This is a genomic window from Bacillus sp. D48C (genome assembly GCF_053345735.1).
Window position 1 is genome coordinate 361,083 of sequence record NZ_JBKFAQ010000004.1, and the last position, 57,671, is coordinate 418,753.

Annotated in this window: 65 protein-coding genes, 2 tRNA genes, 1 pseudogene and 4 riboswitches (1 of these 72 only partly in view); of the genes and pseudogenes, 18 read left to right on the top strand and 50 right to left on the bottom strand. The window is 35.5% G+C overall.

What is annotated here, in order from left to right:
- Window positions 1-478, top strand: a 478-nt coding sequence (locus ACLBXA_RS13735; RefSeq protein WP_447617253.1) for a 3D domain-containing protein, incomplete at its 5' end; no start/stop codon positions are given.
- Window positions 479-529: 51 nt separating this feature from the next.
- Here the strand turns inward: ACLBXA_RS13735 and ACLBXA_RS13740 are convergent.
- The 8 genes from ACLBXA_RS13740 to ACLBXA_RS13775 form a co-directional block, all read right to left on the bottom strand.
- Window positions 530-1,453, bottom strand: coding sequence for a HEAT repeat domain-containing protein (locus tag ACLBXA_RS13740; RefSeq protein ID WP_447617254.1), 924 nt, complete (start codon window positions 1,451-1,453; stop codon window positions 530-532).
- Window positions 1,454-1,561: 108 nt separating this feature from the next.
- Complete coding sequence (locus ACLBXA_RS13745; RefSeq protein ID WP_000440072.1) at window positions 1,562-2,647, bottom strand: DUF871 domain-containing protein; 1,086 nt, start codon at window positions 2,645-2,647, stop codon at window positions 1,562-1,564.
- Entirely contained in the window at window positions 2,637-2,915 is a 279-nt protein-coding gene (locus ACLBXA_RS13750; protein ID WP_000900039.1) for a hypothetical protein, read from the bottom strand. Before ACLBXA_RS13750 ends, ACLBXA_RS13745 begins: the two co-directional genes overlap by 11 nt.
- Window positions 2,891-4,201 (bottom strand): PTS sugar transporter subunit IIC, encoded by a 1,311-nt coding sequence (locus ACLBXA_RS13755; protein WP_001013060.1) that lies wholly within the window; start codon window positions 4,199-4,201, stop codon window positions 2,891-2,893. Before ACLBXA_RS13755 ends, ACLBXA_RS13750 begins: the two co-directional genes overlap by 25 nt.
- Before the next feature lie 83 nt (window positions 4,202-4,284).
- Window positions 4,285-4,590: a PTS sugar transporter subunit IIB gene (locus tag ACLBXA_RS13760; RefSeq protein WP_000275633.1), complete on the bottom strand. Its 306-nt coding sequence runs from the start codon at window positions 4,588-4,590 to the stop codon at window positions 4,285-4,287.
- A 1-nt stretch (window position 4,591) separates the two neighbouring features.
- Window positions 4,592-4,912, bottom strand: coding sequence for a PTS lactose/cellobiose transporter subunit IIA (locus ACLBXA_RS13765; protein ID WP_000774625.1), 321 nt, complete (start codon window positions 4,910-4,912; stop codon window positions 4,592-4,594).
- A gap of 110 nt (window positions 4,913-5,022) precedes the next feature.
- Window positions 5,023-6,963 carry a BglG family transcription antiterminator gene (locus ACLBXA_RS13770; protein ID WP_447617255.1) on the bottom strand — a complete coding sequence of 647 codons (1,941 nt, stop codon included), beginning with the start codon at window positions 6,961-6,963 and terminating at the stop codon, window positions 5,023-5,025.
- A 76-nt stretch (window positions 6,964-7,039) separates the two neighbouring features.
- Complete coding sequence (locus tag ACLBXA_RS13775) at window positions 7,040-8,128, bottom strand: DUF871 domain-containing protein (protein ID WP_001253355.1); 1,089 nt, start codon at window positions 8,126-8,128, stop codon at window positions 7,040-7,042.
- 472 nt (window positions 8,129-8,600) lie between these two features.
- Between ACLBXA_RS13775 and ACLBXA_RS13780 the strand changes: the two genes are divergently transcribed.
- A complete protein-coding gene (locus tag ACLBXA_RS13780; RefSeq protein ID WP_000503241.1) occupies window positions 8,601-9,803 on the top strand; it encodes an MFS transporter in 1,203 nt (400 codons plus the stop codon).
- Window positions 9,804-10,154: 351 nt separating this feature from the next.
- Window positions 10,155-11,810, top strand: a complete 1,656-nt coding sequence (locus ACLBXA_RS13785) for a Na/Pi cotransporter family protein (RefSeq protein WP_000456251.1) — start codon at window positions 10,155-10,157, stop codon at window positions 11,808-11,810.
- A gap of 36 nt (window positions 11,811-11,846) precedes the next feature.
- On the opposite strand, the gene ACLBXA_RS13790 is transcribed toward ACLBXA_RS13785, so the two are convergent.
- Entirely contained in the window at window positions 11,847-12,932 is a 1,086-nt protein-coding gene (locus ACLBXA_RS13790; RefSeq protein ID WP_074790768.1) for a YhdH/YhfP family quinone oxidoreductase, read from the bottom strand.
- A 227-nt stretch (window positions 12,933-13,159) separates the two neighbouring features.
- Between ACLBXA_RS13790 and ACLBXA_RS13795 the strand changes: the two genes are divergently transcribed.
- Both ACLBXA_RS13795 and ACLBXA_RS13800 read left to right on the top strand, forming a co-directional pair.
- Window positions 13,160-14,359, top strand: a complete 1,200-nt coding sequence (locus tag ACLBXA_RS13795; protein WP_000437427.1) for an LCP family protein — start codon at window positions 13,160-13,162, stop codon at window positions 14,357-14,359.
- A gap of 148 nt (window positions 14,360-14,507) precedes the next feature.
- The gene (locus ACLBXA_RS13800; protein WP_000642361.1) at window positions 14,508-14,948 is read left to right on the top strand and encodes a hypothetical protein; all 441 of its coding nucleotides are present in this window, start codon (window positions 14,508-14,510) and stop codon (window positions 14,946-14,948) included.
- Between the two features lie 32 nt (window positions 14,949-14,980).
- Here ACLBXA_RS13800 and ACLBXA_RS13805 read toward each other — a convergent pair whose 3' ends face one another.
- The 13 genes and pseudogenes from ACLBXA_RS13805 to ACLBXA_RS13865 all read right to left on the bottom strand — a co-directional run bounded on the left by ACLBXA_RS13805 (window position 14,981) and on the right by ACLBXA_RS13865 (window position 24,469).
- Window positions 14,981-15,745: a sulfite exporter TauE/SafE family protein gene (locus ACLBXA_RS13805; RefSeq protein ID WP_000060625.1), complete on the bottom strand. Its 765-nt coding sequence runs from the start codon at window positions 15,743-15,745 to the stop codon at window positions 14,981-14,983.
- Window positions 15,746-15,778: 33 nt separating this feature from the next.
- Window positions 15,779-16,258, bottom strand: a complete 480-nt coding sequence (locus tag ACLBXA_RS13810) for a DsrE/DsrF/DrsH-like family protein (RefSeq protein ID WP_079245094.1) — start codon at window positions 16,256-16,258, stop codon at window positions 15,779-15,781.
- A gap of 60 nt (window positions 16,259-16,318) precedes the next feature.
- The gene (locus tag ACLBXA_RS13815; RefSeq protein WP_000661810.1) at window positions 16,319-16,615 is read right to left on the bottom strand and encodes a rhodanese-like domain-containing protein; all 297 of its coding nucleotides are present in this window, start codon (window positions 16,613-16,615) and stop codon (window positions 16,319-16,321) included.
- 14 nt (window positions 16,616-16,629) lie between these two features.
- On the bottom strand, window positions 16,630-16,989 hold the full coding sequence (locus ACLBXA_RS13820) for a rhodanese-like domain-containing protein (RefSeq protein ID WP_079245093.1): 360 nt from the start codon (window positions 16,987-16,989) through the stop codon (window positions 16,630-16,632).
- 38 nt (window positions 16,990-17,027) lie between these two features.
- A complete protein-coding gene (locus ACLBXA_RS13825) occupies window positions 17,028-17,258 on the bottom strand; it encodes a sulfurtransferase TusA family protein (RefSeq protein ID WP_002093886.1) in 231 nt (76 codons plus the stop codon).
- 27 nt (window positions 17,259-17,285) lie between these two features.
- Window positions 17,286-18,416, bottom strand: coding sequence for an MBL fold metallo-hydrolase (locus ACLBXA_RS13830; RefSeq protein ID WP_079245092.1), 1,131 nt, complete (start codon window positions 18,414-18,416; stop codon window positions 17,286-17,288).
- Between the two features lie 38 nt (window positions 18,417-18,454).
- Complete coding sequence (locus ACLBXA_RS13835) at window positions 18,455-19,015, bottom strand: sulfurtransferase TusA family protein (protein WP_447617257.1); 561 nt, start codon at window positions 19,013-19,015, stop codon at window positions 18,455-18,457.
- A gap of 88 nt (window positions 19,016-19,103) precedes the next feature.
- Window positions 19,104-19,367 carry a metal-sensitive transcriptional regulator gene (locus tag ACLBXA_RS13840; RefSeq protein WP_000456202.1) on the bottom strand — a complete coding sequence of 88 codons (264 nt, stop codon included), beginning with the start codon at window positions 19,365-19,367 and terminating at the stop codon, window positions 19,104-19,106.
- Between the two features lie 133 nt (window positions 19,368-19,500).
- A complete protein-coding gene (locus tag ACLBXA_RS13845; protein WP_000335660.1) occupies window positions 19,501-19,890 on the bottom strand; it encodes a DUF2606 family protein in 390 nt (129 codons plus the stop codon).
- Window positions 19,856-20,824: pseudogene (locus tag ACLBXA_RS13850) on the bottom strand (trypsin-like serine peptidase). The gene ACLBXA_RS13845 and the pseudogene ACLBXA_RS13850 overlap by 35 nt, the downstream one beginning before the upstream one ends.
- Before the next feature lie 174 nt (window positions 20,825-20,998).
- Window positions 20,999-22,270 carry a neutral/alkaline non-lysosomal ceramidase N-terminal domain-containing protein gene (locus tag ACLBXA_RS13855; protein WP_098900346.1) on the bottom strand — a complete coding sequence of 424 codons (1,272 nt, stop codon included), beginning with the start codon at window positions 22,268-22,270 and terminating at the stop codon, window positions 20,999-21,001.
- A gap of 108 nt (window positions 22,271-22,378) precedes the next feature.
- A complete protein-coding gene (gene spoVR, locus ACLBXA_RS13860) occupies window positions 22,379-23,794 on the bottom strand; it encodes a stage V sporulation protein SpoVR (protein ID WP_001202690.1) in 1,416 nt (471 codons plus the stop codon).
- A 114-nt stretch (window positions 23,795-23,908) separates the two neighbouring features.
- A complete protein-coding gene (locus ACLBXA_RS13865; RefSeq protein ID WP_000214814.1) occupies window positions 23,909-24,469 on the bottom strand; it encodes a nitroreductase family protein in 561 nt (186 codons plus the stop codon).
- Window positions 24,470-24,707: 238 nt separating this feature from the next.
- On the opposite strand from ACLBXA_RS13865, the gene ACLBXA_RS13870 reads away from it, so the two are divergent.
- The 9 genes from ACLBXA_RS13870 (at window position 24,708) to ACLBXA_RS13910 (ending at window position 31,417) form a co-directional block, all read left to right on the top strand.
- On the top strand, window positions 24,708-25,304 hold the full coding sequence (locus ACLBXA_RS13870) for a hypothetical protein (protein WP_000276984.1): 597 nt from the start codon (window positions 24,708-24,710) through the stop codon (window positions 25,302-25,304).
- A gap of 125 nt (window positions 25,305-25,429) precedes the next feature.
- Window positions 25,430-26,947, top strand: a complete 1,518-nt coding sequence (locus ACLBXA_RS13875) for a spore germination protein (protein ID WP_044783312.1) — start codon at window positions 25,430-25,432, stop codon at window positions 26,945-26,947.
- Window positions 26,944-28,026 carry a Ger(x)C family spore germination protein gene (locus tag ACLBXA_RS13880; RefSeq protein WP_044783313.1) on the top strand — a complete coding sequence of 361 codons (1,083 nt, stop codon included), beginning with the start codon at window positions 26,944-26,946 and terminating at the stop codon, window positions 28,024-28,026. Before ACLBXA_RS13875 ends, ACLBXA_RS13880 begins: the two co-directional genes overlap by 4 nt.
- A 16-nt stretch (window positions 28,027-28,042) precedes the next feature.
- Complete coding sequence (locus ACLBXA_RS13885) at window positions 28,043-29,152, top strand: GerAB/ArcD/ProY family transporter (protein WP_044783314.1); 1,110 nt, start codon at window positions 28,043-28,045, stop codon at window positions 29,150-29,152.
- A gap of 45 nt (window positions 29,153-29,197) precedes the next feature.
- Window positions 29,198-29,710: a PCYCGC domain-containing protein gene (locus ACLBXA_RS13890; protein WP_000761026.1), complete on the top strand. Its 513-nt coding sequence runs from the start codon at window positions 29,198-29,200 to the stop codon at window positions 29,708-29,710.
- Window positions 29,711-29,830: 120 nt separating this feature from the next.
- Window positions 29,831-30,079, top strand: a complete 249-nt coding sequence (locus ACLBXA_RS13895) for a YhdB family protein (protein ID WP_001195459.1) — start codon at window positions 29,831-29,833, stop codon at window positions 30,077-30,079.
- Between the two features lie 165 nt (window positions 30,080-30,244).
- Window positions 30,245-30,664 (top strand): disulfide formation protein C, encoded by a 420-nt coding sequence (locus tag ACLBXA_RS13900; protein ID WP_000532267.1) that lies wholly within the window; start codon window positions 30,245-30,247, stop codon window positions 30,662-30,664.
- A gap of 12 nt (window positions 30,665-30,676) precedes the next feature.
- The gene (locus tag ACLBXA_RS13905; RefSeq protein ID WP_000738451.1) at window positions 30,677-31,129 is read left to right on the top strand and encodes a thioredoxin family protein; all 453 of its coding nucleotides are present in this window, start codon (window positions 30,677-30,679) and stop codon (window positions 31,127-31,129) included.
- Between the two features lie 72 nt (window positions 31,130-31,201).
- Complete coding sequence (locus ACLBXA_RS13910; RefSeq protein WP_001115488.1) at window positions 31,202-31,417, top strand: DUF1540 domain-containing protein; 216 nt, start codon at window positions 31,202-31,204, stop codon at window positions 31,415-31,417.
- A gap of 33 nt (window positions 31,418-31,450) precedes the next feature.
- On the opposite strand, the gene ACLBXA_RS13915 is transcribed toward ACLBXA_RS13910, so the two are convergent.
- The 3 genes from ACLBXA_RS13915 to ACLBXA_RS13925 form a co-directional block, all read right to left on the bottom strand.
- On the bottom strand, window positions 31,451-31,702 hold the full coding sequence (locus tag ACLBXA_RS13915) for a hypothetical protein (RefSeq protein ID WP_000834195.1): 252 nt from the start codon (window positions 31,700-31,702) through the stop codon (window positions 31,451-31,453).
- A gap of 103 nt (window positions 31,703-31,805) precedes the next feature.
- On the bottom strand, window positions 31,806-32,567 hold the full coding sequence (locus ACLBXA_RS13920; protein ID WP_000831959.1) for a L,D-transpeptidase: 762 nt from the start codon (window positions 32,565-32,567) through the stop codon (window positions 31,806-31,808).
- A gap of 66 nt (window positions 32,568-32,633) precedes the next feature.
- Window positions 32,634-33,500: an SDR family oxidoreductase gene (locus tag ACLBXA_RS13925; protein ID WP_001136291.1), complete on the bottom strand. Its 867-nt coding sequence runs from the start codon at window positions 33,498-33,500 to the stop codon at window positions 32,634-32,636.
- Window positions 33,501-33,701: 201 nt separating this feature from the next.
- On the opposite strand from ACLBXA_RS13925, the gene ACLBXA_RS13930 reads away from it, so the two are divergent.
- Complete coding sequence (locus ACLBXA_RS13930) at window positions 33,702-35,003, top strand: NCS2 family permease (protein ID WP_000482710.1); 1,302 nt, start codon at window positions 33,702-33,704, stop codon at window positions 35,001-35,003.
- 97 nt (window positions 35,004-35,100) lie between these two features.
- On the opposite strand, the gene ACLBXA_RS13935 is transcribed toward ACLBXA_RS13930, so the two are convergent.
- The 3 genes from ACLBXA_RS13935 to ACLBXA_RS13945 form a co-directional block, all read right to left on the bottom strand.
- Window positions 35,101-35,304, bottom strand: coding sequence for a hypothetical protein (locus ACLBXA_RS13935; protein ID WP_000432808.1), 204 nt, complete (start codon window positions 35,302-35,304; stop codon window positions 35,101-35,103).
- A 126-nt stretch (window positions 35,305-35,430) separates the two neighbouring features.
- A complete protein-coding gene (locus ACLBXA_RS13940; RefSeq protein WP_000892702.1) occupies window positions 35,431-36,285 on the bottom strand; it encodes a patatin-like phospholipase family protein in 855 nt (284 codons plus the stop codon).
- A gap of 128 nt (window positions 36,286-36,413) precedes the next feature.
- Window positions 36,414-36,875, bottom strand: coding sequence for a MarR family transcriptional regulator (locus ACLBXA_RS13945; RefSeq protein WP_000683325.1), 462 nt, complete (start codon window positions 36,873-36,875; stop codon window positions 36,414-36,416).
- Between the two features lie 140 nt (window positions 36,876-37,015).
- Here ACLBXA_RS13945 and ACLBXA_RS13950 point away from each other — a divergent pair, with 140 nt between their 5' ends.
- Entirely contained in the window at window positions 37,016-38,197 is a 1,182-nt protein-coding gene (locus ACLBXA_RS13950) for an MFS transporter (RefSeq protein ID WP_000748724.1), read from the top strand.
- 22 nt (window positions 38,198-38,219) lie between these two features.
- Here ACLBXA_RS13950 and kdpDN read toward each other — a convergent pair whose 3' ends face one another.
- From kdpDN to tenA, 18 genes are all read right to left on the bottom strand, one after another.
- On the bottom strand, window positions 38,220-39,374 hold the full coding sequence (kdpDN, locus tag ACLBXA_RS13955; protein ID WP_074790778.1) for a KdpD-like non-kinase potassium sensor: 1,155 nt from the start codon (window positions 39,372-39,374) through the stop codon (window positions 38,220-38,222).
- A gap of 56 nt (window positions 39,375-39,430) precedes the next feature.
- A complete protein-coding gene (kdpC, locus tag ACLBXA_RS13960; protein WP_000412611.1) occupies window positions 39,431-40,012 on the bottom strand; it encodes a K(+)-transporting ATPase subunit C in 582 nt (193 codons plus the stop codon).
- 16 nt (window positions 40,013-40,028) lie between these two features.
- Window positions 40,029-42,119, bottom strand: a complete 2,091-nt coding sequence (gene kdpB, locus ACLBXA_RS13965; protein ID WP_447617259.1) for a potassium-transporting ATPase subunit KdpB — start codon at window positions 42,117-42,119, stop codon at window positions 40,029-40,031.
- A gap of 13 nt (window positions 42,120-42,132) precedes the next feature.
- A complete protein-coding gene (gene kdpA, locus ACLBXA_RS13970) occupies window positions 42,133-43,800 on the bottom strand; it encodes a potassium-transporting ATPase subunit KdpA (RefSeq protein WP_000638330.1) in 1,668 nt (555 codons plus the stop codon).
- A 19-nt stretch (window positions 43,801-43,819) separates the two neighbouring features.
- Complete coding sequence (kdpF, locus tag ACLBXA_RS13975; RefSeq protein ID WP_000973728.1) at window positions 43,820-43,900, bottom strand: K(+)-transporting ATPase subunit F; 81 nt, start codon at window positions 43,898-43,900, stop codon at window positions 43,820-43,822.
- On the bottom strand, window positions 43,897-44,001 hold the full coding sequence (locus ACLBXA_RS13980) for a SipW-dependent-type signal peptide-containing protein (protein WP_000887894.1): 105 nt from the start codon (window positions 43,999-44,001) through the stop codon (window positions 43,897-43,899). The genes kdpF and ACLBXA_RS13980 overlap by 4 nt, the downstream gene beginning before the upstream one ends.
- A gap of 99 nt (window positions 44,002-44,100) precedes the next feature.
- A riboswitch (cyclic di-AMP (ydaO/yuaA leader) is annotated at window positions 44,101-44,246 on the bottom strand.
- Window positions 44,247-44,506: 260 nt separating this feature from the next.
- The gene (locus tag ACLBXA_RS13985; protein ID WP_000866301.1) at window positions 44,507-44,737 is read right to left on the bottom strand and encodes a hypothetical protein; all 231 of its coding nucleotides are present in this window, start codon (window positions 44,735-44,737) and stop codon (window positions 44,507-44,509) included.
- Between the two features lie 16 nt (window positions 44,738-44,753).
- Window positions 44,754-45,140 carry a hypothetical protein gene (locus ACLBXA_RS13990; protein WP_000424067.1) on the bottom strand — a complete coding sequence of 129 codons (387 nt, stop codon included), beginning with the start codon at window positions 45,138-45,140 and terminating at the stop codon, window positions 44,754-44,756.
- A 93-nt stretch (window positions 45,141-45,233) separates the two neighbouring features.
- Window positions 45,234-45,381, bottom strand: a riboswitch (cyclic di-AMP (ydaO/yuaA leader).
- An 85-nt stretch (window positions 45,382-45,466) separates the two neighbouring features.
- Window positions 45,467-46,279: a bifunctional hydroxymethylpyrimidine kinase/phosphomethylpyrimidine kinase gene (thiD, locus tag ACLBXA_RS13995; RefSeq protein WP_000867375.1), complete on the bottom strand. Its 813-nt coding sequence runs from the start codon at window positions 46,277-46,279 to the stop codon at window positions 45,467-45,469.
- Window positions 46,280-46,294: 15 nt separating this feature from the next.
- Window positions 46,295-47,314, bottom strand: coding sequence for a thiazole biosynthesis adenylyltransferase ThiF (gene thiF / locus ACLBXA_RS14000; RefSeq protein ID WP_001065427.1), 1,020 nt, complete (start codon window positions 47,312-47,314; stop codon window positions 46,295-46,297).
- On the bottom strand, window positions 47,307-48,077 hold the full coding sequence (thiG, locus tag ACLBXA_RS14005) for a thiazole synthase (protein WP_000931981.1): 771 nt from the start codon (window positions 48,075-48,077) through the stop codon (window positions 47,307-47,309). Before thiG ends, thiF begins: the two co-directional genes overlap by 8 nt.
- 2 nt (window positions 48,078-48,079) lie before the next feature.
- Window positions 48,080-48,283, bottom strand: a complete 204-nt coding sequence (gene thiS / locus ACLBXA_RS14010; RefSeq protein ID WP_001049505.1) for a sulfur carrier protein ThiS — start codon at window positions 48,281-48,283, stop codon at window positions 48,080-48,082.
- Between the two features lie 15 nt (window positions 48,284-48,298).
- A complete protein-coding gene (gene thiO / locus ACLBXA_RS14015; RefSeq protein ID WP_000333297.1) occupies window positions 48,299-49,408 on the bottom strand; it encodes a glycine oxidase ThiO in 1,110 nt (369 codons plus the stop codon).
- Complete coding sequence (gene tenI, locus ACLBXA_RS14020; protein WP_000787187.1) at window positions 49,401-50,021, bottom strand: thiazole tautomerase TenI; 621 nt, start codon at window positions 50,019-50,021, stop codon at window positions 49,401-49,403. Before tenI ends, thiO begins: the two co-directional genes overlap by 8 nt.
- A gap of 10 nt (window positions 50,022-50,031) precedes the next feature.
- Complete coding sequence (locus ACLBXA_RS14025) at window positions 50,032-51,033, bottom strand: ABC transporter substrate-binding protein (protein WP_000771335.1); 1,002 nt, start codon at window positions 51,031-51,033, stop codon at window positions 50,032-50,034.
- Window positions 51,030-51,782, bottom strand: a complete 753-nt coding sequence (locus ACLBXA_RS14030; protein ID WP_002162925.1) for an ABC transporter permease — start codon at window positions 51,780-51,782, stop codon at window positions 51,030-51,032. Before ACLBXA_RS14030 ends, ACLBXA_RS14025 begins: the two co-directional genes overlap by 4 nt.
- Window positions 51,782-52,531 (bottom strand): ABC transporter ATP-binding protein, encoded by a 750-nt coding sequence (locus tag ACLBXA_RS14035; RefSeq protein WP_001256821.1) that lies wholly within the window; start codon window positions 52,529-52,531, stop codon window positions 51,782-51,784. Before ACLBXA_RS14035 ends, ACLBXA_RS14030 begins: the two co-directional genes overlap by 1 nt.
- A complete protein-coding gene (gene tenA / locus ACLBXA_RS14040; protein ID WP_000666835.1) occupies window positions 52,500-53,195 on the bottom strand; it encodes a thiaminase II in 696 nt (231 codons plus the stop codon). Before tenA ends, ACLBXA_RS14035 begins: the two co-directional genes overlap by 32 nt.
- Before the next feature lie 82 nt (window positions 53,196-53,277).
- Window positions 53,278-53,380, bottom strand: a riboswitch (TPP riboswitch).
- A 60-nt stretch (window positions 53,381-53,440) separates the two neighbouring features.
- Window positions 53,441-53,552, bottom strand: a riboswitch (TPP riboswitch).
- Between the two features lie 269 nt (window positions 53,553-53,821).
- Between tenA and ACLBXA_RS14045 the strand changes: the two genes are divergently transcribed.
- The gene (locus ACLBXA_RS14045) at window positions 53,822-54,976 is read left to right on the top strand and encodes an SH3 domain-containing protein (protein WP_001056038.1); all 1,155 of its coding nucleotides are present in this window, start codon (window positions 53,822-53,824) and stop codon (window positions 54,974-54,976) included.
- A gap of 5 nt (window positions 54,977-54,981) precedes the next feature.
- The gene (locus ACLBXA_RS14050; RefSeq protein WP_001137820.1) at window positions 54,982-55,314 is read left to right on the top strand and encodes a hypothetical protein; all 333 of its coding nucleotides are present in this window, start codon (window positions 54,982-54,984) and stop codon (window positions 55,312-55,314) included.
- Window positions 55,315-55,554: 240 nt separating this feature from the next.
- On the opposite strand, the gene ACLBXA_RS14055 is transcribed toward ACLBXA_RS14050, so the two are convergent.
- From ACLBXA_RS14055 to ACLBXA_RS14070, 4 genes are all read right to left on the bottom strand, one after another.
- Complete coding sequence (locus ACLBXA_RS14055) at window positions 55,555-56,706, bottom strand: DUF3965 domain-containing protein (RefSeq protein WP_000648916.1); 1,152 nt, start codon at window positions 56,704-56,706, stop codon at window positions 55,555-55,557.
- Window positions 56,707-57,027: 321 nt separating this feature from the next.
- A complete protein-coding gene (locus ACLBXA_RS14060; RefSeq protein ID WP_000195542.1) occupies window positions 57,028-57,447 on the bottom strand; it encodes a CBS domain-containing protein in 420 nt (139 codons plus the stop codon).
- A 129-nt stretch (window positions 57,448-57,576) separates the two neighbouring features.
- Window positions 57,577-57,648: transfer RNA gene (locus ACLBXA_RS14065), tRNA-Glu, on the bottom strand.
- A 1-nt stretch (window position 57,649) separates the two neighbouring features.
- A tRNA-Asn gene (locus ACLBXA_RS14070) sits at window positions 57,650-57,671 on the bottom strand (it continues 53 nt past the right edge of the window).

Genomic DNA, 57,671 nt, shown 5'->3' on the forward strand with positions numbered 1-57,671 from the left:
TCAAGAAGCAGCTGAAGCTCGTGAAGCAGCTAAGGCTCAAGAAGCAGCTGAAGCTCGTGAAGCGGCTAAGGCTCAAGAAGCAGCTAAAGCTCGTGAAGCGGCTAAAGCTCAAAAACCAGCTACACAACAACCTGCTGCAAAAGAAACTGAAACAAGTACACCATCATCTTCTCGTGAGTTACGTGTTGTAGCAACAGCTTACACAGCAGATCCACTTGAAAATGGCTATAAAGCAGGCGACCAAGTAAAATCAGCTATGGGTCATAACTTAACAGCTAATCCAAACATGAAACTAATTGCAGTTGATCCAAGTGTCATTCCATTAGGTTCAAAAGTATGGGTTGAAGGTTACGGAGTAGCAATCGCTGGTGATACTGGTGGGGCTATTAAAGGTAATAAAATCGACGTTTTAATGCCAGATAAAGGCACATCAAGTAGCTGGGGACGTAAAACAGTTACAGTTAAAGTATTAAACTAGTTATAAAAAAGAGTCAGTCTCATCGTTGAGGCTGGCTCTTTTTTATGATTCTTACATGCTTTCTTTCTCTTGAAAGTAAGTAATATTATGTCGAAGCCACTCCCTCTCCGACATAAACAAGTTTCCACGTTTTTTGTACACTTTATCAAATATCTTTAAAACTTCTTCATGATTAGCAAACTTATGTAAGAAACGAAGAGCAATGATAATCTCTGCTTCATCCGTAGGCTCTACTTCATTTTTACGTCTTCTAGCAACAATTTTATTCACACGTTCGCAAATTGCTCTCATTGCCATTTCGTCGCCATACGTATAAATAGCTCGAACAGCTTCATATTTCACCATCACATTTCTATCATGTAAAGCTTCAATATAAACTATTTGTAAGTCCGATCCCCCTATTTTTGCTAAAACCTCAATAACGGTTGAACGAACATAGACACTATTACCATATAAAAGCTTTGTTAACGGCAGAATCGATTGCTTCGTTCCAATCTCAAGCAATGTATAACAAATATGTGTCATCTCATCTTTATTTTCTTCAGTATCCAGCAACTTTAGCAACGCACTTTCCGCTTCTAACGATTTATATAACTTTAAGGAAGCAACTGCCCAATAACGAACACTATCGTTTTTATGATAAATATACGGAATGATTTTATTTGTACTACTTACTTCTGGCAATGTATAAATATTACTAAGCAGTTCACTTAACAAAGTCGGGATTTGTTCACATTCCAAACGATCTATAAGATAATCAGCAATATAGATTTCCTTCGTATTGATGGCGAGTTTCGTCATTAAATAATAAATATCTTTCTTCATAGATACCTTTTTTGCTTTGATTACCTTCTGCTGTAAATAAGGAAAAGTTAATAAGTCATTTAACGCTTTTGCTTCATCATACGCACGATGCCAAATCTCTGTTTCTTCATCAGCCATCCGCCTTAATAAATCATCTATATACTCTTCCATCTCCTTCTCTCCCGTCCAAATGAAATCTATCTCTTTGCATTCTATATACGATAGACTACTATATCAATAGAAAAAAGAGGATGCCACAGCATCCTCTCCTTCTCTTCTCTATTCCACACAAGTAAACTGCGTCCAAGCTCCTACATAATTTAGTAAGAATAACTCCTCTTCCGCAATTGTACCGACGATATTTTTCCGTTCATCTATCGGCATTTCTTTTAAAATGATTTGCAGTTCACCTTTATACTTTCCGAATGAGTTATTACCAATTACAACTTGCCCTCTTTCCTGTAGCACACTTTCGCGCACTGGAAAGTCATAGTCTTTATATTTTTTACGCACTTCTGTAGAACGTATCATATACTCTGTTATGTCGCCGCGTCTTACATGTAATTCTTGCAGCGTAGCTCTCTTCTCTACTTCAGTCGCTTCGTCTACAAAGTGCACTTTTAGCTGTAACATGTAGCGATTTAAATTTCCTAGTTTTTCTAACTCCTCTTCACTTGCATAAGCATTTCCGATAATGACATCATCAATTAGCCCTGTTGCCCATAAATGCTTCGCTTGTACTTCAATTGGTAAATTACGATGCTCTTCTAACGTACATAATCCGTCGTTAATATCCCATGGACCGATGTTTGCGGCATGTGATGTAATAAAGGCTGCACTGCGAATACCATGCTTTTTAAAGCGTTCACTACAGCGAATGAAATAATCGTACGGAAGACCAGTGAATTTTTGCGGATAAAAATTATGACAACCAATTAAAGCTGATTTATTCGCTTGATGCGAAAGAATATTTTCTAAGTACGCAATATCGTTACTTACATTTAACTCGATTTTTAAACCGTACGGATTATTCGTCATTTTCGCTTCCGTCAATCCGTCAAAGCCTACATCTAATCGAATACCATCTGCACCTAACTCTGCGAAAAATGATAGATCACTATAACTAATACCAAGCTGGTCAAACACAGCTGGAGCTACATCTAAAATAACTTCCATATTGTTATCTTTCGCATGATTAATAATCTCTTTAAATTCAGCTATAATTTCTTCTTTCGGACGATTCACAGATAACAAACAAGTAAATATTCTTGAAAAACCGTGTCGTGCCGCTGACGAAATATAAGCCATATCTTTTTCTTTCGTTGAATGTTCTGGATAAAGTGAAATCCCTAATTTACGCTCCATGCTTTTGCATCTCCTTCACACGTTGTATTAATGCCATGCTCGTAAATCTATATTTTGCAGATAAACATGTTGCACATAAAATTGTCGGTACAATAATTACGTACGGTGAGTGTAGACCTAACATTACATATGCACCCATTGAACAACCGATAAATAAAACTGATACTAGTAGTAACACTAATAAGGATTTACTTTGTACCCATTTCGAATAATGGGCAATACACTGTCCGATCACAAATGTAATTAAGATGATAATTGCTCCGAGCATTCTGTTTTCTCCTCTCCTGCTAATTGTTGTTTCTCATACATTTTGAAGAATGGATAGTAAATAACGAATGAGATTACAAAGTTAACAAGTACAAGTACACCAGCCATAATTGTCCAGTCCGTACTAATCACCGCTGCAATTGGTGCTAACATCGTAAATGGCAATTTCGCCATCATGAGTGGAATCATACCTGAAACAACTGCGAAATATGATACTGTCGTTGTCACTAACGGTGTAATAACGAACGGAATAATTAAGATTGGGTTCATTACAATTGGTGCCCCGAAAATAATTGGCTCGTTAATATTGAATAAACCTGGTACGAATGATAATCTACCTAACTCTTTTAGGAACTTAGATTTAGAGAACATAAACATAATTACTAAAGCTAACGTTGAGCCAGATCCGCCAATCCATACGAACCATTGAATGAACTGCTCTGTAAATAAGTTTGGTAACTGATGTGCATTTCCTGTAGCCGTGAACACTTCCATATTTTCAAGAATTGCGGAATCCCACATCGGACGAATGATTGGTCCTAAAATTGCCGGTCCATGTATACCAAATGACCAGAAGAACACGATTAAGAATACTGTTAATAAACCACCGAATAAGTTATTTCCTACTAGTACTGATTTTAATGGTGCGATTAAGTATGTAATTGTTGTATTTACATCGAATTTCAAACCGTAGCGAATGCCCCAGAATAAAAGAATAACTACTAATGTTGGAATTAATGCTGCAAACGAATTTGAAACTGCTGGTGGTACACTGTCTGGTAATTTTATTGAGATATTATGCTTAATCATAAAATGATAAATTTCCACTGCAATTAATGCTGTCACAATTGCGCCGAATAAAGACGTTGCACTTAGTGTTCCTACTGAAATATATCGACCTGCATCAATAACACCTGGTACAGCTTTCGTAATTTGAATTGGTTCAACTGATGCTAGTAAAAAGGCGAGTACAGATAGTAGCCCTGCACTTAATTGATTGAGCTGATAAAAGTTCGCGAGCGAAGCCCCTACTCCAAACGCTGCGTATAAGGCCATTAGTCCTACTGTAAATCGGAATGGAATATCTAAAATATGGCGAAACGGTGCAATCCATTCCATATATGCATCAATTGGTAAATTTAAAAAGATAACGAAAAATGACCCGACGATCGTTAACGGTAATGTAGAAATAACCCCATTTCGAATTGCCAATAAATGTCGTTGTCCTGCAATCTTTTGCGTTGTTGGCATAATCTTTTGTTCCATAAAACTCATAAACCCATTCATCAATAGCCCTCCTCTTTCTCTCTACTATAAAAGAACGAAATAAACTTTATAACATTATAATGTTTATATTTAAAAAGATATAATTATGCTAAAACTAATTGTTCTGCTTGCCTAAGCACTTTCAAACCATCACACATGCCATAATCTCGTTGGTCTATAATTGCAACTGGTATGTTGTATGAGTTTGCAAGAAACTCTACAGCTGGAAATAAATATTTCACTTGTGGACCGATTAAAACGACATCGGCTTCTTTTATTTCAAGTTTCACAAGTTCTGAATCAACCGCCTTAATTTTATAATTCTTCTCCTGTTTCTTTGCCTCTTCTTGCATTTTTCTTACGACCATACTCGTTGACATGCCTGCTGCACAACATAATAAAATATACATCTTATACTGTCACTTTCTCTTCTACTCGTTTATGAAGAGTAATAAATTCTTCAGCTAGTTCTTTCACTGTAATTGCATTCATTAAATGGTCTTGTGCGTGCACTAACAGTAAACTGATTTCTGTATGATTTCCTCTTGCCTCTTCTTGAATTAAATCCGTTTGAATACGATGTGCTGCTGAAATTTCCTCACTAGCAAGTTTCATCTTTTCACCCGCATTCTCAAAATCTCCTTGTCTTGCAAAAGCGATTGCTTCAAGCGCTGCACTTCTCGCATTGCCACCATGTAAAATTAATGCAAATGGAGTTTGCATATCAGCCATTTTAAATTCCCCCAAGCTATATGTTTTCTATATTTTTATCTTATTATGAAAACGCATACAATTAAACATAAAAAACTTCCGTTATGTAACGGAAGTTTTTATATACTTTTTCAAAATGATAATAAAATCTCTTGAAAATCTTCAATTACCTCGGTCTGAGTAAGTTTCTCTATCGTAGTTTGACTAGACATAATATCATATAAAAAATCATAAAGCCTTTGCAAATCTTCATTATTATTGCGCTTTACACTAAATAAAATAATTACTTGTACTTTTTTATCTCCCCAATCAACAGCCTTTTCAAGTGTGCAAAACATCAAAAAAGTTTCCTCACTTAATAACTGCATCGGATGCGGGATTGCAACTGAATTCCCAACCGCTGTCGGAGACGTATTTTCTCTTTCCATAACAGAAGCATAAAAGTTTTCTTGTACATAATGTTTCTCAGCAGCTTTCTCACATAAAAACTGAATAACATCCTCTTTCGTAGAAGCACTATGATTTAAAAAAATTAAATCTTCCTTAATATAAGGCTGCACACTATTATTCACATGCGTAAACAACCGCTGACCAATCAATTTAATCTCTTTATCATCAAATATTGAATTCACTTTTATAACTGGAACAGGCAAGCCACTCGGTATATGAATCGTACTAATAATACAATCTATTTTTTCTTTATAAAGATCTTCTACTTTCAATTGATAATAGCCTGTAATACCTACAATCTCTAATTTATCTCGGAACTGTGATAAAATTTTATATTTTAATAGTTGTGCACTTCCTTGACCAGTCGCACAAACTAATAAGCATCTTTTCTTTTGATTTTGCTCCTGCAAACGGCTCATCGCTCCGCCGAAGTGAATTGCAATATAGCCAATTTCACTTTCAGGGATCGATTCACCCGTATATTCACCAATGATATCTCCAACAAGAACCGCAATTTCAAAAGCATACGGATAATTCTTTTTCACTTCTGCCAAAAGAGGATTTCTCGTATTTAACTTATACTTCAAACGATTTAATAACGTTTTTAAATGAATACCAAATCCAAATAATAATTCTTCATCATAATAAAAAATAAGATTCCGTTCTTCCGCTACTTTAAAAAGAATATGTTGCATAAATGCATATATATCTTTTCCTAATAGCTCTTCTACATTTTCATAGCGATCTCTCGTTGTAACAGCAGTACTTAATAAATGCATCGTCACATATAATACTTCTTCTTCTGGAAATGAAAATTTCAACTCTTTCTCTAAATCTCCTAAAATCTGCTTCGCAATTGTATATTCTTTCTTTATTATAAGTTCTGATTGCTCCGTATGCAGTTCTTTCATATAATGTTGACTTTGACAACGCTTTAATGCGATTGCAATATGAATGACTAAATTATCAATTTCTATATCAGATAAATATATTGTTCCACCTTCAATATACTTTAATATAATTGAACGGATGTGTGATATATAAGGTAGCGATAAATATGTCTCCGTCTGCTCAAATTGCTCATGAAACGGAGTATGGTCATAACGCGGTAAACCATATTGTGATAAACAAGAACGAATATTAAATTCCTCTCCAACAATACGTATACCATAATACGGTCTCTTCTCAATTTGTAATTTATAGCGACCACATATATCTGTAACTTCTTTCATAATTAAATTAACCGTTGATTTGCTCACATAAATCTCTTCCGCTAATTCTGAAAGCTTCACATATCCCTCTGTCGTTAAAACACGCTGCAGAATGTACGCTATTCTTTCTTCATAAGAAGTTGGGATCTTTTCCGTCTGTTTTTGAAATAGACTCACACAAAAGTCTTCAAATTTCTTCGTTTGTATAATTTCTAATTCGTACCCAGTCCCTCTTTGCGATTCGATTTTCGCTCCGTTTTCTTCCAATATATCATTTAATAATTTTATATCCTTTTGAATCGTCTTCGTTGATACATGTAAACGGCCCGCTAAAAAAGCTCGATTTAACATCGATTTCTCTTCTAAAAACTCCTCTAAAATAGAAATTAATCGCTGCTGCACCTTTGTCATAGCTCTTCCTCTCGCTCTTTATATATAAAGGGGGAAAAGCTGCTGAAATCAGTAGTTTTTCCCCTTTATATTCTCTCTATTTCTTTAATATGAATCCGAATTTATCCCATGCTTGTAAATAATCTAATAAGAAAATTTCTTCTTCTATAATTCGACCAACTACATTTGTTTTTCCTGTATTCACCATATCTTTTAATGCAATTTGTAATTCGCCCTTATACTGGCCATATTGTTCATTATCAATTAATAAATCTCCACGCTTAATTTCGCGCGTATTATGAGGTTTAAACTCTTCTTTTTTATATTTCACACGACTTTGTGTAGAACGAATCATATATTCAGATACATCTCCGCGATAAAAATGTGGTTCGTCTAATACGATAATTCTTTCTAGTTCTGTCGTTGTATCATATAGTTCTATATCAAATGTTTGTTTCTCTTTATTTAATGCACCTAGTGCTTGTAATTCTTCTTCTGACGCATATGCGTTTGCAATAATAACATCATCAATTAATTCTGTCGCAAATAAATGCTTCGCCTGTGTTGTCATCGATAATTCACGATGCTGCTCTAATGTACATAACCCTTCTGTTACTGGCCAAGGTCCGTATGTTGCATCAAATGATGAAATAAAAGCAGCCGTTCTCATACCGTAATCTTTAAATTGTTTCGAGCATTTAATGAAATGATCGTATGATAACCCTGAATAACGATGCGGATAAAAATTATGACAACCAATTAAATTTTCACGATTTGGTCTATGACTCATAATGTTATCTACATACTTCGTACCATTGCTCATATTAATCTCAATTTTCAAACCATACGGATTATAAGTCATAATTGATTCTTCTAATCCTGAGAAACCAACATCTAAACGAATACCGTACGCACCCAATTCATGGAAGAATGATAAATCATTATACGAAATACCTAATTGTTCAAAAACAGATGGACTAATATCAACTAATACTTGGAACCCTAATGCATTCGCATGTGAGATCGTTTCTTTAAATTCTTCAATAATTTTCTCTTTTTCTCCATCCACAGATAATAAACATGTGAACACACGTGTAAATCCATATTTACTTGCTAATGTTAAATACTCCTTATCTTTCTCTACTGTTGAATGTTCTGGATAAATAGAAATACCTAATCGTCTCATATGTACACGCCTCTTTCTTCATCATATTGTAAACCTTTTCAAATATATGTAGTGAAAAAGTATATCTCCCCTTCTTGTTCACTACTCTTTTGAATCCGCTTTCTTTAAAGAAAAAACAATTTCTATCATTCTTAACACCTACAAGTCTATACATCTATACTTTACATCTTTTTTTCATAGTTGTGTAGCTTTTACACAACTTTGTCAGTTTTTCGCCTTAAAAATTGTTATCCGTTTTCAAGACACCTTCCTTGACTGTTGCATTGGCCAATACATATACTCGAAAGAAAAGAGATAAAGTGAAACTTTAATCAGTGAGGGGGGTGTTCATCCCCCACTGATTATTAGTTGAACCAATCGGGCATTTACGGGCAGTTGATCTCCCACCTAACTTCTTTGCTCCAGTCCGATTTTGAGGTGGGAGTTTTACTGCCCGTGAATAGCGGGAAAATTTTATATAGGGGATGAATATATGGGAGAAGCAATACTCGTAAAACGAGAACCGTTATGGACAAAAGAGTTTGTTGCTTTAATTTTTGCAAACTTATGTATGTTTTTAGGGTTTCAAATGTTAATTCCAACCTTACCTGTTTATGTGAAAGAAATTGGTGGCACAAGTTCCAATATCGGATTTGTTGTCGGTATGTTTACCGTTGCGGCACTTTTTGTTAGACCGCTAACTGGGAACGCCTTGCAAAAATTTAATAAAAAAATCATTTTAATGATCGGTACTGCTATCTGTTTACTCGCTATGGGCAGTTACCTTTTCGCCTCAACTATCTTTCTCTTGCTTGCTGTTCGTATTTTACACGGAGCTGGTTTCGGTATTACAACGACTACATATGGAACTGTCGTTTCTGATTTAATTCCCTCAGCTCGCCGCGGAGAAGGCATGGGATATTTTGGCCTTTCTGGAACAATTGCAATGGCCCTCGGTCCACTTATAGGACTATGGCTCATGCAAACATATAACTTCACAATTCTTTTTTTATGTGCACTATCGTGCACAATTGTTTCATTAATATTAACGAAACTACTTCAAATCCAAAAAACGAAACAGCCGCCACAACAATCATCTAGTACTTTTCTCGATGGATTTATTGAGCGTAAAGCTTTACTTCCTTCATTATTAATATTATGTATTACATTAATGTACGGAGGAATCGGAAGTTTTATCACACTATTTGCTACAGAAGTCGGCATAGCTGATATTAGCCTCTTCTTTTTATGTAATGCACTAGCAATTGCTGTAACTCGTCCATTCTCTGGAAGGCTATATGATGCGAAAGGCCATACATTCGTCATCATTCCGGGAGTTATTATAACGTTTACAGGCATTATTTTATTGTCGTATACGACGACAATTCCGAGCTTAATTATTGCTGCAGCATGTTACGGAAGTGGTTTTGGAGCGATCCAACCTGCACTACAAGCATGGATGATTGACCGCGTAGCACCGCATCGACGCGGCGTAGCAACAGCTACATTCTTCTCCGCATTTGACCTTGGAATCGGCGCTGGAGCGATTATATTTGGATTTATTGCTCATTTTACAAACTATGCAACTGTATATCGTTACTCCTCTCTATTACTTATTGCTTTTCTCTTCATTTACATTACAAGCATAAGAAAACAAAAGTATGGCGATAAAAACACGGAAAAAGCTGCTGGATAATTCAGTGGCTTTTTTATCGTGTTAAAAAAATTGTTTTCTCTCGTTTTGCTGTTATAAAACTACATGCATTTTCCTACATATTTTTTTAACTTTCATCAAAAAATATACGATGAACTCGCAGACGCTTTCCTTGATATTCAACTGAACAATACTATTCTAAAAAGTATGATTTCTTTACAAAATTAAGATTTATACAAGATGAAAACCAATAAAATACAGCTGTTTCTTTAAGGTATTGTAAACTTTTCTACCCTTTGTAAATTTAGTGTAAATTTTACTAGCAAACCGTTTACAGTGACTCAAGGTTCAGTTAATAATTACATCGTACATGAAATTTAAGGAGTGGAATGCGTGGAATATAATGTTCAAGATATGATCTTCCAGTTCATTGGTGGATTAGGTATTTTCTTATTCGGGATTAAATACATGGGCGATGGACTGCAACAAGCAGCTGGAGATCGTCTTCGTGATATTCTAGATCGTTTTACAACAAACCCACTCATGGGTGTACTAGCAGGTATGTTAGTTACGGTATTAATCCAATCAAGCTCAGGAACAACCGCTTTAACAGTCGGACTTGTAAGCGCAGGATTTATGACATTAAGACAAGCAATCGGTGTTATTATGGGTGCAAACATCGGTACGACAGTTACTGCATTTATTATCGGAATTAAAATCGGAGAATACGCTCTCCCAATTATGGCAGTTGGAGCTATCTTATTATTCTTCTTTAAAAATAAAAAAGTACATTCTTTAGGTCAAGTTATATTCGGCTTTGGTATGTTATTCTTCGGTTTGGAATTAATGAGCGCAGGTATGAAACCTCTTCGCTCTTTAGAATCATTCCAAGAATTAACGGTTAGTATGAGTGATAACCCAATTTTAGGAGTTGTTGTCGGTACAGTCTTCACTTTAATTGTACAAAGCTCAAGCGCAACAATCGGTATTTTGCAAGAATTATTCGGTCAAGGTGCAATCGATTTACAAGCTGCCCTTCCTGTATTATTCGGTGATAACATCGGTACAACAATTACAGCTGTATTAGCAGCAATCGGTACTTCTATTGCCGCAAGACGTGCAGCATTAGTTCACGTTATCTTTAATATCGTCGGTACAATTATATTTACGATTTTATTAGTACCATTTACAAGCTTAATTCAATATTTCCAAACATCATTAAACTTAAATCCAGAAATGACAATTGCATTTGCACACGGAACATTTAACGTAACAAATGCAGTTATTCAATTCCCATTCATCGCTGTATTAGCATGGATTGTAACAAAACTTATTCGCGGCGAAGACTCTGCTATTGATTTCAAACCGCAACATTTAAACCCAATCTTTATTGAGCAATCTCCAGCTATCGCTTTAACAGAAGCTCAAAAAGAAATTATCCGTATGGCTGAGTTTTCATTACATGGATTAAAAGAAGCAAACCAATTTTTAAATACACAAGACAAAAAACACGCTGACATGGCTACTCAATTAGAAGGAGCTATTAACAATTTAGATAAAAAAATTACCGAGTATTTAGTTCTACTATCTGAAAAGCCGCTTTCACCTACGGATTCTGAAAAACATTCCGTTTTAGCAGGTGTTGTTGGAGATATTGAACGTGTTGGTGATCATGTAGAAAACCTTGTAGAACTTGTAGATTTCCAAATTTCAAATCGTGTTTCACTATCAGACGAAGCATTAGGTGAATTAAACGAAATGCTGGAATTAACGATTTCAACACTGCAAGACTCAGTTGAAGCTTTAACAAACTTCGATACCGAACTAGCTCAAACTGTTATTGCAAAAGAACGCAAAATCGACCAAATGGAACGTGTTCTTCGTAAACGTCACGTATTACGTCTAAACGAGCGTAGCTGTTCAGGTGATGCAAGTATCATCTTCGTCGATATGGTAAGTAACTTAGAACGCATTGGCGATCACGCTGTAAATATCGCTGACGGTGTTTTAGGTGAACAAGGAAAAATCAATTTAAAACAATCATTATAATGAAGAAAAGAGACGCTACATTAAGCGTCTCTTTTTTCACTTTATTTTAACAACTGTTCTTCCTTTTAACTTTCCTTGCAATATAAGTGCAAACTTCTCATCTAATTCTTCTAATGTACATTCTTCTGTATAAGACGCTAACTTTGAATTTTCCCATTCATCCGCTAACAATGTCCACACATCTCTTCTCACATCCACCGGGCATTGCACGGAATCTATCCCTAAAAGGCTTATGCCTCGTAAAATAAACGGATATACCGTTGTATGTAATTCCTGTCCTGCCACATTACCGCATGTCGTTACACAACCACCATACTTTACTGTTTTTAAAGCTGTTTCTAACATATGTCCACCTACAGTATCGATAACTCCGGCGTATATCCCTTTTAACATTGGTCTTCCTGATTCATCATTCAATTCCGCGCGATGAATCACTTTTTTCGCTCCTAGACGTAGTAGCATCTGTTCCTCTTCCATTTTCCCTGTCGCTCCTACTACATTAAACCCTAACTTACTTAAAATACTAACAGCTACACTCCCTACGCCGCCTGTAGCACCAGTTACTAGAACGTCTCCCATACCAGGATTAATTCCTGCTCCAATAAGCTTATATACCGACAAAGCAGCAGTAAAACCTGCTGTCCCATACATCATACTTTCCTTTAATGACATTCCTTCTGGTAAAGGCACGACCCAAGATGATGGGACGCGAATATATTCTCCGAAACCACCAGAGGTATTCATACCTAAGTCATATCCCGTTACAATAACTTGATCTCCTACATTAAAGGAGTTATCTTCACTTCTCACAACTTCTCCTGCGGCATCAATTCCTGGCGTATGAGGATACGTTCTCGTAACACCTTTATTACCAGTAGCTGAAAGGGCATCTTTGTAATTTAATGAAGAATAATGAACTTGTATGAATACGTCTCCCTCAGGTAAACTACTTACTTCTCTCTCAACAACTTTTCTTACAAACTGATGATTTTCCGTTTCGTTCACAACGATTGCTCGGAATGATGTATGATTCATTATGCTCTCTCCTTTATCCGTCAAATTCTTCTTTATTATATAGAAGAAATAAGTAAGCTTACTCATTTCTTCTTGGCTATATTTCAACAAATCTTACTTCCCTATCACTTTCTCATAATATATATTTTCATTTCTACCAAAAGCCCTTATACTTATTCTACATCTAAAAAAGAATATATAGAAAATCTGACTTTTTATAAATAAATTGAATTTTTACGAAATGTAAATGATTTGTAATGTTTTTTTTCGCTAAATTTCATTATAATAAGTGGATATGAGTGTCGTATTTCAATCCAAATGAAGGAGTACAGGAAATGGAGCAAAACCCATCTTTGCAAGAAAATACACGCAGTAAACCGAACAAAAATAAGAAAAAAATAAAAATTATTATAAGCGCTATACTATTCGTTTTATTAATAGGTGGCGGTTATACTTGGTTTTTAGTAAATAAAGCATCTTCTGCTGTTCGAAATGCCGCACACGATTTAGCACGCGGTGATAAATCAGATTTACGAGATAAAGCTGTTAAACCTATTACAAATAACGTCTCTGTTTTAATAATGGGTGTTGATGAAAGCGATGTCCGAGGAAAAGAATATGGTGAAGCTATAAGAACAGACGCGCTTTTACTTGCAACATTTAATAAAGATAGCAAAACTGTTAAACTATTAAGTATCCCACGTGACACATATACTTATATTCCAATAGAAAAGAAAAAAGATAAAATTACACATGCTCATGCATTCGGTTCTGCTAAAAACGGAAAAAATGGTGGACCACAAGCAAGCATTGATGCAGTTGAAAAATTAATGAATGTTCCTGTCGATTATTTTGTGAAATTTAACTTTAAATCATTTATAAAAATCGTCGATGACTTGGGCGGTGTTGAAGTTGATGTACCAGTTGAATTTACTGAGCAAGATAGCAATGATAATGCTGAGGCAATTCACCTAGAAAAAGGTGTTCAAAAGTTAAATGGCGAAGAAGCTCTTGCTCTTGCTAGAACAAGACACATCGATAGTGATGCAATGCGTGGACAACGTCAACAACTCGTTATCGAAGCTATTTTAAAGAAACTAACAAATGCTGGTTCTGTAACAAAAGTTGGCAACATCATTGATGATATTAACGGACAATTCGTTACAAACTTAACATTTGATGATATGCTTTCATTCTATAAGTACGGATCGGATTCGGAAATTGAGAAATTACAAATCCAAGGTGATGATTGCTATATGGCAAAAGGTGACGATACATGTAGCAAATCTGCTGGTGGTGGTCGAACTTACTACTACAATCCAGATAAAAAAGAATTAGCTAATGTTACAAATGAACTTCGTACTCATCTTGGGCTACCTGCATATACAAAGTCTGACTCAGACTCTGATTCGAAAAAGACAAAAGAATCTAAGTCTGAAAATTCAAGTGAACGCGAATCAAGTAACAATGAAGTGAAAAATAAGAACAAAAATAGCAGTGAAGATACAGAAACATCGTCTAACGACAATGAATAGTAAAGAAGCAGTACTCTATGGAGGTAGAGTACTGCTTCTTTTTATTTCGTCAGAATCAAAAATCAGAACTTTCTAACTATCTTTTTTAATATTTTTAAATTATAATAAATAGTAGCAATCTATTCCAATTATCAGGGGGCTCATACATATGAAAGCTGCAGTAAAACATAACATCTCAGATTTTAAAGACTACTTAAAATCCAACGATATATACATGGAAGAAAATATAGATGAAAATGATGGCTCTGTTCATTTTTCAGTAGGATTAGAGACAGAAGCTGGCGCAAAAATTCAACTTATCGCTGCTTTCCAAAACGAACATCCTACGGTGGATATATACTGCTTCAATGTTGCTCACGTGCCTGATGCAACATCAACAAATGATATTTTACATGTCATTAATGAATTAAACACATCTTATCGCTTTGCAAAATTCACATTAAACAAGCAAAATGCAATTGATATTTCAGCATCTCTTGCATTCTCAGAACCAAACTTTAATCCAGCACTTGTCTTTGAACATACGAGAATGCTATATAAATTAGCAAATGACGAATATAAAAACTTAATGAAAGTTATTTGGGCATAAATAAAAGGATGGGCTACAAGCAGCCCATCCTTTTATTTCGATATCATATCAATCCACATTTTAACAGCAGTGCCTACAATCAAAATCGATAACATATATTGCAGTGCTTTTTGATTGGTCCCCTTCCCGACTCGCACTCCAAGCGGCGCAGCAAAGATACTTGCAACCGCAATAATAAGAGCTGGAATTACAACTACTTGACCAGTTATCACTTTTCCAGTCGTAATCCCTACTGAGGAAATAAACGTAATAGCGATAGATGTTGCTATTGTTGTACGTATCGGCAATTTTAAAATAACTAACATAATCGGTACTAATAAGAAAGAACCGCCAGCACCTATAATGCCTGATGCTCCTCCTACAATAAACGCTAACAAGCTTGCTAACCATTTATTATATGTCACTTCACCACTGTTATTTCGTTTCGGTACGAACATCATAATAGCAGCAATTGTTGCTAACGCTGCATAAACAACATTGACCGTATGTTCCTCTAATACGTTAGCACCAAAGCTCCCTATGAAACTTCCTATTAAAATACTAGCTCCCATATACACAACTAACGTTTTATCCATATCATTACTTTTCCGATAAGCCCATGCGCCTGCAAAAGTTGCAAAGAATACTTGTACCGCTGTAATACTACTCACTTCATGTGACGTATAACCAGTAAATCCTAACAATACTGGAATGTATAAGATCATCGGATAATTAATAATCGCACCGCCAATTCCAACCATTCCTGATATAAACGATCCTATAAACCCAATTATAAAAAGTAATAATACTAAACTCACCTTACATCCCCCTCCTTCTAAAAAGAAGGTGATTTAAATGAATAAGTTTACATTCCCATCCGAAGCATCTGCTAAATATGCCCCTACGCCTGCAAACTCTATCCCTTCCATAATCTCTTCCTCTTTTAACCCTAATAAATCTACTGTCATTTGACAAGCTACAAGTTTAATTCCTTGTTCTTTCGCCAAATCAATTAAATCTGGCAAAGGCATTGCGTTATGTTTTTTCATAATGCCTTTAATCATCTTTGGCCCCATGCCAGCAAAATTCATTTTGGATAATCCCATCTTATCGGCACCGCGTGGCATCATTCTTCCAAATACTTTTTCTATAAATGTTTTCTTTACATTCACATATTCATCTTTCCTTAAAGCATTTAATCCCCAGAAAGTATGAAAAATAGTTACCTCTTGATCATACGCCGCTGCACCATTTGCAATAATATAAGCAGCCATTGCTTTATCGTAATCTCCGCTAAATAAAACGATTGTTGTTTTCTTCTGTTGTTCCATATTGTTCTCCCTCCAATTACCTATAGGGGTATTTTTTTATTTATAAAAAATTGTTTCTCCCTATTCTACTTTTCCTTCCCAAGCTAACATACCACCTACCACATTGATTACTTGAAAACCGTAACTTTCTAAAAATTGAACAGCTCTTGCACTTCTCCCGCCTGAACGACAAACGATAATATATTCCTGATTTTTATTTAATTCATGCATACGAAACTCTAATAGTCCTAGTGGAATATTACATGCTTCTGGAATTTTCCCTTCAGCTACTTCTTCTACTTCACGTACATCCACAATATTTACCGCTTCTTTACGCAACAATTTTTCTTCTAATTCTTTTGTAGTCATTTCTTTCATTTTACATTTCCTCCTCACAAACCATTCATACCACCTGAAACGTTTATTACTTGCTGAAACCCTAGTTTTTTCAATACCTTTGCTGCTTGCTTACTTCTCATTCCACTTTGGCAAATAACGATTACTTCCTTATTCTTATCTAATTGATTCGCCTTACTTGCTAGATCATTTAGGGGGATATTTTGAAAGCCTTTCATATGATTCCCTCTATACTCACCTACTGTACGGACATCAATAAAATACTTCCCCTTTTTCCCCACTATACTTTTCAATTCTTTGCCATTTATATTTTGCACACCTTTCACTGGTAAAAATCGTGAAATAACAAACCCTGCAGCAAGTACAATAAAAAGCATACTTAATATTGTGTTCATATAACCAACCTCTCTATATTTACAAAACTATTGCTTCACTACGCCTTCCTAATCCAAAACTTCAGCACATCGCCTTCTTCTTCAAGCTTTACGATGTCATGGCCACATTTATTTGCCCACGCTGGAATATCCTTAACTGACCCTTTATCCGTTACATGTATTTCTAACACTTCTCCAGTTTGTAGAGCATCCATTGCTCTCTTTGTTCTTACAATCGGCATTGGACATGCTAAACCTTTCGCATCTAACACTTGTTTTATATTCATCATCAATTCCTCCATTTTTTATTTATTTCATTATTCGTGCACTGCACAACGATTTGGACCAATCTCCATTTCACGCTCTTTATCCACACTTGGGTGAATTTTACCCATATTGGTTTGACGAATTTCTTCATATGCATTTGGCTGAGGTGGTAAGTTTTCTGTTACAGTTTTACGGAACTCTACCTCATCCTCAATATTTAACCCCGCATTATTCGCAAACAAATCTTTTAATTTTGCGCTAACAATACCACTTTCGTTCATTTCACTTATTTTTGAATAATGAGCCGGTAACACAACTAAATTTTGAGATAGCTCTTTATATCGGCTATACAAAGTATTACGTAAATCACTCACCCAATCTTCAGCCTTACCAGCAAGATCAGGACGCCCAATTGAATCTACAAATAAAATATCGCCTGATAATAAATAAGAATCATCTACAATGAATGACGTACTTCCAATCGTATGTCCTGGTGAGTATAATGCGTCAATTACAATTTTAGTCCCCCCCACCGTAATAACAGATCCTTCAACAAGCGGTTCGTATGAAAAAACAACTTCCTCTGCATCTTTTGGTGGTAACCAATACGTACCACCTACCTTTTCCGCTAACTTACGTCCTCCGGAAATATGGTCTGCATGTAAATGTGTATCCATTACATTCGTAATCGTAACGCCATGCTCTTTCGCAAATTCTTCATATGCCTCGGCTGTTCTTACTGCATCAATAACTGCTGCTTCACCATTTGAAACGACCATATAAGATAAACAGCCTTTTCCAAGGCGGTTAAACTGATACATACTTCCACCATTTTTTAAATCTCCAACTTTTATAGGCTTTACATATTCACTCCAAGCCTTCATGCCACCAGCTAAATAATAAATATTTTCTAATCCAGCCTCTGTTAATTGCTCTGCCACAAATATAGAAGACCCTTCTTTTGCACATACTACTAAAACATCTTTATCCTTAGGTAATTCACTTACAATATGTTCTACACCATCTAACAAATCAAAATAAGGTTTATTAATAGAAGAAACTTGTTTTCCTTCAATTTTCCAATCTTCATAATCCTTCTCATTACGAACATCTAAAATAAACAACTCTCCGAATAAAACTTTCTCTGCAACATCTTTCGCTTTTAACGATTTAACACTCATTTAATTACCCCCATAGGTATATTTTCATTTAAAAAATTTTATTTTTTCACATTCCCTTGCCACTCTAACATACCTGGAATGACATTTTTCACATTTGCATAACCTTGCTCTTTCAACATGTGGCAAGCTACATCACTACGGTTACCAGTTCGGCAAACAACATAAATTTGTTTCGTCTGATCTAACGCTGCACTGTCTAACTCTCCTAACGGCATCGAAATGGCCGATGGAATATGACCAAAAGCGAATTCCGCTGCTTCTCGAACATCTAATACAATACACTCTTCCTCACTTAATAATATCTCTTCCAACTCTGCATTCGTAATTGTATGTGGATATTTCACAGCTTCATTCACTTCATGCTCGTTTGCTTTCCTAACATAATGCACCAATACATCACCCTCGTGTTTCGTCCCGATATATTGATGTCCTACTTTACTCGCCCAACTTTTTATATCTACCGTAGATCCTTTATCTGTTGCCTTAACTTCAATCACCTGCCCTGGTGTTAACCCTTCTATCGCCTTCTTCGTTTTCACAATAGGCATCGGACAAGCCAAACCTTTACAATCTAAACTCATATCCACTTTTATACTCATAATCGATTCCTCCACAATTTACATACATATACCTGTAGGGGTATATTAAAATGTTTTTGAAAATCTGTCAACACTTACGTTTGACAGATTATCGGCTTTTTACAAGTAATTGAACAGCTTCTTTAATTAACTCTTCATTTGAACCATTGCCACTTTCAAACTGTTCACGTAAACAATGCTCTAAATTCGTTCCAACAACAAGTCCAATTGTACGATCAAGTGCAGAACGAGATGCCGTTAACTGTGTAATAACTTCTCGGCAATCTTTTCCTTCTTCCATCATACGAAGCACACCACGAACTTGACCTTCAATACGTTTCAATCTATTTTTCATATCTTGATTGTATTCCACTATAGACCACCTCCGTAATTGTAACTATATTATACATTACTTTATAACTTTGTATAATATCATATACCCTTCAGGGTATATTGTAAAGTTTTTAATCTTTAGACTGAAATTTATACTTACTTCACAATTTTTATTAATTTACGTTAATCATTATTAATTTAGCTACATTTCTATCATTAATCACAATCTCTTTTTTCTCATTATTCGGCAATAAAATTATATACTTTCCTTTTCTAGGAATCTTCCAAATCAATTTTCCTTCTTGATTAGTTTTCCCTATCGAAATCACGATTTCTTTACTAGGCTGAGGTAATTCATCTTTTATAAGCATAATTTCAAAGTCTTTTATCTGTTGTTTCTCTTTATTTTGAACATAGAAAGTTATAGGATTAACAACTTTACTAACATTCTCTTCGTTATTTACTATATAACTAGACATCATGATTATGACCAATATACAATACAAAATCCAAATAGAATTACTATATTTATTCAGGCCATTTTTTAATATTATTAAACACATCGTCTGTTATCCGATTTCCAAAATTCATATTTTTATTTCCTCTTGTATGAATGGCTATTATTTTGATACCGGTATCGAAATACTGATATACAGGTGATCCACTTTGCCCCTCATAAGTATCAATCTTGTATGTTAACATTCTAGGAGAAACTCCCTCAATTGGACCATAGTCTCTCCACATTGTGTAACGTTCATTTCCTATTTTATCAGCGGGATATCCAGGAATCGCCGCAAGTAAACCTTTTTGTGATTCTACATAGGTAGTTCTATATCCCAACCAGCCAATATAATCTCCTGGAGACCCATTTAATTTAATCGTTCCATAATCATAATCTGAATTTTCATTATCAGTCCATCCACTTACTGAATAGAGTTTTGTCCAACTATAAGGTAAATACGGTGCTTGGTTTCCATTTCTACCAGGGGTCACAATAACATTTGTCGCCCATCCACCAATTTCTTTATTGTAAATACAATGTCCAGCTGTAAGCACTGTATCTTTACTAACTAGTGCTCCTGTACACCCATAAACTTCTCCACTATTTTACTGAGTCGCAACATGGACTATAGCGCTATACGGATATGAATTTGTATCATTAACCCGTATTCGATCATCGCTTCCTATAACAGAATAGGTAAGAATATTAGGTGAATAATTTAACGTACTATTTTCCAAATATGCTCCCCAATCTTCCCCACCATGTTTTCGCCCTTCAAATGAGGGCGAAACAAGATCTTCTCCCCTTCGATCATTACTATACAATGATTGTTCTTGAAACAGTTCACGTTCTCCCTCATTTGAGACCGATGTCCACGGTACATCTTCTGCATACACCTTCTGATGCACCAAAAATACTATGCAAAAAAATATAAAAAGAACACCAAAACGATAAAGAGCCAACCTGCATCTTATAGAAATAAAGCTATCCAACATAACTTACCTCCTATACAAGTGATAGCAAACAATTGAGGATCCCTTTATAAATTCTAGTTTTTCTTTTTTTAGAAGTCAATGTAATTAACAATGATAATCATTGTTAATTACATTGACTTAATAAACTCAAACAATTATTTATATTCTTTACTCTGCTTTCAAAAATCTGTCTTATTAAAGCTTCACTTTATTACATAAGCCCGTAACCTTCTTCACAATCAGCTCCGCAGTATTTTTCTCCGGTGGCATCAATAAATTCGTAACAGACCCATATACAACAGGATTTAATTCTACTTCATATCCACCATATGTAAACTCTTCCCTTGTCGGTAAATAACCAATATATCCATTCGTATATCCACCAAGAAAGGCTATTTCATTTTGAAGACTCTCTTTCACTTCTAACGCGGTTTCTGAAAAAGGTTCCATCGGTATACCAAAGAACATTCCATCATTAACTTGAAACAGTTGAACTTCTAAATCAATACGTAACTGCCGAATACCTTGCTTATATTTCTCTAAAACGATAGTAAGCCACTCGTCCGTGTTCACACCCCACTGCTTCTCCGCCAATTGAGCCATGCTTCGTATCTCATTCATTTCAGGAATATCTTTCAACTTCATTTGCATCATACTCGAAACTGTTCTTAAATTTACAATTGGGCTATATGTAACTATTGGCAATATTGTTAATACATGTCCACTAAGTGTGTAAGCCATTTGCTTTACTGCTTCCCTTGAACCGCGATACTTCGCATTTACATTACCAGCAGCTCCTTGCACAATAATAACAGGGCAATTTACGATTTTCTCAAGAATCTCCCTCGTCATTCCAGGATAATCCGCTGATAATACATCGCTATCACCTTTTAAAACATTCGGATGCGCAGTACAAAATACAATAATCCCAGATAGCTCCTTCGTTTCAGCATTTCTTATTGCTAACATGCCAATTCGCTTATCTACAACACCCTCTATATTTGTTCCCATCTTTGCTCTTCCATCAGATGTTCTCTCTCTTCGGTTTATCCCAATATCACCTGTCGTAACACTCCAGCCAACTTCACATAGCCCCAAGTTATTATTTGCAGTAACAGCACCGTGCACTACATTATTTACTAAACTCGTTTTATACGACTTTACTAAAGCTTGCTCACCAACAGTTTCCGGACCAGAATGTGTATGTGTATAAACAACTGTTATTCGCTCAAATGGCACATGAAGCCTGCTAGCTACGCGCTCACGAATAATATTCGTATCTTCTACTAACATCCCAATATTATCAATGCTTATAAACACAGTTTTCATTTCATCTTTTTCAAATACAAAAACTGTCCCATAAATATGCTCTTCAATATTATTTATTCCTGTCTCTCTATGGTATCCAACAAAATCAATACCGACAGGCGGCGTAATATCTACCTTGCATACCCCTATTTTGCTCATTTGAATCGCTCCATTTCTCTATATAACTCCCTTTCTTCAAGAATAGCATATTTAACTTTGCCCCAAATAAAAAAGAACGGACACAGTATCCTATGTCCATTCTTTTCATCACACATACTTCCGATGCACCATCTTCCCATCATAAGAAAACACAACGCCCTTACTTTCCACAATCGACTCCATATGCACCGTTCTTCCCCATAACTGATGAATGTATGGCAGTACTTTTTCTAAGTATTTTAAATCGAGCTCAATTCCTTCGTAACTATGTTTAATGTACAACTCTCCGTTCTTTAAGTAGTCACCATCTTCTACTACTAAGTACGGGAAGCCACCATTTGTACGCATATTTACGAGCTGATCACGTACATGTTCCCACTCTTTATCTATTACCTTATATTCTTTTCCTTGGCGTTGGAATAAGTACATATCTTCTCTCATTACGAGATCTTTGTTTAAGTAGTTCCTTAAGAATGATACATCCCATTCGATTTCGCGTACTTCAAAGATTTTGTCACGGCCAGATCCTGGTTTTACACCGCGTCGTTTCATTTCTTCTGTCGGGTTATTGTAGCGCTCCTCTATATCTTCAAACATTTTAATACCTAGGTAGTATGGGTTAATACTTGTTTTTGATGGTTGAACTACACCTGCATTAAGCTTTGCGAATTCAATCGCTTCAGAAGATGTTAAGTCCATTTCACGGAGTATGCGTTGATGCCAGTATGATGCCCAGCCTTCATTCATAATTTTTGTTTCAAGCTGCGGCCAGAAATATAGCATTTCCTCACGCATCATCGTTAATATATCTCGCTGCCAATCTTCTAGCTCACGGCTATATTCTTCAATGAAGAGGAGTAAATCTTTCTCTGGTTGCGGCGGAATTTTCTTCTTTTTATGCATATTAGGTCGTTCTCTCTTTTTGTTTCGATCATCTAAATTCCATAAGTCATCGTACTGTGATATCTTTTTCTTTTCTACATCCTCTTCTAAATCTTCAATACTCCACGCAAGTTTTGGACGCATAATCGATGGGTCAATATGCTCTTGAATGGCAAGTACGGCATCTAAAAATGTTTCTACCTCTGCTTTTCCGTACTTATGCTCATACGCTTTCACACGGTCCGCTGTTGCCGCCATACTTTCTACCATATCTCGCTTCGTATTTGAAAAACGAATATTATTTTTGAAGAAGTCACAGTGTGCTAAAACGTGCGCTACAATTAATTTGTTTTGAATTAAAGAGTTCGTATCTAATAAAAAGGCGTAACATGGATCAGAGTTAATAACGAGTTCGTATATTTTACTAAGACCTAAATCGTATTGTAATTTCATTCTGAAAAACTGTTTTCCAAAACTCCAATGTGAAAACCGCGTTGGCATCCCATATGCACCAAATGTATAAATAATTTCCGCTGGACATATTTCATAACGCATCGGATAAAAATCAAGCCCAAATCCCGTCGCAATTTCCGTAATTTCCGCAATCGCATATTGCAGTGCTTTATCGTCACTTGCTCTCATTATTTTCCCTCCTTACACTTTCCCTTAAGAAAGTGTATGATGAAAAACAAGCTTTCATGAGGATTGATTGCATAATAAAAAGACACCCCCGCAAAAACGAGAATGTCTCATCTATTAACCTTCAATAATCTCCATCTTCTCCGTAATCGGAGTACGAGCTTTTCCTTCTGGCGCTTTATCGAAATAGCCGATATGAAGAATTCCAACGATACGTTGTCCTCTTGTTAAACCGATTCCTTCTATAAATAATGGATTGTAGTTCAATCCGCCTGATTTCCAAACGCAACCTAATCCGCGTTCCCAAGCAAGAAGCTGGAAGTTTTGCATAAATGCACATGTTGCAGCGTAATCTTCGTCACGCTGAATTTGACGCGGATCTTCATTTATATATACAACGATTTGTGCAGGCGTGCTTAAGAAACGATCTGATAAAATTTTACCGCGCTTTGCTCTTTCTTCTTCTGTGAAAGAGTTTAATACTGCATCTACTAATTTCTTGCGGCCTTCTCCAATGTATAATTTACAATTCCATGGTTCACGATATTTATGATTCGGTGCCCACGTTGCGTCGTTTAATAGTTCAATTAATAACTCTTTATCTACCGCTTTGTCTGTAAATGTACGAACAGAGCGCCTTTCTTTAATCACATTAGCGATGGAAGTATATGTAGTCATATTTATCTCTCCCTTATTTTTATCTATATGTATAAGTTTATTGTTGGCATTGATATTGATTTTCAATTTCGATTATACCTTAGTTTTTTACTATTAATCAATGTTTTATGTTGGAAAACTTCTAAAAACGTCATTTCATACTGTGAATAAAAAAACTTAACTTGTTCACAAGTATTTCACATTTTATGGAAATGATATGTGTACAGTTTTCTACATTATCCATCTAGGAGGAGTTTACATGTACAAAAAAATCGCAGTAAGTATGACTATGGCAGCATTATTATGCGGGATATCCACCTTCCCTACGTCCGCTGCCACGCCAAAAGAAGTAACAATGCATCATCATAAACCAATTTCAGAAGAAGAAATGCAATCGCTAGAAAAACTTGGCTATAACAAACATGAAATTTGGAGAGCTGCTCACATTGCAAGAATCAGTAAACAAGAAATAAAAGATGTTTTATCTTACTATAAGCAAAATAAATCTTGGGAGAAAACAGCCGAGCATTTCGGTGTAGATCCAAGTAAGCTGAAAAAGCATCATATGAATAAAGAAACAAAGCAAGCACTGCTACAACAGTTAGCAACTATGCAAAAATCCACACCGGATCAGCTAAAGCAAAAAATGAAAGAATATAACATCAAATTGCGTCATCTTACTGTGTTAACAATCATCTCTCAAAAAAGCAATACCCCTCTTGATGATGTATTAAAAATGAAAAAAGATGGAATGGACATTAAACAAATTGCCGAAAAATTAAATGTAAAAAGAGAAGATATACGAGCGGAAATGATGAAATTAGTGAAGTCTATTAAAGAACAAAAAACAAATTAAAATGCTAAAAAGGAAGAGCCATTCACCACTCTTCCTTTTCTTTATGAACTTTCAATTTTTAAGTATAAATTCCCGTCTTTCCCAAAAACTAACACAAGTAAATGATGTAAGTTAGGGGTGAGAAAATGTTCGGTTTATCATCTAAGAAATCAAAAAAGACTAATACAAAAACACTTTGTTCTATCCCAGAATTTATACAAACCATGAAAGAATCAAGCGATTTTGTTTCTTATAACGTACTTGAAGATGAAACGTTATGCTTGTTTTATTATAAATCTGTCGTGGAAGCACTTATTATTAAACAATTTATTTTAACTCCTCTAAAAAAAGAATCGGAACAAATTCAAAATATCTCTGATTTATGTAATATCGTCTCTATTGAAGATATTATTACCTCCCCTTCTATTGATGATATTCGTGAGAAATTATTAGGTGGATATATTTTAATACGCTTAAAAAACAATTCGAATCCCGATCAATATGCTTTAATTCGTGCTGAAAGTACTGTTTTAGGAACACGATTATATAACGATACAGAAAATGAGTATAGCGTAATCGGGCCTAAAATCGGTTTTGTTGAAAACCTTGATACAAATATACACTTATTACGCCGAAATATTGTAACGGAGCAACTCATTTTTAAAGAAGTTACCGTCGGATCTATATCAAAAACGAAAGTAGCAGTTGCTTATATAGAAGGAGTTACAAATGAACAATTTATCAACACCGCAATACAACGGCTAGAAGACATTGACTTTGATGTCCCATTTGATTCAACTATGATTGAGCAATTTATTAGTGATAATAGCAATTCACCTTTTCCTGTTCTATTACCTACAGAACGATTAGATCGAGCTGTATTTGCGTTAATTAACGGGGAAGTTTTGATTTTAACAGATGGCTCTCCATATGCTTTATCAGGACCAACAACGTTACTGGATTTTTTCATTTCACCAGAAGATTATTATTTACCGTGGATGATTGGATCGTTCTTTCGTATTATTCGTTTTTTTGGGGCTATATTTTCTCTTTTTTCCTCCGCTATTTATACAGCGGCTTTAACATATCATTATCAAATGATTCCTGCCGATTTACTAGGTCCTATTATTTTCTCGAGAGCTAACGTACCTTTCCCTCCTATTCTAGAAGCACTCTTTTTAGAAATTACAATCGAATTGCTTCGTGAAGCGGGAGCGCGTTTACCGACAAAAGTTGGACAAACGATTGGGATTGTTGGGGGGATTGTAATTGGCCAAGCATCTGTTGAAGCGGCTTTGACAAGTACAATTTTATTAATTGCAGTTGCTTTATCCGCTCTTGCATCTTTCACAACACCGACTGTAAAGATGTCTTCTACTATCCGGTTGTTACGCTTTCCTCTTATTCTTTTAGCCGGTGCATTCGGAGGATTAGGCCTTATTGTCGGATTTGTATTTATTCTAGCTCATTTAATTAAATTAAAATCACTTGGATCACCTTATTTATTACCTTTATATCCATTTCGTGGTTTAGGTACAGCAGAAGGTTTTCTTCGATTACCATTTAGTCAAACGGCACAAAGACCTTCTTTTCTTAGACCAAAATCAAAATGGCGCTACAATCCAAACAAATCGAAGCAAAAACGTGATGGTGAGAATGAATGAAAAAAATTTTATTGCACCTTATCATTATCTTCTTCGTTTTACAAACTGGCTGTACACAAACGTATATAGTGGATGCACAGCGTATTATTCATATTGCTGGATTTGACATCACAAAAAACAAAAAATTCCAAGGAACTATTCTATTCCCAGAGTACACACATGGTGTAAAGTCTAAACCAGAGACGCAAACAACATCTGCCCGTTCACTTGAAACAATTGCTTCACGATTAAATGCGAAATCTCCTCACAATGTTGTTGTAGGTCAAATGCGTGTCGTCCTATTTGGAAAGGCTCTAGGGGAACGCGGAATGGGAGAGATTATTACTAACTTACAACGTGACCCAAATATCGGGCGTGATGTACAACTAGCAATTGTAGATGGATCGGCTGAAGAGCTTTTAAATTACGGAAAAAAAAATGGGTCTTTATATATTGCTGATTTACTCGAGCAAAATATAAGAAATGAGAACATTCCACAAACTGAATTAAACATTTTTTTATATAATTATTACTCTTCTGTATGTGATGCCTATGTTCCTTATATTAAAATGGACGATAATCATTCTGTCGCTGTCAAAGGACTTGCCTTTTTAAAAGGCGATAAAGTCGTCATGTATACGGATAAAAGACATTCTGTTTTAGCAAAATTACTTATTAACCCTACGAAAAATGGACGTTACGAAGCAGCGATAACAAAGGATAAACATAAAGGTATGGTTGTTATACAAAACTTAGCTGGGGAAAATAAGTATGATATAGATCAAACTGGCGACATACCAAAAGTAAAAATCCATTTAAAATTAAATGGATTAATTAAAAACTCTCCTAATTGGATTGATTTAAGAAAAAAAACAAATATCAACTATATAAAAAAACAAATTGAACGAAATGTCGAAAAAGACTGTGAAGATTTAATAAAACAATTTCAAGAAAAGGAAATTGATCCTTTAGGAATACGAGATGAAATTAGAAGCCATACGAGAAAATGGAATATAAAACAAATTCGAAATATGTATAAAAATGTAGCGGTGGATATAAATTTAGATCTTAATATTGTACAATCTGGAATCGGAGAATAGTGAGGTGAGATAAGCAATGAATACAATGAATAAAACAAAGACAGTCTCTCCATATTTTGCATTTATTTTATTGCATTCTCTCCAGATTGGTATAGGAATTCTCGGATATCAACGTGTAATTTTAAAAAACGCTGGTTATGATGCCTGGATTTCTCTTATTATTGCGGGAATTGCAACTCATATTGTGCTGTTTTGTATGTTAAAAATGCTTGAAAAAGACGGAGATTTAATTAGTATCCATACAACAACCTTTGGAAAGTGGTTTGGCTCTATATTTTCTGTAATTTTCACTCTTTATTGCTTATTATTTTGCCTTACTGTTCTTCGTACATATATGGAAGTGATACAAGTTTGGATTTTCCCTACCATTAAGTTATGGAAACTTACGCTTATGTTTTTGTTAGTCACTTACTACATTATAAAAGGTGGCTTCCGTTCTGTGACAGGGATATGTTTTTGGGGTATTGTTCTTCCTATTTTCGTTGTATTCTTTTTAATCTATCCAATGAAATATGCTCATTTCCGTAATATTTTACCTATTTTTACACATTCACCTTTTGACATGCTTATATCTGCAAAACACTCTGCATTGGAATTTCTAGGGTTTGAAACAATTCTTATCTTTTATCCCTTTATTGAAAAAGGAAAATCTTTAAAGCGATGGGCCCATGCTGGAATTGCTTTCAGCACCTTAATTTATGTAGTTTTAGCTATCGTATCTTTTATGTATTATAGTGAGGGTCAATTAAACCGTACTATTTGGCCTACTTTAACGATGTTAAAAATAATTAAAGTTCCTTTTATTCAGCGCTTTGAATATATTATTATTTTCGTTTGGTTTTTAATTATTTTACCAAACCTTTGCTTAACCATTTGGTCATCATGTCAAACGGTGAAGCGTTCCTTTCATATTTCATTTAAATTTACATTACCGTTTTTTATTTTCATCATATTTTCAGCTTCTCTACTTTTCACAAACCGTGAAAGTATCAACACATTAAATACCGTACTATCTCAAGCGGGTTTATATATTGTATACGCTTATATCCCAATTTTATTTCTATTCCATTCGCTAAGATGGCGCTTCAAAAATCAGTCAAAAAAATCTTCAACCGATACACCGTAATCTCTGATACAATTTGATTAATACATTTGTAAAGGGGACAAGCGAATGAAAAAGTATGTATTTTCTTTACTTGCAGTACTAAGCTTAATTCTTGCTGGATGCGGAAGTACTGGTACAAATGACCAAAAATCTTCTGAATCAAAAAAAGAAGAACATGACCACGCATCGCACACTCAGCAAGCTGACATTCAAGAGAAAACAAAAGGAGTCGACACACTTCCTACCTTCCTAGATAAGCTTGATCCACAAATGAAAGATATCTACACTGTCGCTGGACAAAATGCAGAGCTATTAGATTGGATTCCATGCTATTGTGGTTGCGGTGAAAGTGTAGGACATAAAAATAATAAAAACTGCTTTATTCGTGAAATTAAAAAGAATGGTGAAGTTGTTTGGGACTCCCACGCAACGACTTGCGTCAATTGCCTAGAAATCGCAGTTGAATCTGCTTCCATGAAACAAAAAGGAAAATCAACGCTTGAAATTCGTAACTATATCGATAATAAATACAAAGAAGGCTATGGTAAACCAACACCTACGCCAATGCCAAAAGCTTAAAAAACGAGGAAACTCCTCGTTTTTTCTTTTCATTCACTTTTTTTCTTAACAAATTCTTTCAAGTGTATTTCTCCTTACTTATCACACACTATATATAACTCTCGGTAAGGAGGGTACACAGTGCAAACATATAACGACTATGATAAAGCTCTCTATTACACGTATTGCTGTAATTGGGATAAATTACTCGTTCTCATGGTTCAAACGAACGATCAATTATTTTCTAAGCGTATTGAGCATTTTTTACACGCTTATCAATACAGTAAAGAACTACCAGAAGTTGATAAACAATTGCAGCTCCTATTTCAATATATTGACCACGCATCCCAAAAGTCGCATGTAGAAGAAGTAGAACAAATTCAAATGTAAACTATAGCGCTATTCTCTTCCGGAGAATGGCGCTTTTTTAAAATATTTATATCAATAAAAGTTTCTCCTTATAAAACTTTTATTGATAAACATATTTTTTCTTTCTTTTCCATACCACTTCATACTATAATTTAGTATGTAACTATTATAAGAGAGGTATAAAATATGGGACGAGAAAAAAAGCAAGAATATGCTTTACTTACCGCATGGGGAGCTTCTTTTATCGCTACACTAGGAAGTCTGTACTTTTCCGAAATCATGAAATTTGAGCCTTGTGTTCTTTGTTGGTATCAACGTATTTTTATGTATCCATTCGTTTTATGGCTCGGTATCGCTGTGGCAAAGAAAGACTATCGCATCGCAACTTATTCTTTACCAATCGCAACTATTGGTGCTTGTATTTCTTTATATCACTATGCAATTCAAAAAGTCGCAGCATTTTCAGCAGCTGGGGCAGCTTGTGGACGTGTACCATGTACGGGAGAATACATAAACTGGTTCGGCTTTGTGACAATCCCGTTTTTAGCACTTATCGGCTTTATTACAATCGCTGTTTGTAGCTTTATTGTCATCAAAAACAAATAAGGAGATGAAAGAATGAAAAAAATGCTTATATTTGGTGGTATTATTATCGCCTTGTTCGTGGCAATTTTTGCAGTAACACAAATGGAAGAAAAAAATGCTACTAGCCAAAAAATTGATAATCCTACTGAAAGTAAGACAAACGGTTCTGACTACTACACAAATAAAATCTCTCTTTCAGATCTTCAAAAGAACTTAAAAGAGAAAAAAGAAGAAACAGTATACTTTTATCAAACATCTTGCGTTCATTGCCAAAAATTATCTCCTGTCGTAGTGCCGATGGCTAAAGACTTGAACGTTGATATGAAAGTTATGGATATTGAAAAATTAGATGCTCCTTGGGATGAATATAAAATTCAAGGTACACCAACAATCATTCATTTTAAAGATGGCAAAGAAGTAAGCCGTATTAGCGGTGAACAGCCAAAAGACAAATTAAAAGAATGGCTTGAGCAAACGAAAAAGTAACGAGAAAAGGAAACTCCTTCTACACATGAAATGGGCGTAAAATCCCACACTAATGTATAAGGAGGGGGTTTTATGCCAGAAGTAAGATGTTCTGTTTCCAACTGTTCTTTTTGGGGACAAGGTAACTTTTGTCAAGCAAGTGCGATCGTCGTTCAGCCTGATGCAGATGAAACTGGTCAAACTGAAAATGATTCATATACAGCTGCTGTTTTAACAAACGAGACGCTAGAAAGTTCTGTAGCAACGAGTGTAGAGACTTGTTGTCATACATTTAAGCCTAAATATTAAACATAAAAAGCATACGATTCATCGTATGCTTTTTTACATCCCTCTCCAAAAATCATGCATAATAAAAAAATATAAAATAACGAGAACGGCCGTCCCGCATAGGGTAATGCGCCGATATATACTCTTCTCTCCTTCCCTCGCTTTCACAAACGCCCAAATAAATCCGAAGAATAATATTAAATCAACATATGGAACATAAAAAGAAAAGACGAGAAACGCATATAAATACACGATAAATAAACAGGTCGTTACTAAGAAAACTTTAAACGCAAATTCACTTTTCATAATATAACCGCCCCCTATCTGTACTGTATTATATTCAGCAAAATACAATAGTTGCAGTTAAACTCCAAGTATAAATAAGCTACCGTCTGTAATACGGTAGCCATTACGGAACATTGTATTTCCGTTTATATATATTACTTAAGATCGAAGAAGGAATTTGCTCGTAACGAATTTTCTCTCCTGTTTCATCTATAATATACGAATTGTTTCCTATATAATATATTCCATCTTTTCGCTTTGAGTACACTGGATATCTTTCGTTCGGCAATACCGTTTTCACTTTCGTTAACTGTCCATTTGGTTCTTGCCAATATATATCTGCGCGGTCTACTAACGTAAGTACTCCAATTTGTTCTTCTTCTATTTTTCGTCCATTCCAGCTCACAACGCGATAACCAAGCTTATTCGCTTCATATTCGGGGCTCGTATGAAAACGAGAAATGATTACTTTTGTTTGTAATTGTACTCGGTCATATAACCATTGTATATCCCTGTCATGCATGCGAATACAGCCATTTGATTCCCTACTTCCAATCGTCCATTCCCGATTTGTCCCGTGAATCGCATATTCATTCTTATCTAGCCCAAGCCATCTCGTACCAAGAGGGTTATTCGGTGCACCCCCAGCTATTTTTTTTCGATGGTATTCTTTATTTTTAAATTTAGTTATAATACAAAAATTACCTTCAGGCGTAGGTGTACGATCTCTTCCAGTCGTTACTGGAAATGTTTTTGTGTAATTTCCATTCTCAAAAAAAGACAACTGGTTTGTGGTAAGATTCACTAATATTAAATGATCTGTATCAGCAAAAGCACTAACCGGTAGGAAGAAAAATAATAGTAAAACGAAACATACCCTTTTCACCTATATCCCCCCTAGCGCTCACCATAATAATTGTAATTAGCTTTACTTTGCTCTTATAAATGAAAACTATCCATTTACAATAACGCCCCCATTTACATGTATCATTTGTCCCGTAACATAAGAAGAATCACCAGACGCTAAATATACATATGCCGGCGCTAACTCATATGGTTGACCAGGCCTTTGCATCGGGACATTGCTCCCAAACTGAGAGACTTTCTTCTCATCAAAGCTCGATGGAATAAGCGGTGTCCAAATCGGTCCCGGCGCAACACCATTTACACGAATTCCTTTTTGTACTAATGATTGAGAAAGTGATCTTGTAAAAGCAACAATAGCTCCTTTTGTTGCGGAATAATCAATTAACGTTTCATTTCCTTCATATGCAACGATAGATGCCGTATTTATAATGACATCTCCTTGTTTTAAATGAGAAAGTACTGCTTTCGTAACGTGAAAATAAGAAAAAATATTAATACGAAAAGTCTTTTCTAGCTGTTCTGCTGTAATATACTCTAGTCCTTGCTGCGGATATTGCTGCGCGACATTATTTACTAAAACCTGTAAACTACCTAGCTGCTGGACGGTCTCTTGAACAACATCTTTACAATGCTGTTCATCACTTAAATCACCCGGCAACAATACACACTTTACTCCTTCTTTTTCAACACGTTGTTTCGTCTCATTTGCATCTTCTTCCTCATCTAAATAAGCAATCGCAATATTTGCTCCCTCTTTCGCAAAAGCGATGGAAACAGCTCGTCCAATCCCACTATCTCCCCCTGTAATTAATACATTCTTTCCTTTTAACTTTTCGCTACCTTTATAATTTGAATCTTCAAACTGCGGAAGTGGATTCATTAATGATTCAATACCAGGCTGTTTATTTTGATGTTGCGCTGGCATTGTTACAAAGTTTTTTTGCTGTGGCATAGCTTCTTTCAACTCCTTTTCCTTATAATGTGCATAATAAAAACTGAAATTCACACATCAAGTTACGATTAATATTCGAATTTAAGACACAAAATATGAATTGTTGTAAACTTTTTATACAAAACTATTGCAAAATAGTTAAAAAACGAATATTATATATAACTGTTGTGAAAATTATTCGTAAACAGAAAGGATGTTTATATGTTTAACCTTTCAAAACATAAAACTTCTATTAAAACTGAAATTATGGCAGGTATTATTACCTTCTTAACAATGGCATATATCATTGTCGTAAACCCTGTCATCCTTGGGGATGCAGGTGTTCCATTTGAACAAGCATTTACAGCAACAATTATCGCTGCTGTTGTCGGAACATTATTTATGGCGATCTTTACAAACTTACCAATCGCAATTGCACCAGGTATGGGATTAAATGCTTACTTCTCTTACTCTGTTGTAAAAGCGCATGAAGGCATGACTTTCGCAATTGCATTCTCTGCTGTATTCGTAGCAGGTATGATTTTAATTTTGCTATCATTTACATCTTTCCGTACAAAATTAATGGAAGCAATTCCTGAAAACTTAAAACATGCAATTACTGCTGGTATCGGGCTATTTATCGCCTTTATCGGTTTACGTTTAACAGGTATCGTTACAAAAAATGATGCAAACTTAGTTGGACTTGGTGATCTTCACTCTGCTCCAGTTCTACTAGCATTAGCTGGACTTGGAATTACTATTATCCTTATGTCTTTAAATGTAAATGGCGCACTATTTATCGGTATGCTATTAACTGGTATTATCGCTTTCTTCACAGGACAATTAACATTCTCAAACGGTGTTACATCAATGCCTGGATTACCAGAAGGAATTATCGTTTCAAATCCAATTACTGCTGTATCTGACGTAATTAACTACGGATTATACGGCGTTGTATTCTCATTCTTCCTTGTTACATTATTTGATACAACAGGTACATTACTTGGCGTTGCACAACAAGGTGGATTTATGAAAGACGGAAAGCTTCCAAAAGCAGGACGAGCTCTTCTATCTGACTCATTCTCAGCAACAATCGGTTCTATGTTCGGAACAACACCATCAACAGCTTACATTGAATCATCTGCTGGTGTTGCAGCTGGTGGTCGTACTGGTTTAACAACTGTTACAGTAGCTGTTTTATTCGCACTAGCAGCATTCTTCGGACCATTAGTAAGTGCCGTTTCTGGTGTATCAGCTATTACTGCACCATCATTAATTATCGTTGGTAGTCTTATGATGGGATCAGTTCGCCACATCGATTGGGACGCATTTGATGAAGCATTCCCAGCATTCTTAGTAATCTTAAGCATGCCACTTACATCAAGTATCGCAACAGGTATCGCTCTTGGATTTATTTCATACCCACTTATGAAAGTGGCAAAAGGTAAATTCCGTGCTGTTCACCCACTTGTATATGTATTTGGAATTTTGTTTGCTTATCAATTAATATTCTTACCACATTAAAAAAGTAGAGCATCGAAATCCGATGCTCTACTTTTCTTTTATAACAATCATTCAAACTATAACGGTCCCTCCAAAATATGAAGGAGCTTATAACCTTTTAATATTTCTCTTCTACCTGTAATTCTTTACTATACTTTTGAATGAAAACTGATGAAATAACCATTACTATGCCCACACTAAAACTAATAAGTTGATCTAATAACATTTCATCATGAATAAACCAGCGAAGTAAAAATACGCTACCAAAAATAAACATCATAATAAATCCAGTATGTCTAAGTCCTTTATATACATTTTCCATATGTATCACCTCTTCACATACTTTTATCCATATTATACCATAATCTAAAAACGTGTATAACCAACATTCGGTATTGAAACCAATAATAAAAAGACTGCAGAGAAATTCTTCTCCGCAGCCTAATCATTATTTTTGTAAAAACGACTGTAAATCTGCAAACTGTCTCTTTGCATCTTCATAGCCTTGCTCGTATAAATTTTGTAGTTTTGCTGTATCTTTTTCCATACGATCTACTTGAAGCGGCACTTCTGGGCGAATAACAAATAAATTACCCGCTTGCTCTTCTTTTTCAATGTAGTGAAGCGTTTCATTATACACTTCATAACGATTCAGCATCGTGTTAACAAGGTTCGGATATTTTTTATACGCTTTCGCTGCAATCCATCCAAACTTTGATTTTTTCTTCGCGTAACCGTGATTTCTCGTTAAAATAACGACTAATTTTTTAAATCCATCTTCTTGCGCTTTACGAACTGGAATCGGATCAGAAATTCCTCCATCTAATAACTGCTTACCACGGTAATTTACTACAGGTGCAATGAAAGGTAATGAACTAGATGCTTGTAATAAATTTAGTGCATCATCATTTGTCCCCTCTTTTTCAAAATAAACAGACTGTCCTGTTTCACAATCTGTTGTGCCTACAAGGAAACGCTCTGGACTATTAAAGTATGTTTCAAAATCAAACGGTACATGCTTTTCTGGAATCTCATGAAAAATGAACTCCATATCAAATAATTGGCGTTTTCTCCATAAGTTTTTATACGATAAATATTGCGGGTGTGATGCATAATCAATATTTACTGTTTTATTTCTATTTCTTTGTCTGGAAAGATACGACGCTGCATGACAAGCACCAGCTGATACACCGATTACATATGGAAAATATAAATCTTGTTCCATAAAATATTCTAATATCCCGCCCGTATATACACCACGCATACCGCCGCCTTCTAATACTAACCCCGTATTTTCAAGCATGTTACTCTCTCCTCTATATATATTGACTCTTTAATTATTCACCATGTTAAGTATCTTTTTCTATTATATATGAGTTCTTTCAGAAATTATATTCAAAAGACTTGAGAAAAAGGAGTTTTTTCTTCCAATTATATTTCCAAATGATCTGAGACATCCTTTATAAACCTTTGAATAAAGTCTTGCTCTGCTTTCGTATAACCATCTAAAAGTAACAGCCACTTTTCTTCAGCTTGCTTATGCAATTTTTCATGAGCTATATATATTTCATTCCCACTTTCCGTTAAGCGGAAGAAGATTTCTTTTTGATTATCTAACATTTGCATCTTCTCAACGAATTGCTTTTGAAACAACTTTGTACAAATTTTAGAGATCGCTCCCTTCGTCATGCCCATTTCTATCGTGATTGCCGTTACATTCATCAAACCATTTTTTCCGATACATTCGATTACATGTAACTCAGATAAAGACATACTACTTACACCTGTCTCATAAAAAAACTTCTCGTTTTGTCGTTTTAAATGTTCTTCTTTTTTATGCAAAAGTGTACGAATGTCCGACAGTATTTCCATTTGCTTCGTTGTATGCTTCAATCCGTTCGCCTCCCAAGTTTCCAAAGAAACAATTTAACTATATACCATTTTAAAATTATTTTTTCATCTTTACAAGTGAGAAAATCATGTTAAAATAAATTTAGTTTCCAAGGAAACTAAAATACAAGGAGGTTAACAAGATGAAAAAATCTAAACTAACTTTCATTTTATATGTTGTCTGTATTAGTGCCTTACTCGGTTCCTTCGCTCAAAATATTTACACACCTATCTTACCGATGATTCAAAATTCTTTTCACACTTCTCTTTATCTTGTAAATGTAACAGTTTCACTTTTCACATTCGTTCTTGCAATTATGCAGCTCGTATATGGACCTTTAATTGATACAAAAGGGAGAAAATCTGTCCTTATCCCTAGTTTAGTCATTAGTACAATTGGTTCAATCGGATGTGCTTTTTCGGCAAACATTTATTTATTTCTCTTTTTTAGAGCTGTTCAAGCTATAGGAATAGCGGCTATACCTGTAGTTTCAGCAACGATTATCGGCGATTTATTTGAAGGAAAAGAACGCGGAGAAGCGATGAGCCTGTATCAAATGTTACTTGCTCTCGCACCTGCAATGGCTCCACTCATAGGTGGTTATCTTGGCAGTATACATGGTCACTTATCTGTATTTCTCTTTTTATCTACACTTGGCATTATCTTATTAATTATAAACATTTCACTACTTCCAGAAACAAAGCCAAATGTAATTAAGCGGTCTAAAGAACAAAAGAATTACTCTCTTATCTTAAAAAATAAAACTGGATTTTCTATTACTCTTATTGGCTTCATTCAATTTTGTATTTACTTTTGCTTTCTCGTTTTTTTACCGAGCATTTTAGCAAATTCATTTCATTTAGCTGCAAATGCAATTGGTCTTATGTTTGTACCAATGTCTCTTTCTATCATGCTAGGAAGTTATTGCTACAAGCTTTTGCAAAAACGCCTCACAACAAAGCAAGCTTTATTCATCACTAGTTTCTTCAATATTATATGTGTCACTTTATTCTCTTTCACATATAGCATCAATATCTCATTCATCATTATCGTTACATCTTTATACGGTTTTAGTATGGGACTTTCTATGCCAACTCACACTACTTTATTAACGGAGGAATTCGTACAAGAACGCGCAACAGCCATCGGTATGTATAACTTCATACGCTATCTCGGTATGGGCACAGGGCCACTTGTAGGTGGATTTCTTGTATTTAATCAAAATTACTTTTGGATTTTCTTCCTAGGTGCAATTACATTTCTATTTATCATTTTATGCGCAATGAAAATGCTACGTTTTCAGGCTGTACAAAAAGCAAAATAGAGACCTATAGATGGTCTCTATTCTAAACTCTTTGATCTGCAACGATATGAATATCAATATACTTCGTTTCTCTCATAATTTCATTTACAATTGAACCTTTTCGAATTTCTTCCCACCTTGTTCTTGCTGATTGTCCGAGTAAAATTTGCGTTACTTGTAGTCTTTTCGCAACTTCAATAATAACATCCGCTGGCTTTCTTCCTTTTGCCTCTTCTAAAACAAAACTCGCATCAAATTGATTCGTTAACGACTTCCACTCTTCAATCGTCTGCTTTTTCCCAGCTGAAATAGAATCTATATTTTCCCTCTCAACGTTTAATACGTACAATTCAGCATTTAACCGATCAGCCATGCGCCATCCCCGTCGTATTAATTTCTCCGCTGTCGAACTGTATTGTACACAAACAAGAATTTTTTCTTTTACACCAATCGGTTCTATTACTGTTTGGCTAATTTTCTCGTCCATATCATCTGCCACTTCCCGAAGTGATAATTCTCTTAGTGCCCCTAAATTATTAAGCGTAAAGAAATTTTGTAAGCTTTGCTCTATTTTTTCTTCCTTATATATCTTTCCATCTATTAACCTCTTCCTTAATACTTCCGGCGTTGCATCAACGAGCTGAATTTCATTTGCTTTTTGTAAAATAAAATCTGGAATACGTTCTCGCACTTTAACATTCGTAATTTGAGCAACAATGTCATGAACACTTTCTAAATGTTGAATATTAAAAGCTGATAAGACGGATATACCGGCATCTAGCAATTCCTGTACATCCATATAACGTTTCTTATTTTTAGATCCAGGAATATTGCTATGCGCAAGTTCATCCACAACAACGACTTGCGGTGCACGTTTTATAATTCCTTCCACATCGAGTTCATAAAATACTTTCCCTTTATACTCTATTTCTTTTAAAGGAACTTTTTCTAAATCAGCAATTGCTTCTTCCGTCTCTTTTCTACCGTGCGTTTCAATTAAACCAATTACAATATCCGTACCATCCTTTTTCATTTCTCTTGCATCAAAGAGCATTTTATAACTTTTTCCTACTCCTGGAGCCGCTCCTACATATAACTTTAACTTCCCGCGGTTTTGCTGACGAATATATTCTAAATACTCTTCTGGTGTTCGCCTTTGAAAAGTTGGTTTATAGTCATCCGCATACAAAACACTCACAACCTTTCTTTCGAAACAACGCTACCTCAATCCGTTAGATTGAGGTAGCGTTGTTTCTATTTCAGTAGTTTCTGCAATTCTAAATTTAACTTTAAAACGTTTACGCGGTTCTCTCCAAATAAGCCAAGTGCAGCACCTTCTGTTTGATCTTTAATCAACTGATTTAGCGTTTCTTTCGTAATATTCGTTAATTTAGAGATACGATCCACCTGCACAGAAGCTGCCTGCGGACTAATATCAGGATCTAGCCCTGAACCTGAATTCGTCACTAGATCAATCGGCACTTCTGTTACCGGAACAGCCCGATTTTGTTTCTTCCACTCTTCAATACTTTTCTCTACTCGTTTCTCTAAATCTGGATTAGATGGTGCATAGTTATTTGAACCAGATGCTTCAGCCTTATATTCAATACTAGAAACACGCCCTTGAAAATAACGTGGATCCGTGAAGTTTTGACCAATTAATTTAGAACCAATCACTTCATTTTTATCATTATATATTAGACTTCCATCCGCATTATCCTTCATCACTGCTTGTGCAATACCAGTAACAATAAGTGGGTATACAAGTCCACACAACACTAGAAATGTAAAAGTAATACGGATAATTGGTGATAGTATACTTTGTTTCTTCTCCATCTTTTTCCCCTCTTCCTTATATAAACAAGCCGACAATCATATCAATTACTTTAATTCCAATGAATGGTACAATCACTCCGCCAAGTCCATAAATAAGTAGGTTTCGGCCAAGTAGTGCATTCGAACTCATTGGTTTATATGCGATACCTTTCATCGCTAACGGAATGAGTAATGGAATAATAACAGCGTTAAATAGTAATGCTGATAAAATCGCTGACAGTGGTGATGTTAGTTTCATAATGTTTAATGCCTCCATTTGCGGAATCGCAAGTGTAAACATTGCTGGAATAATCGCAAAATATTTTGCTATATCATTCGCAATACTAAACGTCGTTAACGCACCTCGCGTCATTAACAATTGCTTACCGATTCCTACAACCTCAATAATTTTTGTCGGGTTCGAATCTAAATCAATCATATTCGCGGCTTCTTTCGCAGCTGTCGTACCACTATTCATCGCTAATCCAACGTCAGCCTGCGCTAATGCCGGCGCATCATTTGTACCATCACCTGTCATCGCTACAAGTTTCCCTTTATCTTGCTCTGCTTTAATAACCGCAATTTTATCTTCTGGCTTACACTCAGCAACAAACTCATCTACCCCTGCTTCTTTTGCAATCGTTGCTGCTGTTAACGGGTTATCACCTGTACACATAACCGTTTTAATCCCCATTTGGCGCAATTGTTCAAAACGCTCACGCATACCTGGCTTTACTGTATCCTTTAAATAAATTAAACCGTAAATACGATTATCCACTGCAACTACAAGTGGTGTCCCGCCCTCTTTGGAAATGGAATCTGCTTTTTGATTTACATCTTTCGGAATCGTTCCACCTTGTGACCTAACCCATTCAATTACGCTACCTACAGCACCTTTTCTCACTTTCGTTCCATCCTGTAAATCCACACCACTCATTCTCGTTTCTGCTTTGAACGGAACAAAATCACCTTGCTCTGCAATTTCTCGATTATATGATATAGCTTTCGTTTTTACATATTCTATAACTGATCGACCTTCTGGTGTTTCATCTAAAACTGAACTAATCGCGGCCCATTTCCCTACTTGCTCAATCGTCTCATTTCCTACAGGCAATAATGTATGAGCCATCCGGTTTCCAAAAGTAATTGTACCCGTTTTATCTAAAATAATTGTATTAATATCGCCCGCAGCTTCTACTGCTTTCCCTGACATCGCTAACACGTTAAATTTTGTCACCCGGTCCATCCCAGCGATACCAATCGCTGATAGCAAACCACCAATTGTCGTTGGAATTAAACATACTAACAATGCTACGAGTACAGCTGTATCAATTTGAAAACCTAAATAATTTGTAAAAATCGGCAACGTCACAACGACGATCAAGAAGATAAGAGTTAAGCTCGTTAATACTGTATTTAAAGCAATCTCATTCGGCGTTTTTTGACGAGCAGCTCCTTCTACTAAAGAAATCATTTTGTCGATAAATGATTCACCAGGATTACTCGTAATAACAATTGTAATTTCATCACTTACCACCATCGTTCCACCTGTTACGGAACAAAAATCACCACCCGCTTCTTTTATTACAGGAGCTGATTCTCCTGTAATTGCAGATTCATCTACAGACGCTAATCCTTTGATTACTTCACCATCATTCGGAATCATTTCTCCTTGTTTTACGATAACAACATCACCTTTTCTAAGATCAGTTGCTGAAACTTGGACAATGTCTCCATTTTCTTTTACAACATTTGCAAACACATCTTTCTTCGACTGCTTTAAAGAATCGGCTTGCGCTTTACCACGACCCTCTGCTAATGCTTCTGCAAAATTCGCAAATAAAACTGTAAATAATAGAATAAGAGAAACTGTTATATTAAACCATCCTGGTATACTACTAGAACTGCTTGGAAGAAAAGATAAAATGAACGTAATGATAAACCCAATTTCCACAACGAACATAATCGGATTCTTTATCATGACTTTCGGATTCAATTTCGCAACGGATTGTTTCATCGCATGTGTTACGATATCACGATCCATCGTTTTCGCTTGTCTAACTTCATCTTCTACAGCATGTATTTGTGACTTATTTAATTGTTTTTCTTTTACTACTACCGGTCTCATCATTTACCCTCCATTACTTCAATGTAAGAAATTCTGCAATTGGTCCGAGTACTAACATCGGGAAAAATGTTAATGCACCGACAATTACAATTGTTCCGATGAAGATGCCACCAAATAAACTATTATCTGTACGGAACGTTCCAACTGTTTCTGGCACTACCGTTTTTTCTTTCAACGAAGCTGCCACAGCTAGCATCGTAATTAAACTGAAGTAGCGTCCTAAAAACATAACTAAACCAGTCGTAATATTCCAAAACGGTGTATTATCTCCTAATCCTTCAAATCCAGATCCGTTATTCGCAGCTGACGATGTATATTCATATACAACTTGTGTTAAACCGTGGAAACCGGAATGAGAAATAGCATCCGTTCCTAAATTTGTTGAAAGAGCTAATGCCGAAAATCCTAAAATGAGCAATGGATGAAATAAAATCGTGACTGCGATTAATTTCATTTCCTTACCTTCAATCTTTTTACCTAAAAACTCTGGTGTCCGTCCAACCATTAACCCAGATATAAACACCGCGATAATTGCATACATAATAATGTTTACAAAGCCTGCTCCAACTCCGCCATACACTGTATTTAACATCATATTTACGAGGGGAACTAGACCACCAATTGGTGTTAACGTATCATGCATCGTATTAACAGCGCCTGTTTCAGCAGCTGTCGTTACTGTTGCGTATAGTGAAGAAAATACTGTTCCAAATCGTACTTCTTTCCCTTCTGTACTTCCTTGTACATGTTCGATACCCATTCCATTTAATGCCGGGTTCCCGTTTAGTTCAGATGTCGTAATCGTTATAAACCCTAGTAAAAATACCATAAATAGTGACACGAAAAGGATGCGGCCTTGTTTTTTATTTCCGACCATTCGTCCGTACGTAAATGGAAGTGCTGTTGGTAATAACATCATAAGCATCATTTGCAAAATATTACTCATTTGTCCTGGATTTTCGAAAGGATGCGTAGAGTTTGCTCCGAAAAATCCACCGCCGTTATTTCCAAGTTCCTTAATGGAAACGAATGATGCAACAGGTCCGCGTAAAATACTTTGCTTTGCACCTTCAATCGTTTGTGCTGTAACCGCCCCATCTAACGTTTGTGGTACGCCAAGTGCGACAAAAACTAGTGCCGCAATAAATGCGATAGGAAGAAACACTCTCGTTAACGCTCTCGTAAAATCAACGAAAAAGTTACCAAGTTCTTTTCCAGCAAGTCCTCTTATAAATGCCATAACGAGTGCTAATGTCGTTGCCGGTGCTGCAAACATTAAAAATGTAATTCCGATTAATTGTGATAAATAAGATAAACCATTTTCACCGCTATAATGCTGTAAGTTTGTATCAGCCATAAAACTAATTGCTGTATTAAAAGCGAGCGTAGGCTCCATTCCTTCAATATGTGCTGGATTTAGCGGCAACACACCTTGTAATCTGAAAATGAAATATACGACAACAATCATAAATCCATTGAGTAAAACTAATGATAATGCGTACTGTTTCCACGTTTGATTGTATGCTTTTACACCTGTAATTTTAAAAATAAGTTTTTCAAAAGGCCCGAATACTTTATCTAGCGTTTTGCTACCTTGAAAAGCTTTCTCTAAATAAATCCCCGTTGGCTTTGCTACTAAAATAAACAAGAGCATTGTAATAATGACTGCAACCCAAATCATAATGAATGATTCCCCCTAATTAAAACTTCTCTGGATTTAATAATGCATACACTAAATACACTGTAATTGCTGCGACTATAACCGATAAGACAATCATCATGATTGCTTTCCTTCTTTCACAACTTTATCTGACCAACTTGCAAGACTTGCCATCGATGCAACTAATAAAATAAAAATCCCGACCATTACAACATCTAACATAACTATCCCTCTCTTCATTTTGTTAAAATTTACCATTTAAATATTAAAAAAGAACACTGAGCTCTACTCAGTGTTCAAAAAATGAACAACAAAAAGTAAACCTCCTCTCTAAACGCTTACGAGGTTAGCTGTCGGATTCGGGCCTAAAGAGTAGCCCTACTTTCAAAACTGAAAGATTCACCCCAAGTGACGATGCACAAAATTGGTTCCCCCGCTCCATTTCTGGAACTCAGCGATTTTAGGTTTTTTTGGAAATTTTATGAATGATTTATGAGAGTAAATATACTCCTCTATATTTCACTTGTAAAGGGGTAAATTACTGAAAATAAGAAAATATCCATCTATTTAAACGCTTACATTGAGTATTATTAATATTCTTTCATCTATTTACTCGTCTTTTCTTTCATTTTCACAGAAATGATCTTTTCGATACGAAATAAAAAGAGCGAATGACATAAAGTGCATAGCTTGTTGCACTTAGCATTCGCTCTTTTTATTTCACTATTTATTCTCCTCGTAAAAAAGCACGTAAATTTCTCCCGCGAATATAAACTTGTGACAATTCTGCATGTAGCTGCTCATATTCGATAACATCTGTTTTTAAATATAAAGCGTCTTTCGATGGCAATATGATATAGGGCCTTGGAAAAATAGGATCCAGCACCACCAATTCTTGAACTCGCTCTACTGATATCGCCCAACGATTCGCTATATCTCCTAGTAACAACACTTTCATCTTCTTTTCCTCCACCCTATTCAAAAAATAAAAAAGAAATATTATCACAATTCGTAAACACGACAAATTTAGCTCCAATTGTTTCATAGAGCCTCGCTGGATATCGTTTATTCCTTGTAACAACAGTAATAGGTGCTTGAAAAGAAAAGCGAATGTGTTCTGTGAAGAAACTAACGATTGGAAGCTCATCTCCTAGTAAAATCACCTTCTTAATACACTCACAAATACTAGTAAAGTCCTGCTCCTTACTGCAACTATAAGTCCAATCAAACCCACAATTCCTAACTTCAGCCGCTATCTCTTCATTTGCCGTAAAAATAATTAACTCATGTTGAAATGATACTAGATCTCTTAAACTATCTACCTTACTTTCTTCTCCAACACAAATAAGTGTTAGTTCCATGTACCTCATCCTCCTTAGTATAAAAGAAATCAAACATAGATTGATATTCCCCTATACTAATCAGATCGATGAAGTGATGTATCCATCATGGCACCGTCCTCTCTCAAGACGCTTACGAAGTTAGCTGTCGGATTCGGACTTTGAGAGTAGCCCTACTTTCAAATTTGAAAGATTCACCCCTAGTGCAGACGCACAAATTGGTTCCTCCGCTCCATATAATTGGACTCAGCGTTTACAAAAAAATATATTCTGGCTGATATATTACTCCTGTATTTTGAAAAAGTAAACAGAAAAAAAGCCAGTTATAAAACTGGCTTTTCACTTATCTATACACGCGTTCTATTCACTTTATACGCAAAATGATTCGTCGGTCCATGACCACTACCAATATTCAATGGCTCTTCAATTGCTATACTAATAAATCGTTTTGCTTCTTGAACAGCATCTTTAATTGAGTATCCTTTCGCAAGTCCTGCTGTAACCGCTGAAGCAAATGTACACCCACTTCCATGCGTTTGCTTTGAAGGAATTCGCTCGCTTCTAAACTCAATAAATTTTTCTCCATCAAAGAGGAAATCAATTACTTCATTACCTTGATATTCTGCATGTCCGCCCTTCATAAGCACATATTTAGCACCTAATTCGTGCAATACTTTTGCAGCTTCCTTACTATCTTCAATATTATGAATCTCCATCCCAGTTAACACTTCTGCTTCTGGGACATTCGGTGTTATAACAGTTGCTACTGGTAATAAATATTCTTTTAATGCTTGAACTGCTTCTTGCTGTAATAATGATGCACCGCCTTTTGCAATCATAACGGGATCTAGCACAATATTATTCCAGCCAAACTTTTTAATTTGTTCTGCAACAATTTGAATTATTTCACTACTAAATAACATTCCTAGTTTCACTGCATCTGGTGTTAAATCCGTACCAATTGAATTCAGCTGTTCTGTAATACCTTCTAACGGAACAGGATATACCCCTTGAACGCCAAGCGTGTTTTGAGCAGTAATTGCCGTAATAGCCGTCATTCCGTATACACCAAGCTCTTGGAATGTTTTTAAATCTGCCTGAATTCCAGCACCGCCGCCGCTATCAGACCCTGCAATTGTTAAAGCTTTATTCACTTTCATCCCACTCATCCTTTTCTATCCAAAATAGCGATGATAAATCGTTTTTGCTTCGCTTATATCTTTCGTTCCATGTACGAGTACACGACCATCTTTAAAAGCAACTAATCTCTTTTCTTCCACAGAAAATGATAATAAATATGGATTTACATTTAAATCATTTACACGATCATCCAGCAGCTTTTTGTACCTCTCAAAATCCATTTCCTCTTTATGAGGTGGTCTAATTTGAACTGTATTTCGCCCGCATAAAACTGCTGTTTTCGATGTGTTTTCTTTATTTAAATACGGGTATATCGCATTCTCTCCGCACGAAGGACAATTGTGTTTACGAAGCTTTTGCACATTCATACATGAATATTCATTCTTCCATACATCAAATGACACAAGTCCATCTCGCAGTGATTCGTAATCTTCTACTAACAGTTTAAGAGCTTCTGTTACTTGATGAGAAACGACGAGAGATACAGCAGGTGATATAATACCCGCTGTATCACATGTTGCCCCGCCAAGCGGAATCGACTGTAATAAACATGATAAACATGGTGTTTTACTAGGAAGGATTGTGTAAGAAAGACCGTAACTACCTACACATGCACCGTAAATCCATGGAATAGAATATTTTTGTGCTATATCATTTACAATAAAGCGTGTTTCAAAATTATCAGTCGCATCAATCATTACATCAACATTTGTAACAAGTTCTTCTAGCTCTTCAGCTGTTACATCTTGAACGAGAGCTTCTATTGTTACATCACTATTGATCTCTTCTAAACGTTTTTTAGCCGCTATAGCTTTTGGAAGATTATTCTTTACGTCGCTCTCTGCATACAATTGTTGTCTTTGTAAATTACTCCAATCTACATAATCACGGTCAACAATTGTTATCTTGCCAACACCTGCTCTTACAAACATCTCTGCATTTGCACTACCTAATGCACCTGCACCGATAATAAGCACATGCTTTTCTCTTATCTTTTGCTGTCCTTCTTCTCCAATTGGAGAAAATAGTTCTTGGCGAGAATATCGATTATTCAACTACGCTCATTCCTTCTAAAGGACTACTTGCAGTTGCACAACGCTTACGTGCAATACGACCTGCTTCAAATCCTAAACGTCCTGCCTCAATACTTAATTTCATTGCTTGTGCCATTTTAATAGGATCTTTTGCTCCTGACACAGCCGTATTTAATAACACACCATCCGCTCCTAATTCCATTGCAAATGCCGCATCAGCTGGACTACCAATACCGGCATCAACGATAACTGGTACTGTCGCTTGTTCAATAATGAAGCTCAAATTTAATGGATTTACAATACCAAGCCCTGAACCGATTGGTGATGCTCCTGGCATAATCGCATGCACGCCAAGCTCTTGTAATTTACGTGCTAATACAACATCATCAGATGTATACGGAAGTACGATAAATCCTTCTTCTAGTAACATTTCAGATGCCTTTAACGTTTCTACCGGATCAGGTAATAACGTTCTATCATCACCAATAACTTCTACCTTTATCATGTCACAAAGCCCAGAGGCTTTTGCTAATTTTGCAATACGAACAGCCTCTTCAGCGTTTTTTGCCCCTGCTGTATTTGGTAATAACGTATATTTTTTCACATCAAGTTTCTCTAATAAATTAGGTTGCTTTGCATCAAAGATATCCATACGACGTACTGCAAACGTTAAAATTTCAGCTTCAGAAACGTCAATTGCCTTTTGCTGCACGTCAAAATCAGGGAATTTACCTGTTCCTAATAAAAGTCTAGAATGAAATGAAAATGGTCCAATGTTTAACATAATCAACCGCCTCCTACGAAAGTTACAATCTCAATTTGGTCTCCATCAAAAACAGATGTATCTGTATGATCATCTTTTTGTAAAATATCTTTATTACGCTCTACTACAACAATTCTGTTATCTAGCTCTAAATGTGTAAGTAGCTCGGCTACTGTTTTTACACTCTCTGGCACTTCAATTTGATTACCATTAATTTTCAAATTCAAACTTCCATCCCCTTTCTAAACCGTTTTAGAAAGCAATGAATCTAGCAAATGATTCTCTTGCTTTCCTTCTATTAAATCAGCCATATATTGGCCAGAAACAGGACTTAATAAAATACCGTTTCGATAATGGCCCGTGCAAGCATATAAACCTTTTATTTCTTCATGCTCTCCCATATAAGGAGCTTCATGATTCGATTGTGGTCTTAATCCTGCCCACGTGCTTTCCCATTCTGCTTCTTTTAAAGCTGGCAATATTGTATAAGCACGCTCTAATATAGAAGTTATACTTTCTGGCTGCACAGTTTTATTGAACGTATGTGGCTTCATTGTTGCCCCAATTACGTAACGTCCACCGCGCTTTGGAGTAATGTAAAATCTTTCTTGAAAAATAGGTGCTTTTAAAAGTTGTTTTCTACTTCTTACCGCAACCACTTCTCCTTTAACTGGATATGTACCCCAATCGCGGTGAAAATAACTGAGTAACTTCGTGCTCCATGAACCTCCTGCAATAACGACTTTCTCACATGTGACAATACCTTCACTTGTAATAACTCCAGTCACTTTATTATTTTCAATACGGATATCAAATACTTCTGTCTGTTCATATATATCAGCACCGGAAATCGCTGCAGAATGTGCGAATGCTTTCGTAAGCTCTGGTGCAATAACATGACCGTCTTTCGGATAATATACTGCTCCTATAATAGATTCGGATAGATATGGCTCTTTTTCCCGCACATGGTCTCCCGTTAGAAAATAAGAATCTTCACCTATTTTCTGCTGCCAATCCATAATGTGAAGAATTCTTTCCTTCTCATCTTCATTTTGAGCAATACGATAAATTCCTTTTTCTTCATATCCAATATCAATACCCGTCTTTTCACGTAAAACTGCTGCAAGTTGTGGAAATATAGCTCGGCTTTCTCTAGCAAGTTCAAATAGCGGATCATACGCATCCCATTCTGCTTGAACACCAAGTAAACCAGCAGCTGCTTTCGAAGCTTCCGATGCAATTTTTTGCTTCTCTACAATCGCTACTTTATGTCCTCTTTCTGCTAGAAAATGTGCAACTGAACTACCAATTACACCACCACCAATAATCGCTACATCATACTTCTCACACATGTTTTTCCGCCCACTTTCTTATTGATTCCTTATAAGACTTCGCTTTGCTATACGGGTTACTACTACTTAAAATTCCAGACATAACAGCAATTCCACTTACTTCACTTGCCAGAATATCCTTTGTATTCTCAGGAGTAATCCCTCCAATAGCTATAATTGGTATCGATAAGCTCCTTGCAATGTCCGAAATTTCTTCAAGCCCTCTCGCTGGCACACCTTTTTTACACTCTGTTAGGAATACATGACCATAAACGAGCGAATCAGCCCCGTTCTTAAAAGCCTCTATCGCCTCTTCTAAAGAATGTACGGAATAACCGACATGCAAATAAGAAAACTTTTCTTTCACTGACCTTACATCTGTACTTCGATATCCTAGTTGAACACGCGGGATATTTAATAAAATAGCAATATCAATTCGATCATTGATAACAAGCTTTGATGCTGGAAAGCCTTTTTTCAAAAGGCTTTCCACCCCTTCATATAATTCCTTCGTACTTTTCTCACGCTCACGAATATGCAAATAATCAATCTCGCTCTCAATTTGCATCGCTACACTCACTAACTCTTCGAATGACATGTGACCATTTGAGATTACATGAAGCTCATTTTTCATATTCATTCGCCTACTTTAAAATATTTTCGAATAGCTCATCGGCCGGAACGATTTCTTTCGTCATTCCTTTATCTTTCAGCCATTTATTTTGTTTTTCCCATGATTCTTTTGAATCTGATAAAAATGGCTCATCTTTCGTTTCCATCTTCTCTAATAAAATTTTCATACTTTCTTTTTCAACTTCTGGCACAAGCGGGAAGTTTTCTTTTTCTTGATGATTTAATAAAATATTTAATGCTTCATCTGGATTTTTCTTCATGAAATCATAGCCTTTTTTCGTACCACGTAAGAAGGCTTGCAACGCTTCTTTATCTTTTTTCAACGTTTTATCACCTGTTACAAATACAAGCTCATGATAATTCGGTACACCATAATCTGCTGGATTAAAGTACGCTGGTTCATGACCTTCATGACGCATAACAGGTACTTCATGGTTAATGTATGCCCCTGTTACCGCATCCACTTTTTTCGTAATTAATGCTGGTACTAAATCAAAGCCAACATCGACTACTTTCACTGTATCTGGATTACCACCAGCTTCTTTTACCATCGTTTTTAAATACATCTCACTTAAAGGTGTTCCAGAATATCCAACTGTTTTCCCCTCTAAATCTTTTGGCGATTGAATGCCTGCTGACTTCAGTGATACAACATGATTTAATGGGGAACGTACGACAGCTCCAATTGATTTCACTGGAATTTGTTCGTTTGCTTTTGCCATAACAACATCTGGTTGATAATATAAGCCAACCGTTACTTTTCCTGCAGCTGCTAAAGTTAATGGATCAGTCGGATTAGAAGGGAATTTAATATTCACCTTTACTCCTTCTTCTTTAAAATAGCCTTTTTCAATTGCTGCATAAATAAAGCTATGTACCGCATTTGGGTACCAATCAAGCATGACCGTTATTTCTTTTTCTTTTTTACTCTTATCTGATGCTGAATTACTAGAACATCCAGCAATCATTGCAACTAATAATGTAAACACAAAGATGCGTTTTAATAATTTCATGAATGCTTCCTCCAACTAATGAATTTCTTTTCTAATATCGAAATAAGGATGACGAAGAAAATAGCTAGTAATGATAACAATACAATGGGTGCAAATACACCTGCTCCGTCTAACTGCGTCATCATTCTTTTACTGAAATATCCTAACCCAGCTTGCGCACCGAGCCATTCGCCAATTGCTGCTCCGATAACACTAAGCGGAACTGCGATTTTTAAAGCTGAGAAAAAATAAGGAAGAGCAGACGGCAATTTTAATTTAAGAAAAACATCTTTTTTCGTTGCCCCGTATGTAACTAAAAGCTCTTCCCATTCTTTTTTCGTACTGCGTAGTCCATCATACGTATTGACCGCAATCGGGAAAAACGTAATTAAAACCGTAACAACGACTTTACTCCAAATCGTATATCCAAACCATAAAACGAAGAGCGGAGCAAGCGCTGTAATAGGAATCGTTTGTGAAGCGACTAATAATGGATAAAATGCTCTCTCCATCCAATTACTCGCGTTCATTAACATCGCTAGCCCTACCCCAAGTACGATAGAAATTGCCACACCTATTAAAACGACATATAATGTTGCCGGCAAATGAACCGTAAATAATATATCTTTTAGTTTCCATATCTTCATTACAATCGCAGACGGTGACGGTAAAATGTACATTTCATCTACGATCCTTGCGCCTACTTCCCAAAAGGCAAGTAAAATACTAGAAAGTGTAAGGGCAGGTAATAGCTCCTTCAACCGGTTCATCATACGAGTACCTGCCTTTGTAACATACTAAGAAGCTCATCTTTAAGCGCTAACACTTCAGGTTTATATAAATCTTTTCTTGTTCGATTACAATCAAGCGGTACAACCCTCTCGGTTAAAGTAGTTATCGGTTGCTGCTCTACTACTAAAATTCGATTAGAAAGAAACAACGCTTCTTCCACATCATGAGTGATAAATAAAATTGTTTTTTCCCACTCTTTCCATTGTTCAAACAGCCATTCTTGCAAAGATGCCTTCGTTAAAGCGTCCAACGCGCTAAACGGTTCATCTAACAACAATACCTCCCCACCTGTTAATAAAGTCCGAATAAAAGATACGCGTTGTCTCATACCACCAGATAAATCTTTCGGATATTTTGTCTCATACCCTTGTAAGCCAAATTTATGTAGCAGTTCCTTGGCCTTTATTTGTGCTTCTTTCTTCTGTACACCTTGACACTCTAGCGGCAGAGCAGCATTCTCAATAATCGTTCGCCACGGCAGGAGCATATCTTTTTGGGGCATATACCCTACAGGATGGCTCTTCGTTTCTGTCAGCTCTATCTGCCCAGTACTTACTTCTTCTAAACCTGTAATAAGGCGAAATAGAGTACTTTTCCCGCATCCACTCGGTCCGATAATACTTACAAACTCTTTATCTTGTATAGAAGCATTTAATTCATTGATGATTGGTTTCTCATCATAATGAAAAGAAACATTATGAAACTGTAGTATGTTCTTGCTCCTCAAATCCCCACATCTCCTTACGATAGGACATATCCCAGAATAAATATTCAAATCGACTGGAATATAGGAAAATCTCCTCTAATTGATCTAGCTCTTTTTCAGACTTTCCAACTGCCATTTCATTTAATAAATCGATTAACCAAATACAAAGGTTACCGTATTCTTCAGAACTATATCCTTGAATCCACTCACCAAAGAACTCATGATCTCTTGCTCCAGAAATATCATTTAAACGCTTTCCAATTTCCCAGTAGCTCCACATACATGGAAGAAGTGCTGCTATTAATTCCGCAAGTGTGCCATTTTGAGATACAGACATCATGTAATTTGTATAAGCCAAATTTTTAGCAGATGGCTTTGCAGACTCTATCTCCTCTATAGAAATTCCCAGTCTTTTTGCATATTGTTTATGGATTGTCATTTCTCCATTTAATATGCCATCAATTTGTTCAGCAAATTTCCCCATTACTTGTGGATTTGTTGCTTTTACAACACCAATCGCATATAGCTTTGCATAATCTAACAAATATAAATAATCTTGAATAATGTAATACTGAAACTTATCTTTTTCTAACGTGCCATCCCCCATACCTACTACAAACGGATGATTATGACTCATCTCCCAAACTGGTTGTACAGTTTCTAATAATCTATCGCAAAATTTCATTTCGCTATCCCCTTCCGGTATGTGTATTTAAATAAAAAACCACTTCTAAATAAGAAGTGGTTACAGCAAATAAAATTATAATTTATTCGTTGCTCCACTTCCCTTCGCTAGTATTACCTAGATCAGGTCTGTAAGGGTTAAGGATTATTCCTCTCTCAGCACAACAAGCACCCCTAGTGGTTTCAATATGAAATTTTTAAACAAAAAAGCCCCGTTTCTATACGCAAAGAAACGGGGACTTATTATTAGTGTCCGAATTGCTTCCCTACGCTAGCATAATCTAGATCAGGTAATGAAAAGGATCAAAGGCTTACGGCCTACTCTCAGCTGGCAACACCAGCTCTCCTAGCAAACTATGAAATTATCACTGTCAGTATAACATCGTAATAAGACATCATCAACTGTTTTAATTTTCTCAATTGTCAACAAAATAACAAAACTATATAATACTTATATTCTATCTTAGAAATTATTATCCTAATTAATTGGATAATAAGGAATCATTATCCTCAAAAAATTTATTTTTATATTGATTTCATATTACATTTATGTGAATACACCCACTATATTATATCTTTATACTATAATAAAATTACAACTATACAACTAGAGGAGGTCTCTATTATATGAATATGAAAGCTACTGCTTTAACAGCAACTACTGTAGCGATTGCTTCTTTACTTCCTTCTATGGGTGAAACAAATGTACAAAAAGCAAACGCTGAACAATTATCTAATATTAAAACTGGGTATGTCAAAGTCGATCAAGTAGCATTACATACAGAAGATAGCGTAAAAAGCACATCAATTGATACAATTCGCTTTAATACAAAAGTGAACATCCTTGAAATAACTAATGGTTGGTATAAAGTATCTGTTCATAATAAAGTAGGTTATGTACAAAAAGATGCTATTTTACTAAAAAACAAACTTCGATCTAATGATCAATACATCGTCAATGCTAATGCATTGAACGTTCGCTCCGAACCTAATTTAGAATCTTCCATTTTAGATGTATTACCAAATGGCAAGTTCATTACCGTTCAAGAAGATCAAGGCGAATGGTATAAAATATCACATAATGGCCAAACAGGTTACGTACAAAAAGCATTCATCTCTAATGGTTCACAGCCCTTAGTAAAAGGAATCACCGTTCAAAATAATACAAAATATACTGTTGCAACACCTAATCTGAATGTACGTAGCAACACTAGTACAAGTAGCGCTCTACTCGGTTCATTACAAAAAGGTACACAAGTACAAGTAGTAGAAACTGCAGGAACTTGGTATAAAATTCGTTTTGGCACAGGATACGGATATGTAGCAAAACACTATGTAGTACAAAATCAACCACAAGCCAAAACAGATCAGCCTTCATCTATTCCAGCTGCTTTCAAATTCCCTGCTCAAGGAAGAATTAGCTCAACCTTTGATATACGCTGGGAACAAATGCATTATGGTATAGATATTGCAGCTCCAGGGAACGTCTCTATCCAAGCTGCTGCTGCAGGTAAAGTTGTGAAATCTTATTATTCAGCTAGCTATGGCAATGTTGTTTTCATTGCGCATCAAATCAATGGGAAATTATATACAACTGTTTATGCTCATATGAAGGATCGCACTGTACAAGCTGGTGATCAAGTACAAACTGGACAATTAGTAGGTCATATGGGAAACACAGGTCATTCATACGGGCAACATCTTCATTTTGAATTACATAATGGAGAATGGAATTTTGAAAAAACAAATGCAGTAAATCCACTGCCATATTTAGTTAGGTAAGTTGTATGCCACGCAATATACCTCTTATAATTGAATACGTAGCCTTTTTAGGTTTAATCTGTTGTTTAATCATTTACAATACAAACATTGTATTTTTATCTATTATTATTGCTTTTGTTGCATTAGAAATTATGATGGAATCATTTCAAGTGCAACTAAAACAAAAAATTGCCCATATTTATAACGCTATATTTCTTTTGAGTGCTCTCATAACAAATATAATTAGTAATGGCTTTTATTTATCTACTGTATTTCCAATATTCTTTATGGCTGTTTTATTATTTGTAGCTAGATATATTAATGTCCCTTATAACCAAAAACAAGAACAAGAAGCTTAGAAAGAGGAGACACTGTGTACCAATCTTTCAAAGATACTCCAATAAAATACATATTGAATTTGTATAAGAAAGCCAATACTTTTTTTGGTATACAAGGAAGTTATACTGCACAACTTCTCCTATATGGAATGTTGTTTCTTGTCTTAATCACTTTCTCCTTGTTTTACTAACAAAAAAGGATCTCACATAAACTGGAGATCCTTTTTAATTTATATTAATTTTTCATATCGAAAATATTGTTTATCCACAAGCATATTTTTCATAAATAAAGCTCAGATTATATTTTTTCTCTAAGCTCATTCGTTGTTCGTCATCGCACCAATAGAAAAGAATATCATGAATCGTTGCGTAACGCTTATTTTTAAGAAATAGCCTAAAGAATGATGGTAAACAATCATGTAATTGTATAAATATATAATTGCGTAGTGTTTCTTCTTTATATTCAATGCCCTTACAAATATACAGTAATTCTTCACAATAATATGCATGCTGTGGAACTTGTATCATTTCGAAAAATGGCACATAAGATAGTAGCTTTCCAATAAAATGACCGTATCGATCCATTACTCCTAGCGTCATATGCTCCATCATTTCTTTCATCACATATAAATAATCATCTACATGAGTTGTCTTTAACGGGTCTAAGCGATCGGAAATTTGAGATAATACAGCTCTTTGACATGCTAAAACTGCCTGACTAGGTCCATAATATGATAGGAAATCTGTACACTTACGATATTTACGTAATAAATCATGTGTATATAAATCATATACGAAAGTATTACAATACATTGCTAAACTCATCATATCACTATTTAATTGCTCTTTTGATAATGATTTCGCTCTCTTGCACATATAAAAGAATGTAAACTCCAATACTTCTTTATGAGATAATAAATGTTTACAATCGGTTATACATTTCTCATTAAATTTAACTCTATCCCAAATTTCAATATCCCTATCTGTCAGTTCACCTATACGATATTTAATAATTAAATAGTTTAAAGCAACTGATTGCGTCAAAAGATCCCATGTTTCATATTCCAATGAAGTATGAACAAACTCAGCTAATCCTTGCGCTATCATAAAAGCATTTGCCTCTTCATACCAACCAATCTCTTGGCATAAGCGAAGAATACGCACTAAAGTTGGAATTTCATCTTTATGAAACTGCGGTAAATTCTTTACTTTATTCATGCCATATACGATAAATGCCGCTAAATTTTCTTCTTTATAAAATTCTTTCTCTTTCCATACTAATATAGTTCGTTCTTTCCCCTCACCTTTTGGGTGACAAGGTACAAGCAAAGAAAATAATTCAGCGAAATTATTTGGTTCTATATATGTATCTGTAACCAAATTCCAATTTGGATCGCCCTGTACAGCCTTCATATAATTCCCCTTCCCTTTTCATCTATGTAGGAAATATTAATTTAATATCGAACCATTAAAAATTAATATTGTTATATTCAAAATCTCTCATAATACTTATATCTATCAGTATATCATCTTTTCTCTTATTAAAAATTAAGAATAACAAATTTTAATAAACTGTCGAAATTATTCACCATATACTTATTATATAATGCCTCAGATACATCACGCTAATATATTAGTTTAATCCATATATACTAGAATAATGCATCTGAACTTTATATATAATTTAGCTCTTTATGAGTGACCATTAAAATCTCGGTTAATTAAAGTTTCAATTTATTCTGTATGCTCTGAGATTTCGCTCAAGGCAAATCCAGCTTGATCATCTGCCGATTCCCTTATAGCTAAATCTCCTAGTGCTAACATGCCAATAAGCTGACCACTATCAACTACTGGTAACCGTCTAATTTGATACTGTGCCATTAGCTCTGTAGCCTTTTCAATAGAATCATTTGGAGAAACTGAGATAATATTTGTTGTCATTACATTTGTAATTTTATTAGATCCAGGATGTTTTTCAGCAATTCCTCGAACAACTAAATCTCGATCAGTAACAAGCCCAACAACTTGCTCATTTTCAACAACAGGAATTAATCCAACCGATTCTTCCTTCATTTTTACAGCTGCCTCATATACATTGTCTAGTGGTGTACAATGTACAATATGGGTACTCATTAAGTCTCTAACTTGTGTCATTATTTATTTCCTCCTTTTTATACATACCATAGCTTTTCCAAAATTCCTTTATTTATTTCTGGAAAGTAACATTATAAAAAGGATTAACAAAATAAAAAAGAGCCAGCATAATGCTGACTCTTTTTTGTATGACCCGTACGGGATTCGAACCCGTGTTACCGCCGTGAAAGGGCGGTGTCTTAACCACTTGACCAACGGGCCATGGCTCCGCAGGTAGGACTCGA

Excerpts from the sequence above, each read along its gene's own strand:
- ACLBXA_RS13775 (WP_001253355.1), bottom strand. The coding sequence starts at position 8,128 with ATGAGACGATTAGGTATTTCTATTTATCCAGAACATTCAACAGTAGAG.
- ACLBXA_RS13800 (WP_000642361.1), top strand. The coding sequence starts at position 14,508 with ATGAAAGCTGCAGTAAAACATAACATCTCAGATTTTAAAGACTACTTA.
- ACLBXA_RS13885 (WP_044783314.1), top strand. The coding sequence starts at position 28,043 with ATGAATACAATGAATAAAACAAAGACAGTCTCTCCATATTTTGCATTT.
- ACLBXA_RS13830 (WP_079245092.1), bottom strand. The coding sequence starts at position 18,416 with ATGAGTGTTAAATCGTTAAAAGCGAAAGATGTTGCAGAGAAAGTTTTA.
- ACLBXA_RS13950 (WP_000748724.1), top strand. The coding sequence starts at position 37,016 with ATGAAAAAATCTAAACTAACTTTCATTTTATATGTTGTCTGTATTAGT.
- ACLBXA_RS13985 (WP_000866301.1), bottom strand. The coding sequence starts at position 44,737 with ATGAAAGTGTTGTTACTAGGAGATATAGCGAATCGTTGGGCGATATCA.
- ACLBXA_RS13930 (WP_000482710.1), top strand. The coding sequence starts at position 33,702 with ATGTTTAACCTTTCAAAACATAAAACTTCTATTAAAACTGAAATTATG.
- ACLBXA_RS13880 (WP_044783313.1), top strand. The coding sequence starts at position 26,944 with ATGAAAAAAATTTTATTGCACCTTATCATTATCTTCTTCGTTTTACAA.
- kdpC (WP_000412611.1), bottom strand. The coding sequence starts at position 40,012 with ATGGAGAAGAAACAAAGTATACTATCACCAATTATCCGTATTACTTTT.
- ACLBXA_RS13765 (WP_000774625.1), bottom strand. The coding sequence starts at position 4,912 with ATGGCTGATATGCAAACTCCATTTGCATTAATTTTACATGGTGGCAAT.
- ACLBXA_RS13990 (WP_000424067.1), bottom strand. The coding sequence starts at position 45,140 with ATGGAACTAACACTTATTTGTGTTGGAGAAGAAAGTAAGGTAGATAGT.
- ACLBXA_RS14055 (WP_000648916.1), bottom strand. The coding sequence starts at position 56,706 with ATGAAGGCTGTACAGGGCGATCCAAATTGGAATTTGGTTACAGATACA.
- ACLBXA_RS13770 (WP_447617255.1), bottom strand. The coding sequence starts at position 6,963 with ATGACAAAGGTGCAGCAGCGATTAATTTCTATTTTAGAGGAGTTTTTA.
- ACLBXA_RS14025 (WP_000771335.1), bottom strand. The coding sequence starts at position 51,033 with ATGAAATTATTAAAACGCATCTTTGTGTTTACATTATTAGTTGCAATG.
- ACLBXA_RS13890 (WP_000761026.1), top strand. The coding sequence starts at position 29,198 with ATGAAAAAGTATGTATTTTCTTTACTTGCAGTACTAAGCTTAATTCTT.
- ACLBXA_RS13825 (WP_002093886.1), bottom strand. The coding sequence starts at position 17,258 with ATGATGAATATAAAACAAGTGTTAGATGCGAAAGGTTTAGCATGTCCA.
- ACLBXA_RS13820 (WP_079245093.1), bottom strand. The coding sequence starts at position 16,989 with ATGAACACAATATTAAGTATGCTTTTTATTGTACTTGCTGCAGGGTTT.
- ACLBXA_RS13935 (WP_000432808.1), bottom strand. The coding sequence starts at position 35,304 with ATGGAAAATGTATATAAAGGACTTAGACATACTGGATTTATTATGATG.
- ACLBXA_RS13855 (WP_098900346.1), bottom strand. The coding sequence starts at position 22,270 with ATGAGCAAAATAGGGGTATGCAAGGTAGATATTACGCCGCCTGTCGGT.
- kdpB (WP_447617259.1), bottom strand. The coding sequence starts at position 42,119 with ATGAGACCGGTAGTAGTAAAAGAAAAACAATTAAATAAGTCACAAATA.
- ACLBXA_RS13795 (WP_000437427.1), top strand. The coding sequence starts at position 13,160 with ATGGAGCAAAACCCATCTTTGCAAGAAAATACACGCAGTAAACCGAAC.
- ACLBXA_RS13865 (WP_000214814.1), bottom strand. The coding sequence starts at position 24,469 with ATGACTACATATACTTCCATCGCTAATGTGATTAAAGAAAGGCGCTCT.
- ACLBXA_RS13915 (WP_000834195.1), bottom strand. The coding sequence starts at position 31,702 with ATGAAAAGTGAATTTGCGTTTAAAGTTTTCTTAGTAACGACCTGTTTA.
- ACLBXA_RS13900 (WP_000532267.1), top strand. The coding sequence starts at position 30,245 with ATGGGACGAGAAAAAAAGCAAGAATATGCTTTACTTACCGCATGGGGA.
- ACLBXA_RS13755 (WP_001013060.1), bottom strand. The coding sequence starts at position 4,201 with ATGAATGGGTTTATGAGTTTTATGGAACAAAAGATTATGCCAACAACG.
- kdpA (WP_000638330.1), bottom strand. The coding sequence starts at position 43,800 with ATGATTTGGGTTGCAGTCATTATTACAATGCTCTTGTTTATTTTAGTA.
- ACLBXA_RS14060 (WP_000195542.1), bottom strand. The coding sequence starts at position 57,447 with ATGACACAAGTTAGAGACTTAATGAGTACCCATATTGTACATTGTACA.
- ACLBXA_RS13835 (WP_447617257.1), bottom strand. The coding sequence starts at position 19,015 with ATGAGTATAAAAGTGGATATGAGTTTAGATTGTAAAGGTTTGGCTTGT.
- kdpF (WP_000973728.1), bottom strand. The coding sequence starts at position 43,900 with ATGATGATTGTCTTATCGGTTATAGTCGCAGCAATTACAGTGTATTTA.
- ACLBXA_RS14030 (WP_002162925.1), bottom strand. The coding sequence starts at position 51,782 with ATGAACCGGTTGAAGGAGCTATTACCTGCCCTTACACTTTCTAGTATT.
- ACLBXA_RS13980 (WP_000887894.1), bottom strand. The coding sequence starts at position 44,001 with ATGTTAGATGTTGTAATGGTCGGGATTTTTATTTTATTAGTTGCATCG.
- thiG (WP_000931981.1), bottom strand. The coding sequence starts at position 48,077 with ATGTTAAACATTGGACCATTTTCATTTCATTCTAGACTTTTATTAGGA.
- spoVR (WP_001202690.1), bottom strand. The coding sequence starts at position 23,794 with ATGAGAGCAAGTGACGATAAAGCACTGCAATATGCGATTGCGGAAATT.
- ACLBXA_RS13760 (WP_000275633.1), bottom strand. The coding sequence starts at position 4,590 with ATGTATATTTTATTATGTTGTGCAGCAGGCATGTCAACGAGTATGGTC.
- ACLBXA_RS13815 (WP_000661810.1), bottom strand. The coding sequence starts at position 16,615 with ATGAAAGAAATGACTACAAAAGAATTAGAAGAAAAATTGTTGCGTAAA.
- ACLBXA_RS13745 (WP_000440072.1), bottom strand. The coding sequence starts at position 2,647 with ATGGAGCGTAAATTAGGGATTTCACTTTATCCAGAACATTCAACGAAA.
- tenI (WP_000787187.1), bottom strand. The coding sequence starts at position 50,021 with ATGAAAAATGAGCTTCATGTAATCTCAAATGGTCACATGTCATTCGAA.
- ACLBXA_RS13845 (WP_000335660.1), bottom strand. The coding sequence starts at position 19,890 with ATGTGTTTAATAATATTAAAAAATGGCCTGAATAAATATAGTAATTCT.
- ACLBXA_RS13810 (WP_079245094.1), bottom strand. The coding sequence starts at position 16,258 with ATGGAACAACAGAAGAAAACAACAATCGTTTTATTTAGCGGAGATTAC.
- tenA (WP_000666835.1), bottom strand. The coding sequence starts at position 53,195 with ATGAAATTTTGCGATAGATTATTAGAAACTGTACAACCAGTTTGGGAG.
- ACLBXA_RS13780 (WP_000503241.1), top strand. The coding sequence starts at position 8,601 with ATGGGAGAAGCAATACTCGTAAAACGAGAACCGTTATGGACAAAAGAG.
- ACLBXA_RS13870 (WP_000276984.1), top strand. The coding sequence starts at position 24,708 with ATGTACAAAAAAATCGCAGTAAGTATGACTATGGCAGCATTATTATGC.
- ACLBXA_RS13740 (WP_447617254.1), bottom strand. The coding sequence starts at position 1,453 with ATGGAAGAGTATATAGATGATTTATTAAGGCGGATGGCTGATGAAGAA.
- ACLBXA_RS14045 (WP_001056038.1), top strand. The coding sequence starts at position 53,822 with ATGAATATGAAAGCTACTGCTTTAACAGCAACTACTGTAGCGATTGCT.
- ACLBXA_RS13910 (WP_001115488.1), top strand. The coding sequence starts at position 31,202 with ATGCCAGAAGTAAGATGTTCTGTTTCCAACTGTTCTTTTTGGGGACAA.
- thiD (WP_000867375.1), bottom strand. The coding sequence starts at position 46,279 with ATGAAAGTGAATAAAGCTTTAACAATTGCAGGGTCTGATAGCGGCGGC.
- ACLBXA_RS13905 (WP_000738451.1), top strand. The coding sequence starts at position 30,677 with ATGAAAAAAATGCTTATATTTGGTGGTATTATTATCGCCTTGTTCGTG.
- ACLBXA_RS13940 (WP_000892702.1), bottom strand. The coding sequence starts at position 36,285 with ATGCTTGAAAATACGGGGTTAGTATTAGAAGGCGGCGGTATGCGTGGT.
- ACLBXA_RS13925 (WP_001136291.1), bottom strand. The coding sequence starts at position 33,500 with ATGCCACAGCAAAAAAACTTTGTAACAATGCCAGCGCAACATCAAAAT.
- ACLBXA_RS13875 (WP_044783312.1), top strand. The coding sequence starts at position 25,430 with ATGTTCGGTTTATCATCTAAGAAATCAAAAAAGACTAATACAAAAACA.
- ACLBXA_RS14050 (WP_001137820.1), top strand. The coding sequence starts at position 54,982 with ATGCCACGCAATATACCTCTTATAATTGAATACGTAGCCTTTTTAGGT.
- thiO (WP_000333297.1), bottom strand. The coding sequence starts at position 49,408 with ATGTGTGAGAAGTATGATGTAGCGATTATTGGTGGTGGTGTAATTGGT.
- ACLBXA_RS13750 (WP_000900039.1), bottom strand. The coding sequence starts at position 2,915 with ATGCTCGGAGCAATTATCATCTTAATTACATTTGTGATCGGACAGTGT.